Consider the following 57,671-nt stretch of genomic DNA (forward strand, 5'->3'; position numbering starts at 1 on the left):
GCCCCGCCCTGACCTTGATCGTTACCTCGACACGTGGCTCACGATGGAAGAGCTCAAGGCTGCGGGCAAGGCCCGCTCGATTGGTGTGAGCAACTTTCACCGCCCACACCTCGAGAAGATCATCGCGGGTAGCAGCACCGTTCCGGCAGTCGACCAGATCGAACTGCACCCCGCTTTCGCCCAGCGCGACCTCCGTGCCTACGGCGCTGAACTCGGTATGCAGATTGAGGCGTGGGGTCCGCTCGGCCAGGGCAAGTATGACCTGTTTGGCGAGACCGCACTGCAGACTGCCGCTGAAGCGCACGGTGTTTCGCCCGCCCAGGTTGCGATCCGCTGGCACCTGCAGAGCGGCATCATTGTGTTCCCCAAGTCGAACTCGCGCGAGCGCATGGCTGAGAACTTTGATGTCTTTGGCTTCGAACTTTCGGCAGACGAGATGGCATCCATTGACGCTATAGATCGCGACCAGCGCGTTGGCGCAAACCCCGACGAGGCGACCTTCTAAGTAGACGCTCGCACCAATCGCACGAAGGCCGGCACTCCGTTCACTGAGTTGGAGGGGATGCTGGCTTTTGTCGTTTCTGGACTAGCCTAAATGTCGGGCGAGCTACGAAATCACTCCAGAGCGCTCAACCCCCACCGCAACACCGGGCGGGGTATCCACGAGCAACCCGGTCCCGGCGAACGCAGCCTCGAGGTCGGCACGGGTTTCGGTGAAGTGTTCCCACCCCTCCGTATGGAGGCCGATCACGCGGTGAACGCCCAAGATTTGGGCGGCCTCTGCGGCATCCGCCGAGGTCAATGTGAGCGGGCCGTTGACGGCCGAGATGCGGGCAGCGCCAGCGAAAAGCACGGCGATGTCGATGTCGGGGAAGCGGCCAGCTATCTGCTTCACGAGGAGCAAGGACGCGTTGTCGCCGCTGACGTAGATGGTCGGCTCGCCCTCGGCTTGCAACACGAAACCGGTGACCGGGCCCACGCGCGACTCAGCACCGGGAGGGCCGTGCAGGGCGGGTACCGCGGTGACGGTGACGGTGCCGACCTCGCAGGATTCCCACGAGTCGAGACCAACCACACCACCACCGAACAGGTCAGAGCCTGCCTTCATGGTGCTGATTGTCAGCACACCGGTGGCGAGAAGTTCGAGACCCTCATAGTCGAGGTTGTCTTGGTGTTCGTGATGTGACAGCAACACCAGATCGACAGTGCCAACATCCGCTCGGCTCAGCGCCGGACCCGCCGTCTTCGTGAGTGGCACACCACCTTCGTCAGGGTAGAGCTGTGGGGCATCAAAAGTGGGATCAGTCACGATGCGCAATCCCGCATATTCGAGCAACGCGGTGGGGCCGCCAATGTAGGTCACGGTCAACTTCGACATACGCTGAGACTATGCCCAATCGTTTGGAAACTGCTGCGAGCCCTTACCTGAGATCACACGCCACCAACCCCGTTGATTGGTGGGAGTGGTCTGCCGACGCATTTGCTGAAGCTGAGCGCCGCGATGTGCCCGTACTGGTCTCCATCGGCTACTCCACGTGTCACTGGTGTCATGTTATGGCGCGCGAATCTTTCAGTGACCCCGTGCTGGCCGCCTATCTCAACGAGAACTTTGTGGCGATCAAAGTAGACCGCGAAGAGCACGCCGAAGTGGACTCCACCTATCTGGCGGCGGCATCCGCTTTCACCCCCAACCTGGGTTGGCCGCTCAACGTGTTCGTCACCCCCGCGGGGCGAGCCTTCTTTGCCGGAACATACTGGCCACCGACCGCTGTGGGGCAGCATCCGGCGTTCAGGCAAGTGCTCGAATCGGTGACGGATGCGTGGGGCACCCGTCGCGAGAAGGTCGAAGCAAGCGGTGCCGCAATTGCGCAGGCGCTCGCGCACAGTCGCGGAGTGGAGTGCGAACTCGTCGTGGACTTCGCACCTGTGATCGACACCCTCGCTGCCGCCGAAGATCTTGAGCATGGCGGATTCGGCGATGCCCCGAAATTTCCTGTCAGCCCGGTATTGCGGTTCCTTCTCGATCGCGGCGACCGCACCGCGGAACACTCGCCCGAGGCTGCCGGCCTCGCCGACCGCACGCTTGAGGCAATGGCGAGCTCAGCGCTGCGTGACCCCGTTGACGGCGGTTTCTTCCGCTACTCCACCCAGGCCGACTGGACCGACCCGCACTACGAACGCATGCTCTACGACAACGCCCAACTGCTCGCCGCCTACGCGCTCGCCGACCGCACCGAAACCGCCGCCGGTATCGCCGAGTTCTTGCGCGACAGACTGCTGCTGCCCTCGGGCGCCTTCGCCTCGGGCCTCGACTCCGAAAGCACCGTCGACGGCAAACGAGTTGAAGGCTTCTACTATTCGCTGGATGCCGCCAGCCGCGCCCGCGTCGAAGCCCCACCCCGCGACGACAAGATTCTCACCGGCTGGAACGGTCTCGCCATAGAAGCCCTTGCTCTCGCCGGCGCTCGTCACGGCAACGCCGAGTGGATCGCGCTTGCCCGCGGTGCCGCCGACTTCCTGCTGGCTGAGCATGTGCTTGGTGGACGGATTCCCGGTGAGACCGATCTCGCCGAAACGGAACTCGCCGAGCGTGCAGGGGAGCGGCTCGTGCGCACCTCCATTGGAGGCATCCTCTCCGACGCCGCAGCAACCCTCGAAGACAGCGGGATGCTCGCGCAAGGCCTGCTGGAGCTGTCGATCGCTACCGGCGAATTTCGGTACGCCATCGCCGCCCGCGACCTCGTCGATCGGGCGCTCGCGGCAGGCGCGGCTGGTTCAGGAAGCTCACCCTTCGGCCTCCCCGGCGGCACCGACTCCGTGCTCGCCGCCCAAGGTCTTTCGACCGAAGCCGACATCAGCGATGGTGCCCACCCCAGCGGGCTCAGCGCCATGGCCACGGCCGCTTTCACCCTCTTCGCCCTCACCGGCGATGCCCAATACCGGGATGCCGCCGAAAATTCCATGAAACTGGTCGGCCAACTAGCAGCCCAGCAACCCATCTCGTTCGGAACCGCCCTCACCCTCATGTCGGAGCTTGGTGCACCCTTGCGCCAGCTCGTCGTGGTGACGCCGGATGCGGCGGGTTCCGCTCGCGCAGCGGATGGCGATATCAACGATGTCAGCGGTGACGGCGCCGGAACGTCCGACGCGAGCGCCGCAACCAGCGACGAACTCACGAGTCTTGCCCGAAACCTGCACCGCGCTGGAGGCATTGGTGTGGCCGTCTCGCAGGCTCAAGCGGGCGCTTTTGCGGCATCCGGTTTCGAACTGTTTGCAGCTCGAACGGCGATCGAAGGCAAACCCACCGCCTACCTCTGCGAAGAGTTCGTGTGCCGCCTGCCGCTCACTGATGTTGCCGCGCTGGGCGCTTTGTTGACCTCGAGCTAGCGCTCGTACACGTCGCGCCGATGCCCAAGCGTCACGACAACCACTAGCAGAACGTCATCCTGAATCGTATACACAATTCGGTAGTCGCCGATGTGCACACGGAGGCCGGGCCGCCCCTGAAGTGCTTTCGCCCCGGGGGTCGCGGGTCTTGACTGAGAAGAGCTATCGCACCTCGGAATGAAAGTTTGCGAGCCCGGCTGTGGTTGGAGAACAACAGCCGGGCCCGCATCATCCCGTGGACAAATTAATAGGGGCGAATCAACCCTCGCGAAGCAGTGCGGCGATCTCCACCGCGTCGCCCTCCGGAACTGTTGAGTTACGCCCCGGCCGAGCGATCATCATGTAGATGAGCCCGGTGACAAGCACAAGGGCCAGTCCGACCAATACAATCCAGTCTGTGAGGAAGACGCCGCTTGTGCCCGGCCACGCTAGCAGGACCATCGCGATCACTCCATAGGCGAGTGCCACAATGTTCACCAGCATTCCCCAGGCGCCAAGGCTGAACGGGCCTGCAGGCTTCCAACCTTTGAGCCGCGCTAGCAGTGAGGCGAAGACAACGGACTGGAAAGCGAAGTAGATGCCAAGAACTGCGAACGCCGTGATCTGGTTGAGCAACCCCTCTTGGCCGACGTAGATGAGCACGCAGATCAGGATCGGCACGATGCACGCAACCAGGAGCGCATTGCGCGGAACCTTTTTGGTGGATAGTTCCGAAAGCCACTGGTGACCGGGAATCATCTTGTCGCGACCGAAGGAGTACAGCAGGCGACTGCCGGCCGCCTGAAGGCTGAGCACACAGGAGAGGAACGCCGTGAGCGCAACGACGAGGAAGATCTTCGCCCCGACAGTGCCGAGGGATGCTTCCAAGATGCCGGCGATCGGGTCGGCATCTTCTCCGCTGACGATGCTCGCCAGATCCGGTGCGGCGAGGACGTAGCCAAGGAACGCGATCAGGCCCGAGAGGCCACCGACGAGGATTGTCATGATCATCGCTCGGGGGATAGCTTTGGCCGGGTTGGACACCTCTTCTGCGACCTCGCCACAGGCCTCGAAGCCGTAAAAGAGAAATAGCCCGGTCAGTGCGGCGCCGATGAAGACCGGAAGGTAGCTGCCGTCGCCTTGGGTTCCGAACGTGTCGAACAACACCGAGAAGTCGTTTTTGCGCTCGAACAGGATCAGGAAGAGCCCTACCCCAATAACACCGATGAGCTCGGCAGCGAGACCGATTTTGGCAACCCTAGCCAGAGCTTTCGTACCGCTCAGGTTGACAATGAGCGCGACGACGAGGAACGCGATCGCGAGAAAAAGTGTGAGCTCCTTCGTGGGCTGCAGACCGAGCAGACTTGCAAGGAAGCTAGTGCCGTACTCGGCAACAGCAGTCACCGTGACGATTATGGCCCAGATGTACACCCAGGCGGCCATCCAAGCAAAGCGTGCGCTTGACAGGCGCCGTACCCACGGATAAATGCCGCCAGAGATTGGGTACTGTGACACCACCTCGCCAAAGACTAGCGCTACTAGGAGCTGGCCGGTGCCGACGATCACGAGCCAGAAGATCGACGGCGGGCCGCCAAGCGAAATCCCGTAGGCGAATAGAGAGTAAACGCCAACGAGGGGTGACAGGTAGGTGAAACCGAGAGCGAAGGTGCCCCAAAGAGACAGGGACCGGTTAAAGTTTCCGTCGTAGCCGAGCTTTTTCAGATGAGCATCGTCGTCGGATGAGGTGTTGCGCGGAGCGGAATCTGTAGTCATGATGCAACCTTTCAGGGTAGATTCTCCGTGCTCTCGGGAGGCCCTGAGCATCCTTAATTAGGATGCATACCCCTCCGTTGGGGCGCGATAGGCCAATCTTATGGAGCTAGATGTATCCGTGTCACGCGTTTTCTCAAAATTTATCGAGGCGTGTCGTTGTTACGCATGACAACACTGAACGGCCCCTCTGCGCACGGGACCGTGTGCCACTCGCGTTCCTTGGCCGTTTCGCTCAGGACCGCGCCCACCGGAAGGCTGGGGTCTGTCGAGACCACGACGCGACCAGACTCGTTCAGCACTGCGGCATCCGCGGGGATGGCCAGCAGGGAAGGCATGACGGCTCGTTCGAAACTGCGAACGAACACGTCAGCTCCCACCACCCCGAACATTTCGTCCACCCCGGCCATGTCGGCGTCGACGAATACAGGCGTGGTGATCGTCAGGATGTAATCGCAGGTGCAGAGGTAGTCGACGTACGGTCCTGTCACGTGCGTCTGCCTTATTGATTGTGGCATCCGGTACCACTCAAGAGCGGAGAAGTCGCTGACATAGTCGGTGTACCTTCGCTCCGTGATGTCCAGTCTCGTGGATTTTGTCGTTTCTGCCAGCAACGGGTTGGCATCGATCGGACCGATCCACCACGCGAAGTGGAGGCTCAGGCCAGAATTATCCCCAGCATCGCCGATGAACCCGGCGCCTATCAGGGCGGAATTGGGGCGCTCGAGTGCGGGGATGGCGAACGCAGCGACCGCCTCATCCAGTTCGGCGCCGTGGAGTCGTCCGTCAATAGACTGGACACGCGCCTGCCATTGGTCCAATTGAGTGAAAACGTCTGCGAAGAACTCAGAAACGACCCCCGCGCACGCGGTTAGTTGCGCAGCTGCGGTTGTCTCAGTTCTCAAGGGAATCACCTCGATCGACTGCAGCCTTCGCGTCAAGAAGTTGGGCGAGATGGTCAGAGAAGTGGTATTCAACTGCGGCCCTAGACCCGCGTGGGTCTCGTGCAGCGAGCGCATCAACCACGCTCAACTGATAGCTCAAGCAGGTTGCAGTGGCTGTGTTCGGTTCGGCACCGGGAGCTTCGGCACCACCTCCTGGCCCTGCTGCACTCGTAATTTCTGACGCGTACCAGAGCAACGGCCCGAATTCGGCCTGGAGCCGAATTTGATCTCGCACTAACCGCGTGGATTGGCTGAGCACCGCCAGTTGAATATGAAACGCGCCCTCTGCTCGCCCCGATGCCTGATCCGATTCCGGAAATTCCGGGTCGACCAATCCGCGAAGGTTGTCGATGTCCGAATCCAGCACTCTGTCTGCGGCGTGCGCCGCGGCGGCAGCGGTGATCACCGACAGGTACAGACCCATGTCTTGAAGATCGACGCGGGAGAGTCCGGCAAGGCGGGCACGCAGGACTGCGCCGTGCCGGGAATGCGGTGGCGTGACGAAGCTGCCGCCTTCGCGGCCTCTACGGGTCTCAATGAGACCGTTCTCGCGCAGGAGGCTGAGCCCTTCGCGGGCCGTCACCAGCGCGACCCCGAATCGTTTGGCGAGCTGGGATTCGCTCGGAAGGCGCTCGCCCGGCACGAGCACCCCGAGCACGATGGCGTCTGTCAGCCGCTGCACAACCTGTTCGACTCGGCCGCTGGCCGAGATTTGGGAGAACACCGCGGTACGAGCGGAGGGCGGGGCGCTTGATGATTTCGACACCACGGCCCTCTCTCGTCGCCTGCACGATTATTCGCACAGCTAATATGACCCTTTAACTTTACCGTGTGGAGTCGGCTGAGTCCTTTGGGGCTGACCGATTTTGCGGCGCATCCGCGAGGTCACTTCGCTGTTGCTTTTGCTGGCGTTGCAAAAACCACACGCGGGCACAACGTTGCCGACGGTGTACCGACCGCCCTGGGAGATCGGCTGAACACAATCCTTCTGCAACCCCGTTTCGTTGGAACTGCAATAAGCGCAACCACTCCATTCGCGTTTCAGCGATTCCCGCTCTTCGGCCGCCATCGAGAGAAGCGACGCGCTCCTCGAAGCTCGCAACCGTCGGGTTGGCGAGCCGGGAGTAGATGTTGCCCGCGTGCGGAAACCATAGTCTCTATCGGAACCGCCACGATCAGTCATGGCCTCAGGCTACCGAAGTGGATGCCCGCCGCAGACGTTCGGCGAAACACAACGCCACGCAAACATTCGGTCTAAACCCAGGTCGGCAACCACCAACGCAATCGCAGCAAATCGTAGTCAATGGTTTGGCCGGTCCAGAGCGGCCAAAAAAATACACTGACTGCGATGGCGACAACGACAAAAACGGCAACAACGCCGATGCCGCTGAGACGCCTATCGCGGTCGTCATCGGAACTACCCAAGATCACTCCAAGCGCGGCCACGAGCGCCAAGATCAGGTACGGCTCGAAGACGATTGTGTAGAACTGAAACACGGTGCGGTTCAGGTACAGCAACCATGGCAGGTAGCCGGCGGCGACACCCATCAGAATGAAGCCGGTCTGCCACTGGCGGTAACGCACCAGGCGGTACACGAGATAGACGAGAGCCGCGGTTGCCGCCCACCAAATGATGGGATTGGCGATACCTGAAATGGAGGCGCCGCACGCATCCGCCGCACAGCCACCATCGCCTCGGGCAATGTTCTCGTAAAACATGCTGGTGGGGCGGATGAGCAGTAGCCACGTCAACGGATTCGCCTGATATGGATGCGCCCGGCTCTCACCCACGTGGTAGCTGTACACGCTCGACTGAAAATGCCACAGGCTCTGGATGTCGAGGGGCACCCAGCTGAGCACACCAGACCACGCATTGCCGTCGGCTTCGGCCCAGTTGCGATCGTAACCGTTGTCGCTAAGGAACCAGCCAGTCCACGAACTCAAGTACACGAGCAGCGCAATCGGCACCGTCAGCAAGAAACTTACCGGGGCCTGCCGGAACAGGGTTCCAGAGCCCCAGAAGCTGATGCCCGCTCGACGGCGAGCGAGGGCATCCACGACGAGACTATAGACGGCGAAGGCGGCCAAAAAGTAGAGGCCGTTCCATTTGACGGCGGCAGCGGCACCGAACGCCACAGCGGCCAGCATGAGCCACGGTCGCCACCACAACGCCGGGCCCCACTCGGTTGCTGCACCCCGCAGCCCGCGTCGGCTGATCCACAGCGCCAACCGGGTCGCGGAATGTTCTCGATCGAGCAACATCGCCCCCACCCCAAGCAGGGCAAAGATCATCACAAAATTGTCGAGCAGTGCCACCCGGCTCATCACGATCGCATTGCCGTCGATCGCCATCAGCAATCCGGCGAGAGTCGCGAGCAGTGTCGAACCAAACAGTTTCTTCGCAATGAGCATCAGCACGATCACCGCAAGGATGCCGACAAGCGCCGTCGCAATCCGCCACCCAAACGGATCCTCGCCACCAGAGGGCAGCATGCCCAAACCGATCAACCACTTGCCGAGCGGCGGATGCACCACAAAAGACGGATCAGTCAAGAAAATGTTGACGTGCCCGCCAGTGAACAGCGCATCGGCTTCGGCCGGCCACTGCGCCTCGTAGCCGAGGTTCACGAGAGTCCACGAGTCCTTCACATAGAAGGTCTCATCGAAAACCAGCGACGCCGGATGCCCGAGGCCAACCAAGCGCGTAAACGCCGCCACCAGCAGCACAATCGCCGGCCCGGCCCATCCGAGTAGCCGCTGGGTGACCGGACTGCGCGTCGCCCACCAGTGGTCAAGTCGCGAACCCTGATCGTTGGGGTCGGTGGCGACGCCGTAGCTCAGGCCCGAGCTCCGGTCAGGCCTAGAGTCAGCTAAGTCACCCGAGTTCTGGGGATCGCTCGACAGCGGATCGCTCGACAGTAGGGTGTCGAAGTCTCGCGGGTTCGTCTGGCTCACCCCGCAATGCTACTGAGGGAACAAGTGCGGTGTGGGCAGGAGCGCAGCAAAACGCGAGGTGCCGCCGGCTAGATCACAGCGTCAGTCTCGCCCCAACGCCCACTCGGAGTGCCGAATGACTGCCAGATCCACGCCACTGCGGTCTCGGCTGGCGGCCGCGGATCCATGGCAAGCCAGGCCTCGATGATGCCGAAGGTTGCCCCGGTGATGCTGGCACTTGCGACATCCAATGAGAGCCCATCGAATGGTTGGGGGCCGTGAACCAGAATCCCATTGCGCACAATCAAATTGAGTCGCGCCCGAAGTCGGTAGGCAACGAGTGCGGAGCCTCGGGGACCCAACGCACTGGCGTACACGGCCGCGTTGGAGTCGATGTGGGTGAGATAGTTCGTGATCGCGGGCGGGGGATCGGTGCTTAGCGGATCGAGTTCCGCTAGTTGAACACCAGCCTCGTCAGCCGCGGCTTCGATCGCAAACGCGAGCAGGGTCTCCTTGTCAGCGAAATGCTGGTAGAAACTGCTGCGGTTAACGCCGGCGCGCTCAACAATGTCGCCCACGGTCACTTCGTCAAACGGGTGCTCCTGAGTGAGCGCGAAGAGTGCATGCTGCAGACTTCGGCGGGTTCGTTCAACGCGAGCATCCATGCGTTGATTCTGGCAGACGATTGCGCCGAACCCGTGAGTTTTCCGACAACTGTTGGATAAGTCGTTTTCTGCGAATACCATTGAGCGCGGCCCGATGGAGTGCTCGTTTTGTGTTCCCGACGAGAGGTTTTCATCAGCATGGCCGAACTTCTGTACCGACTGGGTCGTTTATCGGCCCGCCGCGCGTGGCTCTTCATCGTGAGCTGGCTCGCCGTTCTCGGTCTCGCCATTGGTGGATTCGCACTCTTCGGTGGCACCCTCTCGTCGACAATGTCGATCCCGGGCACCGAGACTGAACGAGTATCCGCAGAACTCAGCAGTCGCCTCGGTGATGTCAGCGGATCATCGGCGACAGTGGTATTCGCCGCTGACAACGGTGAATCATTTTCTGCGCAACAACAAGACCAGATCTCTGAAGCCCTCACCGATCTCACTTCGATCGAGAATGTCAGCGACGTTATCGATCCCTTTGAGACGGATGCCCAACGCGCTGAGCAGGCGCAACAGATCGCCGACGGGCGCGACCAAATTGACGCCGGGACGCAGCAGATCGCCGCCGGCCAAGCACAGCTCGATGCCGCCAAGCAAGAAATCGCCGCCGGCCAAGCACAGCTCGATGCGGCAATCGAGCAGGCTAAGGCCGCAGGCTTCTCTGAAGCATCGGCCGCCGAGTTCGACGCTCAGCAGGCACAACTCGATGCCGGCACGGCTCAACTCGAAGCTCAACAGACCGCCCTCGATGAGAACTCCGCGACCCTCGACGAGCAACAACAGCAGCTTGCGTATGGCGAGCGCCTCATGGATGCCGCAGCCAAGATCAGTACCGTCTCCGATGATGGGGCAACAGCACTGGGGATTGTCACCTTCGACGTTGACCTCTTTGACCTTTCCGCTGAGATCAAGAACAGCATCGCCGCACAACTTGATAGCGTCGACATTTCCGGGGTGAGCGTCGACTACTCCTCCGCGATCGCGAACTCCACCGAGGGTCTTCTGGGTGTCGGTGAGATCATTGGTGTTCTGCTAGCCGGGGTGGTTTTGCTCGTTCTCTTCAGAACGCTGCTGCCCGCGGTGCTCCCGATCGTGTCGTCGGTAATCGGCGTGGGAGTTGGTGTCGCGGGTTCGCTTGCCTTCTCCAGCGTTGTTCAGATGACCTCAGTGACCCCGATCTTGGGCGTGATGCTGGGGCTCGCGGTGGGCATCGACTACACGCTCTTTATCGTGCAACGCCATCGTCGCCAGCTCGCGGCAGGCATGGACCTTCACGAGTCAATTGGGCTCGCCAATGGAACCTCCGGCAACGCGGTGCTCTTCGCTGGTTCCACCGTTCTGGTCGCACTTCTTGCGCTGAACGTCAGCGGTGTCCCGTTCCTTGGTGTGATGGGAACGGTGGGCGCCGTGTGCGTCTTCATCTCCGTCCTCATCGCCGTGAGCCTCACCCCTGCGCTCCTATCGCTGCTCGGCACCCGAGTTCTTTCGCGTCGTTCGCGCGCGAAAATCGGCCACGAATCGCAGAAGCAGACTCCGGCGCGTCCCATGCGTACCAGTCGGGCGGTCGCGACGCTCATTCTGGCGACCATCGGTTTGCTGATTATCGCAATTCCAGCGCTGTCGATGCGTTTGGGGCTTCCGGATGGTTCGTCTGAACCCGCTGATTCAACCCAGTACCGTTCCTACAAGACGATTGCTGAAGAGTTTGGCGCAGGTCAGAATGGCCCGCTTCTGGTTACGGCGAGCCTGAGTGACGGAGTTGCCGATGACGCCGTCGTCGAGACTCAGGCCGACCTCGCCGACACGCTCATGGGCTTCGATGGCGTAGTCGCGGTCGCTCCCGTGGGTGTTTCTGATAACTCCGACTTCTTCGCTTTCCAAGTGGTTCCCGATGACGGGCCGTCGAGCGTGTCGACCGAAGAGCTTGTGCAGGAACTCCGCGCCAGTTCGCCACTGGATGGGGGCGTCAAGCTGGGGGTGGCTGGTTCCGCAAGTGGCAACATCGACATCTCCGAGAAGCTTGCCTCTGTGCTGCCGCTGTACCTCGCGGTGGTGGTCGGGCTGTCGCTGCTCATCCTGATTCTGGTGTTCCGCTCAATCCTTGTGCCGATCATTGCGACAGCGGGCTATGTGCTGTCGCTCCTGGCGGCGTTCGGCGCGATTGTTGCGGTCTATCAGTGGGGATGGCTGGGAGCGATCTTTGGGGTCACTGATCCTGGGCCCGTGCTGAACTTTGCCCCGATCATCATCATGGGTGTGCTCTTCGGGCTCGCAATGGACTATCAGCTCTTCCTTGTGTCAGGAATGCGGGAAGCCTACGTTCATGGGGTTCCCGCGAAGGCTGCGGTCATGAGTGGCCTACGGAGTGGAAGGGCCGTGGTCACGGCGGCCGCCATCATCATGATTGCCGTATTCGGTGGATTCGTGTTCTCGCATCTCGCGATGGTGCGACCCATCGGCTTTGGTCTCGCGATCGGTGTGCTCTTCGACGCTTTCGTCGTGCGCATGCTGCTGATCCCCTCGCTCATGCACCTCCTTGGTGCATCCGCCTGGTGGCTGCCGAAGTGGCTTGACCGCATCCTGCCGAGCGTCGATGTTGAGGGTGCCGCGCTTGAGCGCAGCCACCCTATGCATGTGACGGAGTTGGATGACGCAACCAGCAACCGCGAGCCCGCACCGGCCCCACGCTAACGGCGACGCTCGCATTCCCCAGCAGAGCTGCCCGCAGAGTTCGTCGCCTACAGCGGCGTCTCTTCGGGTAGTAGTGCGTTTGGCCCTGCACCCGGGGCTCCCGGAATTCGGGATGCTGCCCGCACCGCTCCGATGGATGCCGCAATCACGAGTGCGATTCCGACACCCTGCACAAGGGTGATGCTTTGACCGAGCACGAAGAACCCGGCGCCGGTGGCGATGGCGGGGGCGAGTGCCATGAGCACGGAGAAGGCTGCGGCCGAGATGCGGCGCAGCGCAATGAGTTCAAGCGCGTAGGGGATCGCTGAGGAGCAGATGGCGACGGCAAGCCCGCGCACCAGAATCGATGGCTCCAGCAGAGTACTGCCTGCCTGCGAGATTCCGAAGGGGAGGCTGATGATCGCACCGATGGCCATAGCAATGGCGAGACCATCCAAACCGGCAAAGACTTGCCCCGTCTTGCGTGAGGCCAGGATGTAGCCAGCCCACGACACGGCGGCGGCGAGAGCAAAAGCGACGCCGACCGGGTCAAGGGCACCGACGCTGCCCAGACTGAGCAGGGCGACACCGGCGAAGGCAAGCACAGCCCAGAGCCACGCGCTCGCGCGGCGGGCGACGATCACCGAGAGCACGAGCGGACCCAACACCTCAATCGTCACTGTTGCGCCGAGGTCTACCCGCGAGAGTGCCTCATAAAACAGCAGGTTCATGCCGCCAAGCGAGATGCCAAAGGTGAGTGCCATCAGCCAGGCACTCCGAGTAATCGCCCGCAGATTGGGCCGCGCGATGGCGAGAAGGATGGCGGCCGAGAAAACGAGCCGCAGCGAGACCATTCCCGCCGGGCCCACCTCGGGGAACAACAGGACGGCGACTGAAGCCCCAACATCCTGAAAAATGAGGCCAAACACCACGAGCATGACAGCACTCAGCGGTGTTCCCCGGAACGGGGGCGGAGTCGACATAGTGCAACACTACGACCTCAGTGGGGTGCCAAGCGCGCGAATGGCCCGCGCACAACACGGGCGGGGCTCGGGTGGGAGAATGGCCAAGTGATCATTCTCGCGGCGACTCCCATCGGCAACCTTGGCGATGCCTCCCAGCGCCTCATCGAGGCACTCACCAACGCTGAGGTGATCGCCAGCGAAGACACCAGAACGACCATTCACCTGATGCGTGCCCTCGGCATCGAGAACCGTCCGCGGCTCATTCCTTTGCACGAACACAACGAGTCAGAGAAGGCCGCCGAGATTGTCGAACTCGCCCGCGACGCCGACGTCCTTGTTCTCAGCGATGCGGGGATGCCCGCCATCAGCGACCCCGGATTTCCCCTCGTCTCCGCGGCCGCCGCCGCCGGGGTCACCGTCACAGCTTTGCCCGGACCAAGTGCCGTTCTCACTGCGCTTGCCGTCTCCGGCCTCCCTACTGACCGCTTCAGTTTCGAGGGATTCCTGCCACGCAAAGGACGCGTCGCCTATTTCCGCGGTCTTGCTCGCGAAGAGCGCACAATGGTGTTCTTCGAAAGCCCAAATCGGTTACCGGCAGCGCTCGCCGACCTCGCCACCGCACTCGGCGATGACCGCCGCGCGGTCGTGTGCCGCGAACTCACCAAAATGTATGAAGAAGTTGCGCGCGGTACTGCAGCCGAGCTCGCCGCCAAGTTTAAGGATGGGGCTCGGGGCGAGATCTGTCTCGTCGTTGAGGGTGCCGCACCCGCGACATCCGATCTCCCCACCGCTGTGGCCTACGTTCTCTCTCTCGTTGCCGACGGTGCGCGGCTCAAAGAGGCCGCGACCGAGGTCGCCGAGCAGACCGGGTTGAGTAAGCGCGAACTGTATGAGGCGGCGCTGCGCTCGAAGGCGTAACAGGCAGACTCAGGCGAATACACTGAAGGTATGTCTGCCGGCGATTCCTTCTATATTGCGACGCCCATCTTCTATGTGAACGACGTCCCCCACATTGGGCACGCGTACACCGAGGTGGCCGCCGACGTTCTTGCACGCTGGCACCGTCAGCGCGGGGAAGACGCCTGGCTGCTCACCGGAACCGACGAGCACGGCCAAAAGATTTTGCGCACCGCCGTTGCCAACAACACGACGCCCCAAGAGTGGGCGGATCGTCTCGTTGCCGACTCGTGGCAGCCGCTGCTCGAGACCATCGATATCGCTAATGACGACTTCATTCGCACCACCGATGAACGTCACGAGAAGGCCGTCGGCACTTTCCTGCAGCGACTCTACGACGACGGCCACATCTACCCCGGTGAGTACGAGGGCTACTACTGCGTTGGCTGCGAAGAGTACAAACAGCTCGACGACCTCGTGACCGCAGCCGATGGCGAATACAAGGGCCAGCTGGTCTGCGCCATCCACTCACGCCCGGTTGAAGTTCTCAAAGAGAAGAACTACTTCTTCCGCATGAGCGCCTTCCAGCAGAAGCTGCTCGACCTTTACGAAAGCCAGCCCGACTTCGTGCAGCCCGCCAGCGTGCGCAATGAAATCATTCAGTTCGTCAAGCAGGGACTCGACGATCTCTCCATCTCGCGCTCCAGCTTTGACTGGGGCGTTAAAGTGCCGTGGGATGAGAGCCACGTCGTCTACGTCTGGTTCGACGCCCTGCTCAACTACATCAGCGCTATCGGTTACGGGGTCGACGATGACCAGTTCGCCAAGCGTTGGCCCGCTGTGCAACTCGTTGGCAAAGACATTGCTCGCTTCCACGCCGTCATCTGGCCCGCCATGCTCATGGCGGCAGACCTGCCCGTTCCGCGTGCCGTCTTTGGTCACGGCTGGTTGCTGGTCGGTGGCGAAAAAATGTCAAAATCAAAGCTCACGGGTATCGCACCAAGCCAGATCACCGACACGTTTGGTTCGGATGCGTTCCGTTACTACTTCATGAGCGCCATCACCTTTGGCCAAGATGGGTCATTCAGCTGGGAAGATTTGAGCGCGCGCTACCAGTCAGAATTGGCCAACGGATTCGGCAACCTAGCCTCGCGGGTAATAGCGATGGTCAATAAGTACTTCGATGGCGCCATTCCTGCGCTCGGTGCGCTCACGTCTTCCGATGAGGCGATTGTTGCAACGCAGAAGCGCGCTACCGTGACGTCGAACGCGGCCATCGATTCGTTCGCAATAAACGAGGCGCTCGACGCCGTGTGGCAACTCGTCGATGAACTCAACGGCTACATCACTGAACAGGAGCCGTGGGCGTTGTCGAAGGATCCTGCGAACCGTGAGCGACTGGGGACTGTTCTCGCCACGGCTGTCAATGGCCTTGGAACGCTGTCAATTTTGTTGTGTCCCGTGCTGCCCAAAGCCACCGAACGACTTTGGAGCGCCATCGGTGGAGTCGGCGAACTGCACAAGCAGCGGATCGATGACGCACAGCACTGGCAGAGCAGCGGTCGCGTCACCGCGCTCGAAACCTCGCTGTTCCCCCGCATCGAAGTGGATGCCGAGAGCGGCACGGCGTGACCGAACCGTTCATTAGGCAGCGCCACCGCAGCGCAGATGAGGCAGCCTCTAAGAAGCTGCAGTACCCGCCGCTGCCCGACCCACTTGACGGCGTTGTTTACGACAACCACACGCACCTCGAAATTGCTGACGGTGGCCCCGACAACCAGTTGGACTTTCGCGAACAGTTGGCGCGAGCATCCGCAGTCGGCGTTCGTGGCGTTGTGCAGGTCGGCACCGATGTCGTTACGAGTCGATGGTCGGCTGAACTTGCTGCACGCGAGCCTCGCGTTCTCGCTGCCGTGGCAATTCATCCCAACGATGCGCCCGAGCTTGAGGCTGCCGGTGAGCTCGACGCTGCCCTCACCGTGATTGATGAACTCGCTGCTCGTGCCCGCGTTCGTGCGGTGGGGGAGACGGGGCTCGATTTTTTCCGCACTGATGACGAGGGTCGCCCCGCGCAATTCCGCTCCTTCGAGGCCCATATCGAGATCGCCAAGCGGCACGGCCTTGCGCTGCAAATCCACGATCGCGATGCCCACGATGAGGTCATAGAGACTCTGCTGCGCGTTGGTGCTCCCGAACGCACGGTCTTCCACTGTTTCTCGGGCGATGCTGCGATGGCGCGTATCGCGGCCGACAACGGCTGGTATGTGTCATTCGCCGGCACTGTCACGTTCACGAACGCGGCAAGCCTGCGCGAGGCGCTGACTGTCATTGATCGTGATCGCATCCTGGTCGAGACGGATGCCCCGTACCTCACACCTCACCCACTGAGGGGTCGCCCCAACGCGCCCTACGTGATGCCGTACACCGTGCGCGCGATGGCGGCACACTTGGAGATCGACGAACTCGAACTCTCGGCTCAGCTCGCGACCACCACCGAAACTGTCTATGGCTCCTGGGATACCGAGTTGCCTGAGGGCATCGCGCCCGCCCCAGCACGAGCCGCGGCATCGACATCATCCGCGAATGCAGGCCCCCAATGAACACCCTGCTCGGCCCCGCGGAGATTCGCGATCTTGCTGATCTGCTCGGCATCCAGCCCACCAAGAAGCTGGGTCAAAACTTTGTTATCGACCCCAATACGGTGCGTCGCATTGTGAAGGCCGCGCATGTCGTTTCTGGCGAAACGGTGGTCGAGGTCGGCCCCGGGCTGGGATCATTAACGCTCGGGTTGCTCGAGACCGGGGCATCCGTTGTCGCCGTCGAAATCGATAAGCGCCTCGCCGCCCAATTGCCGATCACGGTCAACCAGCTGCAACCGGATGCTCAGCTCACAGTCATCACTGCTGACGCGCTGCGCGTCACCGAGCTGCCCAACGAACCTCGCGTGTTTGTCGCTAACCTTCCCTACAACGTGTCGGTTCCGGTGCTCCTGCATTTCTTGGAGCACTTCGACTCGCTCGACCGTGGTCTCGTTATGGTGCAAGCCGAAGTGGGCAATCGTGTCGCCGCCGGCCCAGGCAGCAAGGTCTATGGTTCACCGAGCATCAAAGCGGCCTGGTACGGCGAGTTCTCAACGGCGGGCCTGGTAAGCCGCCAAGTGTTCTGGCCAGTGCCCAATGTCGATTCGGTGCTCGTGCGCTTCGAGCGTCGTGAACAACCCGGAACCGTCGAGGAACGCACCGCCACTTTTGCTCTTGTGGATGCCGCGTTCCAGCAGCGTCGCAAAATGTTGCGCCAGTCACTCTCGAGTCTCTTAGGCAGCTCAACGGCCGCATCCGATCGGCTTATTGCGGCCGGTGTCGCACCCACAGCTCGTGGCGAGGAGCTCACGGTGCACGATTTCCTTGCGATTGTGCGCGCCGCCTGACTAGAATCCTGTCACCGCAGTGCGTTCAAAGCACTGTGTAGTGCTCGCGAGCGGGGCTTTGGGCCCGAGAGGAGGGAAGTGTGATGACTGTCTTTGTCGTGTCGTCTGTCGATCCCTCACTCATCGAGGTCACCGCCTAAGTTCTGTTGTGGTGACCTCCGTTTTGGAGACTCATCTATGTCACTTAGTGACCAAGCATCATCATTTTCAGCCGCACCACCACTGTCCACTGCGCTGTCGGCAGGGCTGTGGGCGTCGGCCGAATTCACTGCGCTCAGTGAGCTCTATGAGCTGGGGGCACCGGTGCCCTATCCGGTGCAAGTGGATGGCACCGAGGTTCTGATGGAGTTCATCGGAGCTGGTCGGGTAGCTGCGCCTCGATTGGCAGCATTGCGGTCGAGCCCGACCGAACTCAGAGAACTTTGGGATCAGGTAGTCGAACTCATGCGCATCTTTGCGCGTGCAGGCTTCACCCACGGTGACCTGTCGCCATACAACCTGCTGGTGCACGATGGTCGGGTTGTGGTGATTGATGTGCCACAGATTGTCGACATTGTGAGCAACCCGAGTGGTGTTGAGCTTGTCGAACGTGACTGTCGAAACGTGTGCTCTTGGTTTCTGAGGCACGGTGTCGAGTGCGATCCTCACGAACTTGCTGGAGAGTTGATCGCCGAAGCGTTCGGAAGCTAACAATCGCCCCCGGAGTGCTTTGTGCGCGACGCCTCCGGGGGTAGGTTGGCTTCATGTCGGCCAATAGCAACACCAGCATCCCCAGTGACCATGACGTGCTTGAGGGCACAGGACGGCATCCGGATGAATGGTTTGCCTTCTTGGATATTGCTGGCGCGTCGAAGTGGCAGCACCCGCAAATTGTGGGCTGGTTTGCCACTAACGCCGATCATTTGAGCGCGGAGTGGGCGGAGTCTATTTCTGCCCGCTACGCTGCCGCGCGGGGGTTGCCTGCTCCCGAATAGCAACCCAGTGCTGAGTCAGGCCTGTACGAGAGGTATCAACAGGGAGGCGAACAGACAGATCCGCTTCACACGGTAAGTTTGGTGCATGACTACCGTCTCGGCAGCCTCCACAATGGTTCACGCTCGTGCCCCTGGCAAGATAAATGTTTTCCTCAAGGTGGGTTCGCTGCTCGATGACGGCTACCACGATGTAGCAATTGCCTATCAGGCAGTGTCATTGTATGAAGACGTGCGTGCGCATCGCGCCGACGACTTCTCGGTCTCAGTTTCAGGAACGGTCAACCTCTCTCGCGTTCCCACAGATGGCTCAAATATCGCCATCAAAGCGGCTCGACTGCTCGCGCGACGCACCGGCTACCGCGGCGGCGTTCGCCTCGAAATCGAAAAGCGCGTTCCCGTAACCGGTGGCATGGGTGGGGGGTCTGCGGATGCCGCAGCAACCCTTCTTGCCTGCGATGCGCTGTGGGGCACCAACATCTCTCGCGAAGAAATGCATGGCCTTGCTGCGGAGCTTGGCGCTGACGTGCCGTTCGCACTCACCGGCGGAACCGCGATTGGAACGGGTCGTGGCGACCAGCTCAGCCCCGCTCTCGCCAAGGGACTGTACCAGTGGGTTTTGGCGCTCTCCGACTCCGGGCTCTCAACCCCGGAGGTCTACAACGAGCTCGACCTCCACCGCCAACGGCACTCTCAAGACATTTTTCCTGCCGAGGCTGCACCCACCGTCGAAACGGATGTTTTGCAGGCGTTGCGGGCGGGAGATCCGCATATGCTCGCCGAGAGCCTCCACAATGACCTTCAGGCTCCTGCCCTTCATATGGCTCCATCACTTGCCGCTGTTATTGAACTTGGCGAGAAAAATGGGGCGCTCGCAGGCATTGTGTCGGGCTCTGGACCGACCGTTGCATTCCTCACGGCCGATCTCGATTCGGCCCTCGAGCTGCAAATCGCGTTGAGCGCAGCGCAGATGACGGTGGTGCGGGCTACCGGCCCCGTGCATGGAGCGCGAATCATCACCGACTAACCCGGCTAGGCTTGCCCGAATGGCACACCTTCTTGGCGCTGAAGCACTTCACCTTGAATTTCCGACCCGCGTAATCTTCGACAAGGTCACTATTGGTCTCGACGAGGGCGATCGTATTGGCATTGTCGGGCGCAACGGTGACGGCAAAACCACTCTCATGCGCATGCTCTCGGGCAGGCTCGACCCCGACGATGGGCGAGTCACTCGACGCAGTGGCGTAACCCTGGGAATGCTCGACCAGGCCGATGAGCTCGATGGCACCAGAACGGTACACGAGACCGTCATTGGCGACATCGATGAGCATGTGTGGGCAGGCGACCCCAAGGTTCGCGACGTTATTGCGGGTCTCGCCGCTGACATCCCGTGGGAGGCCAAAGTTGGCGACCTTTCCGGTGGTCAGCGTCGCCGGGTTGCTCTCGCTGCTCTCTTGATTGGTGACTGGGATGTCATCTTCTTGGATGAGCCCACTAACCACCTCGACGTTGAGGGCATCTCGTGGCTTGCCGGTCATCTCAAGCGTCGCTGGGCCACCAACTCGGGCGGGTTGCTGGTTGTCACTCACGACCGGTGGTTCTTAGACGAGATTTGCACCGCAACGTGGGAGGTGCACGACCGCCTCATCGAGCCTTTCGAGGGTGGTTACGCTGCCTACATTTTGCAGCGGGTTGAGCGCGACCGTATGGCGGCCGCCTCGGAGTCGAAGCGTCAAAACTTGATGCGCAAAGAGTTGGCGTGGTTGCGTCGCGGTGCTCCCGCTCGCTCCACGAAACCAAAGTTCCGCATTGATGCGGCGAACGAACTAATTGAGAACGAGCCCCCCGCCCGCGACAGTGTTTCGCTGTCGTCGATGGCGATGCAGCGGCTCGGCAAAGATGTTGTTGACCTCGAGGGCGTCACCGTCACGTATCCGGTGATTGACCCGGCATCCGGTATCGCGGGCGAGAAGACGGTGCTTAACGATGTAACGTGGCGCATTGCTCCGGGTGAGCGCACGGGCATCCTCGGTGTTAATGGTGCCGGAAAGTCGACGCTGTTGTCGCTTGTTGCCGGAAGCCTCAAGCCGACGAGCGGTCGCGTGAAACGCGGAAAGACCATCAAGGTTGCGACCCTCACGCAGCAGCTTGCTGAACTTGAAGACATTTGGAACGAACGCGTCAGCACGGTGATCGGCCGCCACAAGAGCAGCTATGTCACCGGTGGCAAGGAGATGACGCCGACCCAGATGTTGGAGCGCGTTGGCTTCACAAGTGCACAGCTATCGACTCCGGTGAAAGACCTCTCCGGTGGGCAGAAGCGTCGGCTGCAGTTGTTGCTCATTCTGCTGTCTGAGCCCAACGTTCTGATTTTGGATGAGCCCACTAACGACCTCGACACCGACATGCTTGCGGCAATCGAGGATCTGCTCGACACGTTCCCTGGCACACTGCTTGTGGTGAGCCACGATAGGTACCTCATCGAGCGTGTCACTGATCAGCAGTACGCGGTGATGGATGGCGGCTTCCGTCACCTTCCGCGCGGTGTTGACCAGTACCTCGAGTTGCGTGTGCAGCAGCAGAAAGCGTCTTCGGGCGCGAGCGGTGCTGCCGCCGGTGCTCCGGATGCCACGGCCGCGAAAAAGCCGTCGTCGTCGCTGAGCGGGGCCGAGCTTCGCACTTCGCAAAAGGAGCACGCTGCTGCCGGTCGCAAGATCGCGAAGCTACAAGGCCAAATCGCAGAGTTGCATCAGCGGATGGCCGCCCACGACCAGGCAGACTTCGCGGGCCTTGGCGCTCTCGTTGGCGAACAGCAGGCTCTCCAGGAGGCACTCGACACCGTCGAGACCCGCTGGCTCGAGCTCGACGAACTGCTCGCGTAGCCACGCTAGCGGTCTCGCGGCTTCGTGGCCTGCAGCTCTGAGAGCTCAAATATTGAGCCGGATAGTTCGCTTTACGAGCCCTAGCTGAGCGCGGCGACTCCCGCAGCGCGCGCAATCTCGACCGCGCCGAACGACAGGAGCGCGATGACAGCCCACGAGATGAGAGCAACAGTCAGTGCGCGACCACCGGTGCGGATGAGGGTGCCAATGCTGATGGCAGCGCCGAGCCCGAAGAGGGCCATACCGAGCACGAGTTCCTGGCCGTAGGCGGCGACCTCGAGAAAACCGTCGGGCAGGGGCACGAAAGTGCGCACGAGCACCGCGGCGAGGAAGCCGACAACGAAGAGTGGGAGGATCGCGGGGCGCTTCACGGGCGTGAGGTCCCGAGTGGTGTCGCGCGTCGCATGTGAGTCATCCGAAGAATCCGAGGCAGCGACCGCGGCCGCAGCTTCACGGTCGCGACGAGCAACAACAATCCCGGCGAGAGCAACCATCGGGGCGAGCATCGCCACCCGGGTCAGCTTCACTACAACAGCAACGGCGAGGGCGGTTGCCCCCGCGATTTGGGCCGTGGCTACGACCTGGCCGACATCGTGAACACTCGCACCCACCCACATCCCGAACTCGGCAGTATCAAGACCGAGCAGTGGGCGCAGTGCGGGCAGTAAGGCGATGGCCAAGGTTCCGCACAGGGTGACGAGGGCGATCGGCGTCGCAGTGTCAGAGTCTTTTGCGCGCGTCATGCCCGCCATTGCGCCAATTGCTGAGGCACCACAGATCGAGAACCCGGCAGCAAGCAGCATCGGTTGTTGACCGGGGAGGCGCATCATCCGGCCGAGCCCCCAGGTGAAGAAAAACGTGATCACTACGATCGCCACAATCATGCCGAGCACCAGCCAGCCCAGCTCCGCGATAGTCACCAAGCTGAGCTTGAAGCCCAACAGCACAACACCGATACGCAGAAAACGGCGGGCAGCAATTGCCAACCCCGGTTTCACAGTTGTGCGCACCGAATCACGCCACGGAAGTGCTGTGAAGAGGATGCCCAACACCACACACGCCGTCAGCGTGGGAATAGCGGGAACCACAAAGCTAATCAGCAGAGCAAGGCCAAAGGCACCAAGCGCGAGGGTCAGGCCTGCAGAGTTGCGTCGCAGGGCAGCGCTGGTGGCTGCCCTATTCACCGTCGAGACTCAGTTTTCTGAGCAGTGAGCTCAGTCGTTCCTGTTCGCCGGCAGACATGCGCGAAAGCAGCGCTGTCTCGTCGTGCACGAGCGACGTAATCGCCCCATCGACGCGCTCGCGACCCGTCGCCGTCATCGCCACAATGACACCGCGGCCGTCATTCGGGTCGGTGCGACGCTCCACCAGATGGCGAGACACCATCCGGTCAATCCGGTTCGTCATGGTGCCGCTCGACACCATCGTCTGCTGAACAAGAGCGGTGGGGCTCAGTTGGTAGGGGGAACCTGTTTTGCGCAGGGCAGACAGAACATCGAATTCCCACGGTTCAAGTCCAGAAACGGCGAAAGCCACCTTGCGGGCGCGCTCCAAGTGCTTTGCCAGTCGGCCAACCCGGCTCAGAACATGCAACGGGGCAAAGTCGAGATCGGGACGCTCTCGCGACCACGCTTCGACAATTCGGTCGACTTCGTCGCGTTGGGGCATCCGGTTATTATCTCAGTTTCGACACCCCGATGTGTGCGGCCAACCCGACTGACAGGGCCGGTAACAGTGTGTGAAGGCTCCGAATCGGGCAAGTTGGACGACACAGCCTTAATGATCTGGCAGAATTGATGAGTGCCTTCGGGCGCGGTCCGCTTTGGTGTAATGGCAGCACGGCAGCCTTTGGAGCTGTCCAGTCTAGGTTCGAATCCTAGAGGCGGAGCTTTTGCTCACCTTCAGCCCACTTCTGCGTCGACGTTTTGGGCCGCGCTCATTCAGGGCACAATGGCTTTATGACCGAACACAAACTCGCCGTCATTGTTCTCGCCGCTGGCCAAGGCACCCGCATGAAGTCTGCCAAGCCCAAAGTTTTGCACCGCCTCGCCGGTCGCGAACTTATCGGGCACGTGGTGGCCGCTGCGCGCGAACTGAACCCTGACCACGTGATCGCTGTTGTGCGACACCAGCGCGACGAAGTTGTTGAGACGTTGTCTGAGCTCATGCCCGACATCCTCATCGTTGATCAAGATGACGTTCCCGGCACCGGTCGTGCCGTAGAAGTTGCCGTTGATGCGCTGCCCGCCGACTTTGAGGGGGATGTCGTGGTCGTCAGCGGTGACGTGCCGCTACTTGACTCTGCAACTCTTGCGTTGCTCCTCGCTCAGCACCGCGCGCAGTCCGCCGCCGCCACCGTGCTCTCAGCGATCCTCGATGACGCCACCGGCTATGGCCGCGTCGTGCGCGGTGCCGATGGTGGCCTCGACCGCATTGTCGAACAGAAAGATGCCACTGCCGACGAGATCGCGATCACCGAGATCAACTCGGGCACTTACGTTTTTCAGGTTGGCCCGCTACGCGAACAACTTGTGCGCATCACGACCGACAACGCCCAGGCCGAGAAATATATCACCGACGTTGTTGGTCTGCTTCGTGGGGTTGGAGCTATTGTTTCCGCCATGCCCGTCACCGACGGATGGATGGTCGCCGGCGTCAACGACCGCGTACAACTGGCAGAAGCTGCCCGCCGCATGAACGAACTTATCGTGCAGAAATGGCAACGTGCTGGCGTCACCATCGAAGACCCGGTAACAACCTGGATCGACGCCGACGTGACCCTCAACCCCGACGTAGAAATTCTGCCCGGCACCCAACTCAAGGGAGCAACGCTCGTGCAGTCCGGCGCCATCATCGGGCCAGACACCACCCTCGTTGACTGTGAAGTTGGCGAGAATGCTGTTGTCAAACGCACCGACGCCACGCTCAGTGTGATCGGTGCTGGGGCATCCGTCGGGCCGTTCGCTTACCTTCGCCCGAACACCAAACTCGGCGTTGGTGGCAAGATCGGCACTTTCGTGGAGACCAAAAACTCCACCATTGGTGAGGGCAGCAAGGTGCCACACCTGAGTTACATCGGTGACACCGAGGTGGGGGAGCAATCCAACATCGGTGCCGGAACTATCACCGCAAACTACGACGGGGTGAACAAAAGCCGAACGGTAGTTGGCTCCCACGTGAGAAGTGGGTCGCACAACGTCTTCGTCGCTCCGGTTAGGATTGCTGACGGAGCGTACACCGGCGCCGGTTCGGTCATCCGAAAGGATGTTCCGGCAGGGTCATTGGGCATCACTGTCGCTCCACAGCGCAACATCAGTGGCTGGGTTGAAACCAATCGAGCGGGAACTGCAGCGGCTCAGGCAGCCAAAGCAGCCAGCGACGATTCTGACGCCTAACCGACGAACGCCGTAACCGCGGCAGAGAGCGAGTCCCCACGTGGCCAGCATCAAGATTTCCGGTCAGAAGCGACTCGTGCTTGTCTCCGGACGAGCTCACCCTCAGCTTGCCCTTGACATTGCTGAGGAGCTCGGCAGCGACCTCGTCCCCACCGACGCACGCACCTTCGCGAACGGTGAAATCTACGCCCGCTACGACGAAAGTGTTCGCGGCTGTGACGCCTTCGTCATCCAGTCTCACACTGAGCCCATCAATGAGTGGCTCATGGAACAACTGATCATGGTGGATGCCCTCAAGCGGGCCTCTGCGAAGCGCATCACCGTTGTCTCGCCCTTCTATCCATACGCTCGTCAAGACAAGAAGGGCCGCGGTCGCGAGCCGATCAGCGCCCGCCTCGTCGCCGACCTCTACAAGGCTGCAGGCGCCGACCGAATCATGAGCGTCGATCTGCACGCCGCCCAGATTCAGGGGTTCTTTGACGGCCCCGTCGACCACCTTTTCGCTATGCCGGTGCTTCTTGAGCACTTCCGCAAGCAGCTTGACCCCTCAACGCTTACCGTTGTTAGCCCCGATATGGGCCGCGTGCGCGTCGCCGACATTTGGAGCCAAAAGCTTGGTGCGCCACTGGCCATCATCCACAAGCGTCGAGATCCCCTCATACCCAACCAGGTCACCGTGCACGATATTGTCGGTGACGTTGATGGTCGGGTCTGCCTCATCGTTGACGACATGATCGACACCGGTGGCACCATCGTGAAGGCTGCCGAAGCGCTCAAGCGTTCAGGTGCACTCAAGGTCGTCGTTGCCGCAACGCACGCGATCTTCTCCGATCCGGCGCCCACAATCTTGCAGAGCGACTTCATTGACTCCGTCGTTGTCACCGACACTTTGCCGATTCCTGAGCACAAGCGGTTTCCCACGCTCACGATCATTCCGATTGCACCATTGTTGGCTCGAGCCATCCACGAAGTCTTCGACGACGGCTCGGTTACGTCAATGTTCGACGGAGCAGCCTAAGCGCACAAGTTGGGAGCCGCGCTGCGTAATTGAGTGCGCCAGACAGGCATACAGTTGAGCTATGACTGTGTTGTCCGACCGCCCCTGGCTCGCGAACTACGCCGACGGCGTCCCCGACGAAATTCCGCTGCCCGAAGGATCCCTATACGATCTGGTCGCAGCATCCATCGCTGAATACCCGAGCGGTGTCGCGCTCGAATTCTTCGGTAGAGAAACCACCTACGCCGAGCTCGGTGCACAGATTGATCGTGCGGCAGAAGGCCTCCGCCTGCTTGGCGTGCAAAAGGGAGACACGGTGGCGCTTGTTCTGCCCAACTGCCCGCAGCACATCGTCGCGTTCTATGCAGTGTTGCGGCTCGGCGCGGTAGTCGTCGAGCACAACCCGCTCTATACGCCACGCGAGCTTCGACACCAGTTCGAAGACCACGGGGCAAGGGTGGTGATTGCCTGGAATAACGTCGTTGCCACGCTGCAAGATTTCCCGGCAGATGTCGCGGTCGAAACCATCATTTCGGTCGACGTCACCCATTCCATGCCATTTCTCACGAGAGCGCTCTTGCGGCTGCCGATCGCGAAGGCGCGTGAGTCGCGCAGCGCGCTCACGACGAACGTGCGCGGCACGATCACCTGGGAAGAGCTGCAGAAGTCTGACCCGATCGATGCGCACATCGCGAGGCCAGAAGCCGACGACCTCGCGCTCATTCAGTACACGAGTGGCACTACGGGGTACCCGAAGGGTGTGATGCTCACCCACCTGAACCTTTCGACCAATGCCGCGCAAGCCCGCGCGTGGGTGCCCGCGGTGCCTCGAGGCACCGCCGTCGTCTTTGCGGTCCTCCCCATGTTTCACGCCTACGGACTCACCCTGTGCTTGACGTTCGCAATGAGCATGGGGGCGCGTCTCGTGCTCTTTCCCAAGTTCGACCCCGAACTCGTGCTCGCCGTGATTAAGAAACGCCCCGCGACATTTTTGCCTGCAGTGCCGCCGATCTACCAGCGGCTCACCGCGGCAGCAGATGCAGCGGGTGTGTCGCTGAAAGGTATTGAGATCGCTATCTCCGGCGCGATGCCACTCTCGGCTTCTGTCGTTGAGCCATGGGAGGAACGCACCGGGGGAACTCTCGTTGAGGGCTATGGACTGTCGGAGACGAGCCCCATTCTGATCGCCAATCCCGTGGGCCCCACCCGCCGTGCGGGTACTGTCGGGTTACCGCTTCCCAACACAGAGATTCGTGTCGTCGACCCTGAGAACCCATCCGTCGACCGAGATCCGGGCCAGGAGGGCGAGCTCATCGCTCGCGGCCCGCAAGTTTTCTCCGGATACTGGGGCAAACCCGAAGAGACAACCGAAGTGTTTGTGCCGGCTACCGATGACGGCAACGACTGGTTCCGCACGGGCGACATCGTCACGGTCGACTCTGACGGTTTCGTGAGTGTCGTCGACCGCATCAAAGAACTCATCATCACGGGCGGCTTCAATGTTGCTCCGAGCGAGGTCGAAGAGGCTCTACGCCAGCATGCGTCTATTGCGGATGCCGCCGTCGTTGGACTACCGAGCGAGCACAACGGTGAAAACGTCGTTGCCGCGGTTGTGCTGGCTGAGGGAGCGACTCTCGACGAGAAAGCTGTGCGTGACTTCGTCCGTTCCACTCTCGCGGCCTACAAAGTACCGAAGAGCATAGTCAGCGTCGAGGAATTGCCCAAGTCACTGATCGGCAAGGTACTGCGTCGGCAGGTTCAAGAACAGTTGCTCGCCGCACGTTAGGTCGTGCTGGCCCGCCTAGGTGTAGTTCCCAGGGACGTTGTGATCGTTTGAGTTAGCGAGGACCTCCGGCAGGATGTGGGTTACCACACTCATATCTCTAACCGGAGGTCCTCGTGACTCACAGTAATGCTCCCTTTGCCCCGCAAGGACGCCTTCGTCTTGCGCGGCTGATCGTCGAGGGCGGTTGGTCGTCCCGACGCGCCGCGGAACGATTCCAGTGCTCGCCAGCGACGGCAGCAAAGTGGGCTGCCCGTTTCCGGGCTGGCCAGCCGATGACGGACCGATCCTCACGGCCGAGATACTCACCCGCTCGCACCCCGATTCGCATCGAGCGACGCATCATTGCCCTCCGGTTCACTCGTCGCTGGGGACCACACCGGATCGGCTATCACCTGCATCTGAATTGATCGACGGTGGAACGGGTGTTGGCCCGATATCGGATGCCGAGGTTGGCGTGGCTGGACCAAGCGACCGGGCTTCCTGTTCGGCGGCCGAGGCCGGTCCGCTACGAGAAGGCCATCGCGGGAGAGCTGGTACATGTCGATATTAAGAAACAGGGCCGCATCCCAGACGGTGGCGGTCACCGGATGCTCGGCCGCGCGGTCGGCCGTCCCAACAAGGGACACCACGGCGGCCGCGGTTATTCGTTCCTGCACCATGCCGTCGACGACCACTCCAGGCTTGCCTACTCTGAGATCCTTACCGACGAGAAGAAGGAGACCGCAGCAGGTTTCTGGATCCGCGCCAACAAGTTTTTCGCCGCGGCGGGCATCACTGTCACCGCCGTGATGACCGACAATGGCGCCTGTTACCGGTCACAACACTTCGCGGCTGCTCTCGGCGAGATCACACACGTTCGCACGCGTCCCTACCGGCCGCAAACCAACGGAAAAGTTGAACGATTCAACCGAACACTCGCCACGGAATGGGCCTACGCCGCTACCTACCTCAGCGACGAAGCTAGAGCCGCTGAATATCCGATCTGGCTCCACCACTACAATTTTCACAGACCCCACACCGGCATCGGCGGCCAAACACCATCAGACCGCGTCCACAACCTCAGTGGGAACTACAACTAGTCGCCCATAATGCGAGCTTCGATGTGAAATTTCTTGTCGCGGAGCTTGAGCGAACTTCCCCGTGGTTCGCGTCAGATTTTGTCAGTGTGTGCACGATGCAGCTAGCGCGCGACTACTTGCCCGGTGCGGGTCGTGCTTTGGCCGACTGCTGCGCGGCGCTCGATATTCAGCTCGACGGTGCCCACCGCGCGTCCGCTGATGCGTTCGCGACAGCCCAGCTGCTGGCCGCCTACCTTCACTCCGGCGATGAGCATGAGCCGTGGCAGGTGCACCTTGACTTGGCGCTCCAGTACTCATGGCCTGCCGCTGGTGCTGAGCGCAGAGAATGGATGCCGCGGCCACCGCACTCAGAATTTACGGCCGCGTCGTTTCTTCAGCGCATCACTGAAAAGATGCCCGAGTACGTAGGGTCAACTGAGTGCCTCGACTATCTTGCGCTGCTCGATCGCTGTTTGTTAGATCGCCACTTTTCGGTACACGAATCGCGCGAACTGGTCGCTCTGGCAGAAGACCTCGGCATCAGCAGGACCACCTGTGAATCGCTTCATGTCGAGTACTTCGCTCAGCTCGTGAACACCGCGTGGGATGACGGGATTCTGACGGATGACGAAACTGTCGACCTTGTTCGTGTTGGTGACCTGCTTGACCTTCCGACTAGCACTATTTCGGCTGCGCTTGAGAGCGCGGCTGTGGGAATATCGACGTCAAAATCTGGTTCGGTGATTGAAAAGAACGACCCCGCTCTGAGTCGGGGGTTCGCGCTGAGTCCGGGTGATCTTATTGTGCTCACTGGAGAGATGAGCCGCCCACGCAGCGAGATTGCTGAAGCCCTTGTTGGCTTCGGCTACATTCCGTGGGATTCGGTCACTAAGAGAGTTCGATTGCTGGTCGCTGCCGACCCAGATTCGCTTTCAGGCAAGGCCCGAAAGGCCCGCGACTATGGAATTCCGGTAGTGGATGAGGCTGGTCTGGCGCGCCTGCTGAGCTTGTAGTCAGTGCCTGCGATGTTCTTGGTGTGCACGTCGTGTGCACAGTCTGCAGCGTCGGTCCCTCGATGTGTGCGCCATTCCACTTGACGTGTCGCCCTCAGCCGCGTAAATTCATCGGCAGGTGTTTACCTTAAAGCATAGAAGGTTGTCAAATATGCAACCTTTTCTCTGGACGATGCCTCCGTAGCTGAGCCGCGCTGTACGTCTACACAATTCACTCGAAACATTGAAGGAGCCCCAAAGATGTCGCTCTACTCTCGCCTAGTGCGCCGACTGGAATCGCAATCGGAGGACGCAGGTCCCGTACGAGGCTCGTATTCGCTTGGTCGTATTCTCATGATCTGGCTCGCAGCAAACCTCGTCGTAACCACGCTCCTCACCGGAACACTCTTCGTTCCCGAAGTGCAATACGGACTTGTGCTTGTGCTCATCGTGGGCGCGACGGTGCTTGGCGGAGCCGTACTCGTGCTCATCGGTGCAATCGGCACGCGAACCGGACTACCGACAATGGCGCTCGCACGTGGCCCGTTCGGTACGCGCGGGAGCCTGCTTACGGTCGCAGTGAACATCATGATCTTGATGGGTTGGAGCTGGGTCCAGGCGATGCTCGCCGGCATTTCCCTTGACTACATTGTCTCGTCGTTCACTGGCGTCTCGAACCCGGTCGTATTCGCGGTCGTCTGCCAGACAATCGTGGTCATCCTAGCGATCTTCGGCCACAGCAACGTTGCTCGGGTTGAGCCGTGGTTCGCGGCCGTCATCCTCGGAATCGCGGCCTACATCTTCGTCGTCGCGTTCACCACGTTTACGCCCGCAGAATTCGCGGCCATCCCGACGCCCGCCGAACCCTACTACTCGCCCAGCTTGGTCTTTGATGTCGTACTGGCAACCGCGATCTCGTGGACGGTGCTTTCGGCCGACTTCAACCGTTTCGCCAAGACAACCCGCGCCGGCGTGATCGGCTCGGGAATCGGTTACACCCTCTCCACCATCATCGCGATGACGCTTGGTGCCACTGCGATCGGTTACGTCGTGCTGCGAGGTGGCGAGGCGGTCGCCTTCGATCCGGTGACCATCATCGAGCCCTTCGGACCCCTGTTCGCAGTCGCGATCTTCCTGTCGGTCATGGCGACGAACACAATGGTCGTCTATGGCATGGTGACCACGGTTGTGAATTCGCTGCCAGGCCGACGGATCCGGTTCCTTCCGACGGCAATCATACTCGGCGTCATCTCGATCATTGGGGCGACGTTCTTCGGTCTCCTCGACCAGTTCACGGTGTTCCTTGTGACGATCGGGGCGCTCTTTGCTCCGGTCTTTGCAATCATGATCGTCGACTACTACCTGATCAGACGCGGATCGTACGACCGAGACATTCTCTCATCTAAGCCGGGTCGCTACTGGTACACCGGTGGTGTCAACTTGATCGCGGTCGGCTCGTGGGCTGTCGGCGCGACGGTCGCATACCTCTACACGTACGTGTGGCCGCTGCCTTTCAGCGCAACTCTGCTGGCGTTCGTCGTGACTGCTGTGCTCTACTTTGTGCTCTCACTTAGTCGGCGGTCAAAGGACGGATTCGCACCCGCCATCAACCTCGCGGATGCCTCCGATGCGCGCTAATCCTGTCGAGGGAGCCGAACGGCACAACCTTCGCGACCTGAGTCATCCGATCAACGATGGGATGTCTGCATATCCGGGTGATCCCGAAGTGCACATCGCGCCCGCTCTCACGCTCGATGCTGATGGCGTTGCCGTTACCAGGATTGATATGGGCTCTCACACCGGAACGCATATCGACGCGCCCTCTCACACGATCGCGGGTGGGCGGACGATGACTGATGTTGGGCTAGAAGAGCTAGTCGGAGACGCAATCGTGCTGCGCGTCACTGGCCTCTCCGAGGGAGAAACTTACAACTGGGACGCACTCGAGGCGCACGGCGAACTACCTGCCAAACTCCCGCCGATCGTGATTATTGACACAGGCTGGTCACGCTGGTTCCTCGACGATCGACGCACGCGACACCCGGCATTGTCTCCCGATGCCGCGCGCGAGCTAATGGCGCGAGGCATGCGCGTGCTGGCCGTCGATACCTTAAGCCCCGACCCAACGGGCTCAGACTCCGAAGCCTTTCCCGTGCACGACGTCGTTCTAGGAAGTGACGGCCTCATTGTCGAGAACATCCGCGGGCTAGAGGATCTGCCGTCACGGTTCCAGGTCGGATTCTTCCCACTGCGACTCGGCGGAGACGGAGCCCCCGTGCGGGCAGTAGCGTTTCTCGACGCTGACTGACAATGCCGCTGGCTGTGGTGCTGTACGCGCCGACGAGCTAGATCAGTTCTGCGGCATCCAGAATCGTGTAGCTGTAGCCCTGCTCGGCCAAGAACCGCTGACGGTTTTGGGCGAAATCTTGGTCGACAGTGTCGCGCGCCACAAGCGTGTAGAAGTTGGCGGGAAGACCACTCTCCTTAGGGCGCAGCAACCGGCCCAAACGCTGGGCTTCCTCTTGGCGTGAACCAAACGACCCACTGACTTGGATGGCGACGGTTGCTTCGGGCAAATCAACCGAGAAGTTCGCGACCTTCGACACCACCAGCAAATTCGTGATGCCTTCGCGGAACTCTTGATAGAGCCGCTCTCGTTCGACGACAGGTGTTGCCCCGGTCAGTTTGGGGGCATTCAGCTGCTCGGCAAGTTCATCGATCTGATCGAGGTACTGCCCGATTACGAGTATGCGCTCGCCAGCATGCTTCTTTACCAGTGCACGCACAACCTCGGTTTTGGCTGGTGCAGTTGCGGCAAGCCGAAAACGTTCGTCGTCAGCGGATGCTGCATATTCGAGCCTCTGGTTCTCCGGCAAATCAACGCGCACCTCGAAGCAGCTTGCGGGAGAGATAAAGCCTTGCGCCTCAATCTCTTTCCACGGTGCGTCGAAACGCTTGGGGCCAATGAGGGAGAACACATCGCCCTCGCGTCCATCTTCGCGCACGAGTGTTGCGGTGAGGCCGAGGCGGCGTCGGGCCTGCAAGTCGGCGGTCAGCTTGAAGACAGGGGCGGGCAGCAAGTGAACCTCGTCATAAATGACGAGGCCCCAGTCGAGAGCATCCAAAAGTGACAAGTGGGCGTATTCGCCTTTTCGTTTGGCCGTCAGGATTTGATAGGTCGCGATAGTGACCGCGCGAATCTCTTTCGTCTGCCCCGAATATTCGCCCACCTCGTCTTCAGTGAGAGTGGTGCGTTTCAGAATCTCGGAACGCCACTGACGCGCCGACACTGTATTTGTTACCAAAATCAAGGTTGTGGTCTTGCTTTGGGCCATCGCGCCTAAACCGACGAGAGTTTTGCCAGCACCACAGGGCAACACGACAACGCCGGAGCCGTGATGGAAAAAGTTGTCGATCGCGTGCTGCTGGTACTCACGCAAACCCCAACCCTGAGCATCCAAATCCATCTCATGGGGCGTGCCTGGTGTGTAGCCGGCGTTATCTTCGGCAGGCCAACCCAACTTCAGCAATTCTTGCTTGAGTTGACCACGAGCCCACGGCTGTACAACAAAAGTGTGCTCGCCGCGACGCTCGAACAGCAGACTCGCTACCTTCTTGCCGCGCGTAATTTCGCGCAAAACAGCGGGATCGGTCGCTGTGAGCGTGAGTGCGCCATCGTCATCACGGTTGATGACGAGTCGCCCATAGCGACCAACGGTTTCTGCAATGTCAACGCTGACGCTCTGCGGGATAGGAAACTTCGAATACTTTTCGAGCGTCTGCAACATTGCGTCGGCATCGTGGCCAGCAGCGCGAGCATTCCAGAGCCCCAACCTGGTGATGCGGTAGGTGTGAATATGTTCGGGGGCGCGCTCCAACTCGGCAAACACGGCCAAATCATGGCGTGCGTCTTCTGCGAGGGGGTGCGCGACCTCAAGCAGAACCGTGCGGTCAGACTGCACGATCAGAGGTCCGTCGGGTGCTGCGTTCATCCGACCTAGCCTACGCCCGGATGCTTAGCGTTCAGTCGTCGCCTCAACCCCGGTGATGCTCGACAGCGGCAGAGTGCGCTCGATGTCCGCACCACGGTCGAGTGCGCGCATCCGCCCCGCTGCCACACTCGACGGTTCAAGGGTGTACAACACCTCTCGACCGTTCGGCATTCTTACGGTCACTTTCAGCAGCAGTTTGTTGCGAATAGCGACCTCGATTTGCCGGGACAGCCACGCCTGATCCTCATCGCCAGTAACCCCACCCTGGCCGTCGCGCAGTTTCGCCAGCAACTGCTCTGGTTGGGCATCCTGAGGTTCATGCAGGGTTGCGTCGCTCACCTGATCGCGCCGCAGCGATAAAATGGTGCCATCGCCGTCTTCTGCGGCAACCGGGTAGCGGGCATCGCTGAGAGCCCAAAAAAGTTGCTCCACCCCAAACCGTGAGACCAGCCGACCAGGTTCGTGACGCAGCCCAAACGGTGAAAAGTTGGGGTCGACGGCGATCGATTGAAGCAGCACCGAATCAGGGGACGTGACATAACTGCCGACCGACCCATGCAAACCAACCCGCACGAGCCCATGTCGCGAGGCCGCTTCAGTCAGCAGATACTCGACCGGTTGCGGAACGCCCGTCAACGAAATCTCTGCCAAGAACGCTCGCATACCCTCAAGCGTTTCTCCGAGCGTCATCGCGTGATGCAAGCTCGACGGCGATATTCGATACGTGGATGCCAGAGCGCGAGTCTCAACATCGGCGATGATGCGCAGGCGAGCATCCAGTTGCGGTGCCAAGGGTCCAGGCGAAATCACCGTCAGGTCGGGCTGCACGTAGACGTGGTGCACTTCCTTGGGGAACAGCTCAGCCATCGCCGCAGCGGCTTCCGCCGGTGTGCGTGTAAGGAGTGCAACCCCTGCGGTACTCGGTAGTCTCTCTGCGGTCACTCCGAGCAACTGCGCGTCACGGCTGTAGCGCCGCAATTTTTCGAGCATCCAGTCAACACCGGCGGGGAACAGCCACCCAACATACGCTTCGACTCCGTCGCCCCAGAAGCTGTGGGTGCGGTCAGCCAAGATTGTGCGGATGTCATCGGGTACGCCCTGATACCAGGCCTCAGCGAGGTGCAGCCAGCGTTCGTCTGCGGAGCGCGACATCCACGCGGTGGCATCGGCGGTGGGCATCCATTGGGCATTCGTGGTTGCAACAAGCCCGGCGCGTTCCGCAATGTCTACGAGTCCGGCGACCTTATCGAGGCGCACAGACATCGAGACCGCGAGCCGCTTGGAGTCGGGCAGTGAGACTCCGCCCCGGGCGAGATCGCGCACGGGAGTGGTGCGAAGTTGGTTGAGAAGCTCGGTGACTTCGTTGGTGGTAGCGAAAGCGTTTTCGGCCGCAATACGGTCGAGAGATGCGCGCTCAGACGGCTCAACCGAAGTGAGCGTTGATGGGGGAGCCGTCTCGAGAAGCTCTCCCGTGGTGGGCAAGTCATCGAAAGGCCAGCCCGCCAAATGGTCGGTCACGCCATCAGGAGCGCTATAGCGACCACCGCGGAAAATCAGCAGCGCATGCTCCACAAGTCGGTCAAGTCGCTGCTGCACGGCCACAGGATCGCTGCCAAATCTGCCCAGTGCGGAAGCAACATCACCAGCGGTCAGCGAATTGGTATCGGCAACAACGGCCAAAGTCGCGAGGGTGGGACGGTCAAGAGTGCGCAGAACGCGCTCAAGTGATGTGGTCTGCTGCAGAGCATCCGCAAGATCAAAAAAATCGCTGACGGAGTTGCTGCGCACAACTCGCGAGCGCAACAACTGAAGGAGTTGACTATCGTCTAATGCGCGCAGTTGAGCCGCGAGCAGAAGAGCAGCGTCGCTAATTGTGGCCATTCCTGTATTCGCGTTGGCGGCGGCGCCCGTTCAGCACCAGAAGGGTGATGATGAAAGCCACACCCAACGGAAGAGCAAAGTAGGGCATAGTGATGACTGCGGGCCACGCACCTGTGTCGAAATCGCTGAGACCGGCTGCGGTGGCAACAACTACGGCGACAAAGCTAATCACGGCGAGTGCGATCGAGATGGCGACGAGGTAGGCGAGCACACGCTCGATACGAAGGTCGCGTTCAGTTGAATGATTTGTCACGTTGACAAGGATACGCGCCCGTTTACGTTCTAAGCTTGAGTCACGATACAAAGGAGCATGCCCATGCCCACCGGCAAGGTTAAGTTTTACGATGACGAGAAGGGTTTTGGCTTCATCATGAGTGATGAAGGCCAAGAGGTCTTCTTGCACGCCTCTGCGCTGCCTGCGGGCACAACAGGGGTAAAGGCGGGCACTCGCCTCGAATTCGGCATCGCCGATGGCAAGAAGGGCGCACAAGCGCTCTCAGTGCGTGTGATGGATGCCCCTGCGAGTATGAGCAAGCTGAACCGCAAGCCAGCCGATGACATGGCCGTGATTATTGAAGATCTGGTCAAGCTCATGGATGGCATTGGTTCGGGTCTCAAGCGGGGGCGTTACCCCGACAAGGCGCACGGCGCCAAAATTGCTTCAATGCTGCGAAAGGTAGCGGACGAACTAGATGCCTAATAGCCAGTACGAAAAGCTCGCTCGGGGTGCACTCCTCGAGATCACTGATACGGCGTCGATTGGCGCCCTCGTCGGTGAGCAGGTCGAAAGCGACGGCACTGTCTCGGTGATCTTCGCTTCGGCCATGCGGGGCTATCCGGGCTGGAACTGGACCATCAGCATCGCCCACGTCGAGGGTGCAGAGCCGACCGTTCTTGAAGCGGAACTCATGCCGGCTGAAGGCGCACTACTTTCCCCCGACTGGGTTCCGTGGTCTGAACGACTCGCCGACTACAAGGCTGCCCAAGCGGCGGCGGAAACAGCGGATGCCGAAAAAGCGGCCTCAGACAAAGCGTCAAGCGGCGATGGCTCAGACGGCGATGGCTCAGACCACGATGAGTCAGACGACGATGATTCAGGCGACGACCTCGATGACGACGACGACGAGTTCGATTCTGCCGTGTTGCATGGCGGAGATCTTGACGGTGTAGACATCGACGCCGTAGCTGACGAAGACGACGATGATGATGACGAAGTCGGCGACGATTATGATTCAGGCGTTTTTCGCGGGGGAGACCACGACGGCGTGAGCGTCGACGACCTCGATGAGTCTGCCGACGACGACGACGATGACGACGATGATTCGGATGACGACGATGATTCGGATGACGACGAAGAGTCGGATGACGACGACGATGACGATGACGACGAATCAGACGACGACGATTGAGATGACTAGTCTGTGCGCTTCCCGTGTCTGACGTGCGTGTAGATCAGCCCGATAAGTCCGAGCACGAGCCCCGCCACTGCGGTCCATAACCACCACAGGTTGCCTGCAGCGTTCAGCGGCTCGAGAAAGAGCAGCAGAGTGGCCAGGCCGAGCACCCACAGCCCGATACCGAAAAGCATCGCCTTGCGGTCGTCAGTCTCGACCGGCTTGGGGTCGGGCCGCCGTTCCGAGTCTTTCAGCCAGATACGCACAGTTTCAGGTTAGTGGCTGTTGGCGATCACATAGTCGATGGATGACACCAATTTGCGTACGTCATCCGGCTCAATCGCAACGAAGGTTGCAACCCGCAGTTGGTTGCGGCCCAGTTTGCGGTACGGATTGGTGTCGACGATTCCATTTGCGCGCAGGGTTTTATCGACTGAGGCAGCGTCGATCGAGTCGTCGAAGTCGATTGTGACGACAACCTGCGAACGCTGCTTCGCCTCGGTGACATACGGGGTCGCGATGGTGCTGGCGGCAGCCCAGTCGTAGAGCACCGACGATGATTCGCGGGTACGGGCATCCGCCCACACAAGTCCGCCGTTGCCATTGATCCAGTCGATCTGGTTTTCCAGCAACAGCAATGTGCTGAGCGCCGGAGTGTTGAGGGTCTGGTTGAGGCGAGAGTTGTCGATTGCATTCTTGAGTGACAAGAACTCCGGAATGTAGCGGCCAGAGGCGGCGATACGCTCGACGCGCTCGATTGCGGCGGGGGAGAAGAGCGCGACCCACAGCCCACCATCCGAAGCAAAATTCTTTTGCGGGGCGAAGTAGTAAACATCAGCTTGGCGTGCATCGAACTGGATGCCACCCGCCGCGCTTGTAGCGTCAACCACGGTGAGCACGTTGTCGCCGTCGGCCCGTCGCACCGGGGCCATCACTCCGGTTGAGGTCTCATTTTGTGGGTACGCAAAAACGTCGGCACCGTTGAGGTCGTCGAGTTCAGCCAGCGACCCGCCCGGGGCGGTGACGACATGAGGCGATTCGAGGTGGGGTGCTGCGGCGGCTTTGGCGAACTTGGAACCGAACTCACCAAAAGAGAGGTGGGCGCTGCGACGTTCGATGAGGGCGAATGCTGCAGCATCCCAGAATGCGGTGGATCCGCCGTTACCCATAACCACTTCGTAGCCTTCAGGAATCTGAAAAAGCTCGCCGATTCCGGAACGTACGCGGCCGACGAGGTCGCGAACGGGCGCCTGGCGGTGAGATGTGCCAAGGATGGTGCGGGCGGCTGACGCTAGATGTTCGATCTGTTCGGGGCGCACCTTGGAGGGGCCGCATCCGAATCGTCCGTCAGCGGGAAGAAGGTCGGTGGGAATCGTCAGGCTCGGCATACGTCTGATTCTATGGGCCGGTTCGGGCTAGTCTTGTTTCATGACCGATCTCGTTGACACCACCGAGATGTACCTGCGCACGATTCTTGACCTTGAAGAAGAGAATATTGTTCCGCTGCGGGCACGCATCTCTGAACGCCTCGGCCACTCTGGTCCGACCGTTTCGCAAACTATCGGCCGCATGGAACGTGACGGCCTGGTCGTCGTGGAAGGAGACCGCCACCTTGAGTTCACCGAGGAGGGTCGCCGCCGTGCCACACAGGTGATGCGAAAGCACCGCCTTGCTGAGCGCTTGCTTGCCGATGTTATTGGGCTCGATTGGGCTCTCGTGCATGATGAGGCCTGCCGGTGGGAGCACGTGATGAGCGAGCAGGTTGAGCGCAAGCTCATCGAAATGCTTGATCACCCCACGGAGTCGCCCTACGGCAACCCAATTCCGGGTTTGGAAGAGCTGGGCGGCACTGCTGCCCCCTCATTCAGCGCGGGAATGGTGAACATTGTCGATCTGGTCGCCGAGACTGCGTCACCCGTTTCAGGTCGCATCCGTCGTTTGGGTGAGCCCGTGCAGTTTGAGCCAGAATTGCTGCAGCAATTGTTCAACGCGGGGGTTATGCCCGGCAAGACGGCAACATTTTCGGCCGCTGACTCGTATGTTGCGGTCACCGTTGAGGGTTTTGGCGAAGGCCTTGAGTTGCCCAATGAGGTCGCTGTGCACATCTTCGTAGAGAAGCCTGTCGCTTAAGGCATTCATTCTGGTGTTCACCGAGGCGTTACCGTCTCGTCATTCGATGCGGCGCGCCCGCGTGCGGAATGCGCCAAAAATTGGGTTAGCCTGTAGCTCTTGAAGTTCACGAATGAACCGGAGAATCGCATGTTAGGTAGGTGCAGCATCCAAACCGTGGATGCGCGCGCTTACTTCTACATACGACACAGCAGTACTGTGCGCGGTAGTTTTCGCGCGCTGAATCACTAGGCATCGTCTTTCGACGGTGCCTTTTTGTTTTCTGCCTCCCATTCGCTGAGCCTCAAGGAAGTCGATTGCCTGCAAGCCGTGCAGGCTCTTTCGAGAGGATGACAATGCGCACACTGGTATTGAACGCGGGCTATGAGCCGCTCGCGGTCGTGTCTTTCAAGCGAGCAATTGTGCTCGTGTTGAATCAGAAGGCCACGATCATTGCTGCCGATTCGGAGCATCCTGTCTGGGGCTCGAGCGGGTCATGGGATCGCCCGTCGGTGATCATCCTGCGAAATTATGTGCGCATCCCTTCTACGCGCAGACTGCCGGTGTCGCGCAGGGGAGTGCTGCGGCGCGATGGCCACCGTTGTGGTTACTGCGGCGGCCCGGCGAACACTATTGACCATGTGTTGCCGCGTTCACGGGGTGGTCAAGACACGTGGGAGAACCTGGTGGCGTGCTGCCTGCGGTGTAACAACGTGAAGAGCAATCGCACCCCCGCGGAGATGAATTGGCGTTTGCTGACGAAGCCGCGCCCCCCACACACGAGCGCATGGCTTGTCAGGGGAATTGAAAGGGCACTCCCAGATTGGGAAGAATATTTGGCTCCGGCCGCATAACTGTTATGCTGTTGTGATTATTCCCGTAGTTCGAGATTTGCCCTAGATCTATCTCGAATCCGCTCCACTGATTGGTAGTCGTTTGTCCCGCATGTCTTCTGATCGCACGGATGCTTGTGGTGTCCCCGTGGGCGAAGCCACCAGTGATGCGCCAGTTTTCCTGTCGCGGCGCGAGGCCCGCGCCGCGCGTGAGGCGGCCGGGCCACAGTCGTCAGCAGTTGCTGATGCGGCCGCCGCGGAGAAGCCGCAGGGTATGTCAGTTGTTCAGGCCGCCGCCGTTGTGCCTCAGATTCCTATTGCACCTGCCGCGGTCATGCGCTCCGACGTCGCACTTGCAGGCCCAATAGCTAAGTCTGCGGATGTTGCCGTCGCCAAGCCGAGCGCAGTTGCGTCGCCGAAACGCGCACGTCGCAACCCGATGCGGGCTATGGCTTCGCTGGCAGTTATTGGTGGCCTGGTTGCTGTTGTTGGTTTACCTGCATACGGACAGGGCAGCGTTCTCTCTGATGAGGGTTCCGTGGTGGCTTCGGCAGCTGTGGCAGATGCATCGACGGTGAGCGCACAGTCGGTCACAGTGAGTGCCGATTTGGCGCTTCCTGAGCTTGAGCGTGACCAATTCGAGGCAACGTCGCCCGAAGATTTGGCACTGATCCGCCAGCAGTCAGCGATTGCTTCGGCAAACGCGCTGTATGCGGCATCCGGGGCCCGTGAGCTTGGCGACGACTACCCGTGGGCGACTGCAGGCTACGACCTGTCGCCACTCAACTACTACTACCGCCAGTGCACTGACTTTGTTGCTTGGCGGTTGAACCGCGATGTTGGGTCATTCTCCGCACCTTTCCGCTGGGCGTGGGCTGACCTCACCCCGAATGGGGGAAATGCTTCGCAGTGGAAGGCCGCTTGGGATGCTCACGGCTGGACCGTTAGCGCCACACCGGTTGTCGGATCGGTGGCCTGGTTCGGTTGGGATAACCACGTTGCCTATGTGAAGGCAATCAACGCTGATGGCAGTGTTTTGCTTGAGGAATACAACTACGTGAACCGCGTCTACGGCCAGCGTATTCTCGCGGCAGCCGACGTAGAGGCTTTCCTCTACCCACCCGGCCAGTAGCCCGCTACTCGGCTACACTCGAAACGCCAGCCTCTGTAGCTCAACGGAAGAGCAACTCCGTCCTAAGGAGCAGGTTGGGGGTTCGAATCCCTCCAGGGGCACTTCGGAAAAGTGCTGGTCAGGGCCCCTATTTATCCGCAGACTTGCGGATTTTGAGTCGTGTTCGCCAACAACTGAGTAGCATTGACCCTAGTCTTTGCGGTTTTGCTCACGGATTGCCTAGAGTTCGCGGAAAGTGCGGGCCGATCATCGGGCAATTATCGGTGTCCCTTTGGCGCTGTGGGCCGAGTTGCGGCGACCTACGCATTTCGTCTTCTCGCTTTAGCTGGCATTGACTGAGCTTGAGCTGCTGATTCGCAGAGCGGCATCCCCCGTGCCAGATTCAATAACTATCGGACCGCGCAGCATTTCGACACTTGAGATGACCTTTCTGATGGTGGCGATAGCTTCCGCGTCAGAGCTTTTCAGCATTCGGTTGCGCGCATTCCGGAGGCTGCAACGGATGTTCCAATTCGGAGCGTCGCGACTTAGAACTCCTAGGGCGGCGGGGATACGAGGCGCGGCTTCGCGCGTCATGCTGGGCCCGGCCGCGATACCGTAGCTGTTGTCAAGACCGGGCGCTGTGTTCTTTCTGTGCGCAACTGCTCCGTAAACCCGGGGGAGTTGACAATCAGTATGGTCGATCCTTATTCTTTGTTTAGTACTAAATAAACGAGGAAACAATGGCGATCCGATCCCGAGTCCGCACCGACCTCAACCGGTCTGCGATTCTTGCCCACCTGGGCGCGCAAGGCCCCGCATCACGGGCCGACCTCTCGCGCGCGCTTGGCGTTTCTCCGGCGCTCATGACGCAACTAACGCGTGACCTCCTGGCGGATGGATTGCTCGTCGAGCTGGAGAACACGCCATCGCACGGTGGCAGGCCGGCCCGGCAGCTTGGGCTTGCGGTTAACGCAGGCCGGGCCGTTGGCGTCAAGGTCGTCGCCGACCGTGTTGCCTTTGTCGAAGTCGGAATCGGTGGCTCAGTACTTCGTTCGGCGAGCGAACCTTATGACGCCTCCGCACCCACGGCAATCACTCAGCTGACTGTTCTTCTGGCCCGGTTCATCGCCGGCGGTGGCCCTCTCCCGCTGCTCGGCGTCGGTGTCGGTGTGCCCGGAACTGTCGAAGAGCGGGGTGAGGGCGTCGTGGACTCCACGCAGCTCGGCTGGAACCAGGTGCCTCTTGGCGCGGCGCTTCAGCGCGCCCTCGGACTTCCCGTGCTCATCGAGAATAACGTCAATGCACTCAGTATGGCGGAGCGACTCTTCGGCCGTGGTCGCGATCACAGTGATTTTCTCGTAGTGACCATCGGAACTGGAGTTGGAGCTGGAATCGTCGCAGACGGTGTCGTTTTTCGCGGTCACGCCGGGGGAGCCGGCGAAATCGGCCATGTGCCGGTAGCCGACGGGCCGACGTGCCAGTGTGGCAACGAGGGATGTCTCGAGGCAGTAATCGGTGAGGGTGCACTTGTGCGCACGGCCCGCGATCGTGGCATCATCCCGCCAAACGGCAACATTGTTGCGTTGCTCGCAGCTGCGGATCAGGGCGACAAAGATGCGCAGGTGCTCTATAGCGAAGCCGGGCACTTGCTGGGGAAGGTGCTCGGTGGGGTAGTCAACGTGCTTGACCCTGAGATCGTTATAGTTCTCGGCGAGGGTGTGGCAGCGTGGGAGCATTGGTCTTTTGGTTTCGAGCCATCGTTTCGCGCTTCGCTCGTTCCATCTAAGCGCGGCGTCGGAGTCGCGGTCGAAAGTTGGCAAGACGAAAGCTGGGCACAAGGAGCAGCGGCAATCGTATTGTCAACGCCGTTCGACTTAGAAGGACTTTCTGGCGATCAGGGTCGACTCGTGCGCGAGCGACTCGTCCAGCAGGCTGCGCCACCGCTCGAGCTTCGGGAGCCGCAATTATGAGCGTCTCCTACGTCACGATTCCAGTGCCCGAGGGGGAGACATCCCCCATCAAGCCGCCCCGCCGCCGCCGCAACGCGACACCACGCGTGCGTGCTACTTATGCGCTCACGGTGCTTGCCTTCTTGCTGCCGAGCGCAATCCCCATCGTGCTTTTCGTGCTTGGCCCCATGGTTGCCGCGGCGTGGGTGAGTCTCCATCAGTGGAACCTGCTCTCACCGATGACTTTTGTCGGCTTCGATAACTATGCGAAACTTCTCGCGGATCCGCGCACTGCTGATGTATTTCTGCACACGGGCTACTATATTCTCGGGTATCTGCCTCTCGTTTATATAGGTGGACTCGCCTTGGCGATGGCACTCAACACCGCGCTCAAAGGACGCTCGCTCTTGCGCGGCGTTTACTTTCTTCCGGTTGTCACCAGCTGGATCGTTGTCGCTCTAGTGTGGCGCTGGCTGCTCAACCCAAGCAATGGGATCGTCAACACCGTTCTTGGCTTTTTCGGAATCGACGGCCCCGGGTGGTGGACCGATCCAGCATGGGCGATGCCCTCGATCATCCTTGCTTCGTCGTGGAAAGATCTTGGCTTCGTGATGGTGATTCTGCTGGCCGGGCTGCAAGCGATCAACACCGACTACTACGACGCAGCAAAAGTCGACGGTGCGGGATGGTGGCGACGGCTGTTCAGCGTCACTTTGCCGCTACTCAGTCCGAGCACCTTCTTTGTCATCGTCATTTCACTCATCAACGGTTTCCAGGTCTTCGATCAGGTTTACGCAATGACCGGTGGTGGACCGAACGGCGCAAGCCAAGTTGTGGTGCAACAGATATATGACCTGACCTTCCGTTACCAGAGGGCAGGTGAGGCGTCGGCTCTCTCTTGGATGCTCTTCATGGTGATACTCGCTATCACACTCATTCAGGTGCGTGGCCAGAAGAAATGGGTCACCTATGGATAACCGCAGGTTGAGTCGGCGTGGCCTGATCGCTGCCATTGTGTTGCACGTTGTAATCATCCTCGGCGCGATCATTATGTTCTTTCCGTTTTTTTGGACGATCATCACTTCGATAAGCCCAGGAGCCGGCCTCGGTGTTACACCGAAACTCGTGCCAGAAAACCCGTCACTCGGAGCCTATGAGCGATTGTTTAGTGAGCAGCCGTTCGGCCGGATCATTCTCAACAGTCTTGGTCTTGCGCTCGTCACAACAGTCGTCCAGCTATTCACGAGTGCTACTGCGGCTTATGCTTTCAGCCGTTTGCCCTTCCGCGGGCAGTCAGCGATATTCGCGATCTATCTCACGACCATGATGGTCCCCCTGCAAGTGTTGATCGTGCCGCTATTCGTAGAACTGAAAACTTTCGGGCTGCTCAATACTTATCTGGGCGCGTTATTGCCGACATTCGCCAGCATCTTTGGGATTTTCTTGTTAAGGCAAGCCATCAACCAGGTGCCTCGTGAGCTTGACGAAGCCGCGACACTGGACGGCGCAGGCCATTTCCAAACCTTCGGCCGCATTATCCTGCCGAATATTCGACCCGCCCTCGCAACCCTTACGGTATTCGCTTTCATGAGCAGCTGGAACAGCTTTCTCTGGCCCCTCGTCGTGCTGCGTAAGCCCGAACTGCAAACGTTGCCCATCGCTTTGGCTGGCCTACAGGGTCAGTACACCACTGAGTGGGACATCATCATGGCCGGCTCTGTCGTTAGCGTGCTCCCCATGCTGGCCCTTTATATCTTCGCCCAGAAGTACGTCATTCAGGGCGTAGCAAGTTCGGGGATCAAATAATCCACGAGCCCACAGCACGATCATTTTCGAATATCAAAGGAGATAGCATTCACATGAACCGTTCACCGCTAGCAATAGCCGCGATTGCGGGCGCTACGGCGCTTGTACTCTCTGGCTGCGCCCAGACGCCGGCTGAAGACTCGGGCCCTGTCACGATTACCTACACAAACTTCATCTCTAATGACGGAAATGAAGAGAACCTGCAGGCGATCGTCGACGCCTTCGAGGCAGAGAATCCGGAAATCACCGTCGACGTAACCACACTCCCCTATGGCGATTATGGGACTGCATTGCAGACCGATCTTGCTGCGGGGACAGTATCTGACGTCTTCGACATAGAGTTTTCCAACTACGCCTCCTACCAGGCCAACGGCGTTCTCGCACAGATCGAGGTGACGGACCCCGAGTCCTACCGTCAGAGCTTGCTTGAGGCATACTCGACTGACGGAATGAGCTACGCGCTTCCCAGCTCGTTCTCTGACGTCGTGCTTTACTACAACGCTGATCTATTCGACGCTGCCGGTCTCGACTACCCGACAAACGACTGGACCTGGGCCGACGAACAGGCCGCCGCTGAGGCACTCACCGATCAGGCAGCTGGCCAGTGGGGAGACCACCAGCCGGTGAGCTTCTACGAATATTACAAAGTACTCGCCCAGAACGGCGGGGAATTCCTCAACGCTGATAAGACCGCGGTCGCTTTCAACAGCCCCGAGGGCATCGAGGCTGCAGAATGGCTCGTCAACAAGAGCGGCACGGTTATGCCGACGATCGAGGACGGCCAAGGAACTGCCGACTTCGACACTAATTTGTTCAAAGAAGGCAAACTGGGGATGCTCCACTCGGGAATCTGGATCTTTGGCGCACTCACCGACGTTCCCTTTACTTGGGACATCGCCGTTGAGCCGGGTAACACTCAGCAGGCCAGCGCTGTGTTCTCGAACGCCATTGGTGTTTCGGCCACGTCAGAGCACATCGCTGCGGCTTCGAAGTGGGCTGAGTACATGACTTCCTCAGACGTTATGGTGCAGACGCGGCTCGATGCTGGCTGGGAACTGCCACCGATCTCTGATGAAGCACAACTCGCTACCTACCTCGACAAGGGTGCACCCGCCAACCGCCAGGCAGTCTTTGACTCACTCGACGGAATCGCATTACCCCCCGTTGTGACAGTGGGCCAGTCCGAGATGCAAGACATCATGGGTGAAGAACTCGTTGAAGCGCAGGCCGGACGCAAAACCGTTGAGGAAGCTCTGGCTTCAGCCGAAGAGCGCATCAACGCGGTTCTTGCTGGCTAGGCAGCAACTACCATCCGGCCATAGGCCGGGCGTGCACCGCGGCGAGTCAAGCGCCGCGGTGCACACTACCTAGTTTTCCACTAATCGGCATTCTTTCCATAATGAGGAGCCCAGTATGTCCATGCCTGTTGCGCCGAGCCCTGCAGATCTGGCGACCCGCGGTGTCGCACTTATTTCTCAGCTGCAGGATGAGAGCGGCGCCTATCCTGCGAGCCCTACCTTCTCGGCATATCAGGGGTATTGCTGGTTCCGTGATGGTGCATTCATCGCAGACGGGATGTCTGCCGCAGGAGAGGTCGACTCCGCGAGTGCTTTCTTTGACTGGTGCGCGCGCATTCTGGAGAAGCGCGAAGAGCAGATAGCGCGGATTGTTGAAGCGGCGGGGGAGGGCACACCCGTATCCGATGCAGAAATGCTTCCCACTCGTTTTACCTTCGCAGGAGAAGAGGGTAACGACGCTTGGTGGGATTTTCAGCTTGATGGTTACGGCACTTGGTTATGGGCGGTCGTCGCCCACGCTGAGCGTCACAATCTCTCGCTCGAACCATGGAAGCGTGCCATGGAATTGACGAGCGCCTACCTTATAGCCTCTTGGCGCCGGCCATGCTTCGACTGGTGGGAAGAGAGCATAAGTGAAGTTCACGGCTCAACGCTGGGCTGTATCGCAGGCGGACTCATCGCCGTTGTCGAGGCCGGTGTGTTAATTGATGACGAGCCGGCGATCCAAGCTGTTTCGGATATTAGGGAACTCCTTCTCGACCGCGGGCTGACTGACGGCCATCTCGCCAAGTGGCTCGGCTCTAAAGAAGTCGACGGTAGTCTCTCTTCTGTCATCTACCCACTCGGAGTGTTCCCTGCTTCCAGCGAGGTGGGCAAGGCAACGATCTCGGCGATCGAATCACAACTCACCTTTGGCAACGGTGTGCACCGCTATCTTGACGACACCTTCTTCGGGGGCGGCCAATGGCCCTTACTGAGCTGCATGCTCGGCCTCGCGCATTCGAGCGCCGGCAATAAAGAGCGAGCTCGGGAATTGCTCGAATGGGCAGCATCAACCGTGACTGCGAACGGCGACATGCCAGAGCAAGTCACCGAGCACCTGCTCGACCCTTCGATGACCCAAGAGTGGATAGACCGGTGGGGAACTGCAGCGACACCGCTGCTCTGGTCCCACGCGATGTTTATCCGCCTCGCCGTCGAACTCGGTATCCTCAACCCTGCAAAGGAAAGCAAGTGATTCGTCACCGCCCCTTCGGCTCCGGCCATCCCTATTCCGTCGACACCGAACAGCGCTGGCCGGTCGACCCGATAGCGGGAGAGTCTCTCACGCTCGGTGTACGTACCTCTGGTGCCATCGACGCCGTGACGCTCGAACTCGTCCGAGCGCAAGGTGGCTTTGTTGAAATACCACTTGATCGTGTCGTTCGTTCTTCGCGGGGGCAGAGTCAAGACGGCGGACACCTCGCTTCCGCTCAGGCCCGTCTCGCTCGAAGCGAGGGTGGCTGGCAAACCAAGCTTGAGGGGCTGAACCCCCACGAGCAGTGCCGATACCGTTTCACGACCGGTGCAGAGAGAACGCGGTGGTTTGATTTTCGGGTGAGCGCGTGGCGCGACGCTGCGGACGTCGACGGCGCTCGGATCGTGCCAGGCACGACGACCGTTCTCGACAATGGCGAAAGCATTCAACGGGTTCGATTTGCCATTCGCCTCGCCCCCGGCGAGCACGTCGCCGGGTTTGGCGAGCGATTCGATGCAATCGACCACCGAGGCTCCAGCCTTGACTCTGTTGTGTTCGAACAGTACAAAAGCCAAGGAGCAGAGCGTAAAACATATCTGCCGATGCCTTTTGCCCACGTGGTGGGCGGTGATGGTTGGGGATTCCACGTGCGCACGAGCCGTCGCGTGTGGTTCGATATCGGCGAAAGCGAGCCGTCGCTACTTTGGGTCGAAGCCGAAGGCTCTACCATCGACGTGGCCTTCTACGATGGCAGCCCGACCGAAGTACTCAACGCCTTCCTCGCTGAGGTAGGACGCCCTGAAGAGCTGCCTTCGTGGGTGTTCCGGCTATGGGCGAGCGGCAACGAATGGAACACGCAAGCTGAGGTTATGCGACAAATGGATGCGCATCGTGAGCACCAGATTCCTGTCGGCAACTTGGTCATCGAAGCATGGAGCGACGAATCGACTTTCACTGCTTGGCGCGGTGCCCAATACGAGATTGCGGATCGACCGCACACGTTGAACGACTTTACATTTCCTGCCGACGGGCCGTGGCCCAGTCCAAAAAATATGATCAATGAGTTGCACTCGCGAAAAACTAAGGTTCATCTGTGGCAGATTCCGCTGCTCAAGATGCGCCCGCATCCGCAGGGGCAACTTGCGGTCGATGCCGAAGCAGCGAAGCGCGAAGGTGTGCTCGTGCAAGAGGTAGCCTCCGATGGATCGCTCCGGCCCTACCGCAATCGCGGCTGGTGGTTTCCACTCGGTCTGATGCCAGACTTGACTGACGAGCGAGCCGCGCACTGGTGGACCGAGCGTCGCCGCTATTTGGTTGATGAGCTGGGTGTTGACGGCTTCAAAACAGACGGTGGCGAACACGCGTGGGGGCGCGACGTGCGCTACCTCGACGGTCGCCACGGCGATGAGGTTAATGGTCTATTCCCAGTGAGCTATGCAAAGGCATACGGTGATCTGCTCCGCCGTTGTGGCAAGGCTCCCGTGACATTCAGCCGCGCAGGCTTCACCGGTAGCCAATCACATGGTGCGTTTTGGGCCGGCGACGAAAACTCCACTTGGGATTCGTTTCGGTGGTCAATGTTCGCCGGGCTCTCTGCTTGCTCGAGCGGCATCCTTTATTGGGGCTGGGACCTGGCAGGTTTCTCGGGCGACGTACCGACCGCCGAGCTCTATTTGCGTTCAATCGCGGCGGCTGCGTTCGTGCCGATTATGCAGTACCACTCCGAATTCAACCACCACAAAAAGCCCTCCAACGACCGCACGCCGTGGAATATCGCTGAACGCACTGGGGAGCAGGCTGTGGTGCCGATCAGCCGCAAATTTGTCGAACTGCGAGAACGCCTCGTTCCTTACCTCGCCGAGCAGTCGGCTGCGGCGATTGCGCGGGGTGGCTCGCTCATGCGGCCTTTGTTCTTTGACTTTGCCGATGATGAGCGTGTGTGGGAGTTTCCCCTGCAGTGGATGCTGGGTGACGAGATCCTAGTAGCACCCGTACTGGAGCCGGGTGCCGATGAGTGGGCTACCTACCTCCCTGCGGGGGACTGGGTCGATGCGTTCACGGGGGAGCACCAAAATGGCGGCCGAGTGATTCAACGCCTGACACCACTCGATGAGCTGCCGGTGTACGTGCGTTCCCGCGCTTGGGACTCGCTGCGAGATATCTTCGCCTGATACATCACCGCATGATCATTGTTGCTTCATTAGACTTTCCGTGACTTTACGAGGGCTCGCGTCGCGGCAGCTGGTAGGTGCCGTGACATGCGCAGCAGGATCGGCTTGTGTGTAGCAGAACTGTGTCCTGTCTCAGGACACGGGAAACCGTTGAGCCCCGAGTGGGCGGGAGAGAGATGAGGGCGAGATCAACTCGACCATGTCAGCCTTCTTCTCGGCATTTGCTTCTCCTCATGAGAAAGCGGTCGACCTCACAGAACTGCGCAGCCTATTCGTTCCGGACGCCATCATCCTCGCGATGGCAGATGGCGTCACCAAACAGTACGACCTCGAGAGCTTCATAGAACCACGTCAGGCGCACTAGACGGCCGGTCTGCAGCTGGTTGGGGACGAAAGGGATGTCAACTCGTGCGCACGCCCGCTGGATGGCGCATCAGCGCAATTTTCTGGCAAGACGGTGCGGTGGATGAGGCTCGAAGGGTGATGTCGGCGGGGAGGGGCGGGCAACCACCCTCAGGGTCCCGCCGTCGTGCATAGTATTGTGACGCTATGAGCGCTCTTCCCTTCACGACTTCCGTTTACGCCGCTCGTCTCGAGCGCGCAGCAGCCCTAGCCGCCGAGGCGGGTTTCGACGGCATCATTGTGGGCCCAGGACCCGATTTGCAGTATTTGGTCGGCGTCGAGGGAGACACGATTGAGCGGCTGACAGCCTTAGTGATCAAGCCCGGCATCACGCCGACCATCGTTGTGCCGCGTATGGAGCTCGCGAAAGTGCGCAGCACAGGTACTGACGAACTCGGACTCATCGTCGCCGACTGGGTCGACGGCCAAGACCCGTATGCCCTGATCGCCGGGACGCTGCCTGAGGCGACTCGTGTAGGAGTGTCTGATTCGCTCCCGGCCCTGCATGTCATCCCGATCGGACAGCGGCTCGCGGTGAATCTCGAGCTCGCGACCCCGGTCCTGCGCGAGGGGCGAATGATCAAGGAAACCGCAGAAATTTCAGAACTACGTCGCGCTGGAACAGCGATCGACGCTGTTCATCGGCGAGTGCCGGAGATGCTGCGTGCCGGTCGGACTGAACGTGAAGTGGCGGCCGATATCGCTAAGGCAATCGTCGCCGAGGGGCACCGCACGGTCGAGTTTGTCATTGTCGGGTCGGGCCCGAATGGCGCCGACCCGCACCATGAGGTTTCGGACCGCATGATCGAGGATGGCGACGTCGTAGTAGTCGACATCGGCGGCGCGGTCCCGAGCGGCTACAACTCCGACAGCACACGAACCTACATTGTAGGAACTCCGGAGCCGTCGGTCGCTGAACGCATCGCCATACTCGTACAGGCACAACAGGCCGCCGTCGAGGCAGTGCGACCCGGCGTTACGGCTTCGGACGTTGACGCCGCCGCGCGACGAGTGCTCTCGCGGGCTGGCCTCGCCGAAGCCTTTCTGCACCGTACGGGTCACGGAATCGGGGTTTCAGTGCACGAGGAGCCGTACATTACCCCTGGCAACGAACTTCTACTGCGCGAAGGGATGGCGTTCAGTATTGAACCGGGTATCTACTTCCCCGGCGAGTGGGGCGCGCGCATTGAAGATATCGTCGTCGTGACAGCAGACGGATGCGAGCAACTGAACGTCACAGAACATGCGCTGACCGCGGTGGGTGCAGCTAGCGCACCCGACGAATCGCGAATGGACGCAAAAGTCTAGGCGAGAGATCGCTAACCCAAGCAACCGTCTCCGCCGCTCGCACTCTCGTGCACCCACGGTCGTCGCGCCGCTGCATTGGGTAGTCAGCACAGCAGTCTGATCAACCCAGTGACACAGTGAGATCAATCGTCATGGACCTGCGTGTAGCGGCTCCGGCCTCGCTCTCTTCCTAGATTCCTTCTGTGCCCAAAATTGATACCAAACCACTTCGCCCAGGGTGCCGAATCATCTACATGTCACTCACCAGAACACTTTGGGCACCGAAAGCCACCCTCGCAGGTGCGCTCATCTTGCCGGCACTTCTTATCGCGCTCTCGGGATGCGCAGGTACTCAACCATCCCCTCCGATGCCGTCCGAGAGCAGCGGGATGGATCAGTCTGCGGAAGCCGCCGAAAACGTCGTTACGACCATCGGCCTGAAGTTCATGCCGAAAGACCTCACCGTCAAGGTGGGCACCACGGTTACTTGGCAAAACGGCGAGACAATCGGTCACACCGTGACGTCCGGAGCCTGGGGCGACGTGAATGAGTCAACCGGTCTTCGCGGCACACAGACGCCCGACGGTCTCTTCGACCACGACCTAGCACCGAAGGGCCAAGAGGGCGACACCTTCACTTATACCTTCGACGAACCCGGCGAGTACCTCTACTACTGCCAACCGCACTTGACCATGAACGCAACCGTCACGGTCGAACCGTAAGAACCCGCACGACACAACACAACACACCATCAACAAGGAGAAGAAACAATGCGTAAAATCACAGCAATCACCGGTCTGGGCCTTGCCGCAGTACTCGCGCTTTCGGGCTGCTCAGCTGCAGCGGATGCGCCGGCACCCGCCGACGACACGACCTCTTCGGCGGTAGTGGACACAGTAAACAGTGACGGATCCGCGTTGCGTGCAACGCTAACCGCCCTGCTCGCCGACCACGTCTACCTCGCCGGTGCAGCCATCGACCAGGCGCTCGCCGATGGTGGCGACCTCACGACGGAAGACGTCGCCGGGGCAGTCGAAACCCTCGACACCAACTCGGTTGAGATCGCAGCCCTAATCGGCTCGGCTTACCCGGACGCTGAGCAGCCATTCCTCGATTCATGGCGCTCGCACATCCCGTTCTTCGTGAACTACGCGGTCGCGAAGGCAACCGACGACCAGGCCGGCATCGACCAGGCAATGTCAGATCTGGGTGGCTACGCGGTGTCGTTCGGCCAGCTGATCAATTCGGTTGTTCCTGAGCTGCCAGCTGAGGCAGTGCAGGCGGAGCTCGAGATGCACGCCACGTCGCTGGTAGCAGCGATTGATGCGAACATCGCCGGTGACCCTGCCTACTTCGCACTGTTGAAGGAAGCCGCTGGCCACATGCCGATGACCGCACAGGCACTCGCTGGCGGCATCGCAGCCAACAAGGGCATCCAGTAAAACCGATTCGCGAATGAGCCGGTGGGGAGTGAACGAATCGCTCCCCACCGGCTTCAGCGTTTCCGGGAAGTTGTTGAGAGAAAGAGCAAGGACATGAAGATCTTCATTATTGCGACACGGATTTGGATCGCACTCGCGCTGCTGGTTAATGCATACGTGCACTTTCTCCTCGCGACTCCATTCGATGCCATCGTCGGTTCACTCGTCAGTCAGGGCGACCTGTTCCGCATCCAAGGCGTCGTGAACATCCTCGCAGCCGTCCTGATCTTGGCGGTATATCGCTGGTGGACCGAGCTGGTTGCGGCAGTGATCGCGGCGGGCGGGCTCGCACTGCTGGTGGCTTCGGTTTATGTGCCATTGGATCTGAGCGCAATCGGGTTCCCGGTGATCTACGAACCCGTGTGGTATCCCGACAAGGTAATAGCAGTTGTGGCACAGGGCCTCGCGCTAATTGGCGGGCTGGCGCTGGCGGTTGTGACTCGTCCTCGTGCAGCTCAGAAACAAACCTGAACTGGTCAATCTCGCAACGACTGTGTCCGGGCGCCAACGACATCACGGTCTGCTCGGCGGACTTCAAACAGTGGCGTCAGGGGGCCAACGCATCGCGACCATCCCCATCCTGTTTGCGAAGGGATTCGATCGATCGGATGCCCTCTGGGCGGCCCGCGCGCACCCATAGCGCCCACAGTGTGGCTGCGATGAGTGCTGCCGCCGCGAGGCTCACGAGGGGCCAACCGCGGGCAAGATTGACGATAAGCGTGAACGCCACGATTGCCGCACCGACCACGTTGAGTACGAAACGTTTACGTTGACGGGCCAGCTGTGTGAACCGAGCCATCGCAAGCAAGCCGGAAAGGAAGCTCAAAAATACAGCGACTGCGTAGAACAACACGAGCCGCTGGTCGTCAGCGCCGGTGGCAGCGAGGACGACCATCGAGAGGGCGGTGAACAGTACGAGACCCCAGTATGGGGTGTGGCGCCTATTCACACTGCCAAATGCCGCAGGCAGAATGCCCACGGCGTTCGTGCCCGAAGGATGCACCGCGAGCGCTTTCAGTAGCCCCGGGCCCGCCTGAAAAGAAGAACTTGCCGCGGCGAGCAGTAGCAGCGCGGTCATGAGCTGGAAGAGTCCAAACAGCGGGGCCGGGGCGACGTGCCGGGCGAAGTCGGCAATGAGAGTCGACCCCTCGTCGGGGATGCTGATGCCAAGCCGTGTCGCTTGCACCGCGAAGGTGAGCGTGAGTACGCTAACGATGCCGAGAGTGAGCCACAGTGTGAGTTGCCCGAACCAGCGGCGACCATCAGAATCGAGTCCGCCGAGCTGCGCAATCGCCGTCGAGGGAGCCTCGACACCAGTCGCGAGCGCCATCGCGACGGGGAACGCCAGTATGACGGCGACAGCGCCCGCAAGCGCGTTCGGGTCGGCAGCTGCTGAATCGTCGAGGACTGCCGAATCGAGTGGCGCGGCAACAACACTGAATAGGAGCACCGACGCTGCCACCGCGACGAAGCTCACCGTCATCAGCGCGAACAGGATTCGCCCAAGATTTCCGAACAGGGACAACCCGCCAACAACGGCCACAAGCGCGAGGGCAATCAGCAAGCGCCACGGCGCAAGCACGGGAAAGTAGGCAATGACGGCCGATGCGGCTGCCGAGACGCTAATCGCGATGGTCAGTACGAAGTCGACCACGAGCGAGCCAACTGGCAGAAACGACCAGCCGTCGCCGAAGGCTTCACCGACGGCAGCCGATGCTCCACCGCCCTCCGGATAGCGGGCGATCAGGGCCCGGTAGTTCAGGACAACGAGCGCGATGATCGACACCACGAGCCCCATCGTCGCGACGAGCAGGTCGAGCCGACCATCCAGCGCCCGGAGCGCCGCTTCGACCGCGTAGGCGACCGAGGATACAGGGTCAGCCATGAGCGTGAACGCGAACGCAAGAAGCAGAACGACGCGAGAGCGTAGGAAGGGCACGCGGCGACCCTACTCCGGTAGCAACCTAGTCCGTCGCGCGCCGCGGCGTGACCGGGAGAAATTCGGGCGCTAGCGTCACGCGCGGGCTGAGGTACTGAGCACGCTCACCGGGGTCGAGACCACAGCCTACAACGGAGCTGGTTGGGACTAGGTCAGCGTTCGGGATGCCGGATCGACAGCTTTCGCTTAGGTATAGTCGAGAGGGTGAATGAAAAAGATCTGCTCGGCCTCTGGTCGGGAGCACGGTTGCACATCGTGATGGCGCAATTTGCGCCAACCTTCCTGCTTACTGTTGTCATTACCGCGCTTGCTCTAGGCGGATTCGAGGGCAGCCCGGTTGCGGTGCGAATCGCGGCGGCGGGAATCCTGCTCGCCTCGGGAATTCTTGGCTCCATCGCTCAGTACACGGCCGCCAGCGAAGCGAAAGCCGTGGCGGTCGATCTGGCGCAGATCGAGAGTCCGTCCCGGCTCGTGCAGCAGATCATCCAGACCGCATGGTGGACGACGATCGTGAAGTTCGTCACCCCGGCGATCTTCACCGTGATCTTCCTAGCGATCCTCTGGGAACTGTTCATCGCAGGTTAGGTGACCGCCAGGCAGCGATCTATGAGGAGCGCACCCGCATCTACTGGTGAGCTGCGCAGCAGATCAGGCTGCCGGCTGCGGGGTGAAAGCCCCACTCGGTAGGTCCTTTTCACCGGCAACGATTGCGTCAACGATGCGGCGAGCCACGTCGGCGGGGTCGAAGCCGGTGGGCATAGTGGGCGCGGTGCCAGCGACCGGCCTAGTGGCGAGCCCCGTCTCGGTGTGGCCGGGTCGGGCATCAACGAGCCGAATGCCGTCGCGGCGCAATTCGCGGCCAGCCGCCTGCCCGAACGCGGCGAGGGCTGCTTTGGACGCGGAGTAGGCCGCCATGTTCGCTGTGGGGGATTCACTGACGATGCCGCTCAGGGTAAGAAAGAATGGGTCGCGCTTCGCTGCCGCAGACTCGAGCAGGGCCGGGCGTGCTGCGCGTAGCAGGCGCATCGGGCCAAGCGCGTTTACGGCGAAAAGCTCATCCAGGGTCTCGTCGTCTGCGTCAGACGCTGGCCCAAAGGCTACTACTCCGGCCGCATTGACGACACCATCGAGCTGACCATGGGCACGGAGGGCGGTATTGACTAGTTCGACGTCGGAGCCGGAATCACGGAGGTCAGATTTAACGAACGTTCCCGGCACTGCGAGGGCGCGCACTTTTTCTTCTGAGCGCCCATGGAGCGTCAGAATGGCGCCTTCAGCAGCCAAAATTCGAGCAATAGCGGAGCCAAGGCCGCCTGATGCACCAACGACAAGAATGGAGGATCCTGCAAGCGAAGTCATACGCAAACGATACTGTTTTCGGCTGTGGAAAACCCCAGCCGCGGTAGCGTGGTGGCATGACAACAGGCGAGCCGGAGACACCGTGGTATGCGCTCGCCCCCGAGGAGGCCTTCACACAGCTTGATTCGAGCTCGCAGGGGCTGACGACGGCCGAGGCCGACGCGCGCCGCGCTAGGGTTGGGCCGAACCAGCTGGAAGTGCGCAAGCCGACGCCCCCGTGGGTGGTGGCAGCGCGACAATTTCGGTCGCCACTTATCGCAATTCTGTTGGTTGCGGCGACAGTTGCACTGTTGCTGCAGGACTGGGTTGACGCCACGGCGATTCTCATCGTGCTCGTGCTGAACGCGTCGATTGGGTTCTGGGAAGAGACGCACGCCGAGCGCGAGATGCGTGCGCTTGCCTCGCTCACGGTGCCCGCTGCACGCGCTGTGCGTGACGGCCACATCATCCGGCTTCCCGCGGTCGACCTCGTGCCGGGCGATGTTGTCGCGCTCGAGAGTGGCGAGCAGGTGGCCGCCGACGTGCGCGTCATCGAGGCTCATGCCCTGCAGGTCGACGAGTCGATGCTGACCGGCGAGTCAGAGCAGGTGCACAAGACTTCCGCGCCCGTTTCCGAGCATGCCGCAATGGGCGACCGTCACGGGATGCTTTACAGTGGCACCTTTGTCACGTTCGGTCGCGGCCGCGGTGTTGTCGTGGCAACGGGCCGCTATACCGAGTTGGGGCGCATTAACGAGCTCGTACAGACCAGCTCGGAGCGCACGCCGCTGCAGCAGAGTATCCGCAGCCTCGAGCGCCGTATCGGAATTTTCGTGGCCGCTGTCGCTGTCGCTGTGGTCATCACCGGTCTGTTGCTGGGGGAAAACCTCGAAACAGTATTCCTGTCAGCGATCGCCATGGCCGTCGCGACGATTCCTGAAGCTTTGCCGGTAGTGATGACCGTCGCGCTGGCGATCGGTGTGCGTCGAATGGCAGCCCAGGGTGCGATTGTGCGCACGCTGCCCGCCGCCGAAACGTTGGGCTCGACAACCGTGATCGCGAGTGACAAAACGGGAACGCTCACCGAAAACCGGCTCACCGCCGAGCGCGTGTGGATACCCGGCGGCGATGCAATCGACGTGTCGACCCTGCCTCACCAGCCGAGCGGCGTGCTGCGCGAGATCGTCATGGCCGGCGCCCTCGTCAACGAGGCGCACCCGCACGGTGATAATGAGAGTGGCTTCATCGGTGACGCTGTCGACGTGGCGCTCGCCGTGCTTGCGCGCTCGCTCGGGGTGACGAGCGATGATGACGACCTACCCGACCAAGTGGCCCGACTCCCGTACGAGCCGCAAAACCGCTACTCGCAGTCACTGCGCCGTGGCGGGCACGGCGACGATGCCGCGCTCATGCTCTATGTGAAGGGTGCGCCCGAACTGGTGCTATCGATGTGCAGCTCAGAAGCTGGGGGGAGTACCCTCGACGCTGCCGCGCGCCAGCGAGTGCAGGATGCACACGATCAACTGGCCGGCGACGGTTACCGGGTACTGGCAATCGCCTGCCGTACGGTGGCCGACAACGAGCTGTCAGGGCCGGAGCTGCCGCACCCCGCCGGCTTGCAGTTGCTCGGGCTCGTTGCGCTCACCGACCCGCCGCGTGCGGAGGCCCTCGAGTCGATTGCACTCTGTGTCGGAGCAGGGATGCGCGTCATTATGGTGACCGGCGACCAC

Annotated in this window: 53 protein-coding genes, 2 tRNA genes and 1 pseudogene (2 of these 56 cut by a window edge); 38 read left to right on the top strand and 18 right to left on the bottom strand. The window is 60.7% G+C overall.

Features of this window, described 5'->3' with window-relative positions:
• Positions 1-505, top strand: the 3' portion of a protein-coding gene (locus AADH44_RS03075) for an aldo/keto reductase (protein WP_341954040.1). The gene continues 326 nt to the left of window position 1, outside the view; 505 of the gene's 831 nt are visible here — the last part of the coding sequence; its start codon lies off the left edge, out of view; the stop codon is at positions 503-505.
• Between the two features lie 102 nt (positions 506-607).
• Here the strand turns inward: AADH44_RS03075 and AADH44_RS03080 are convergent, their stop codons facing one another.
• Complete coding sequence (locus AADH44_RS03080; RefSeq protein ID WP_341954041.1) at positions 608-1,378, bottom strand: MBL fold metallo-hydrolase; 771 nt, start codon at positions 1,376-1,378, stop codon at positions 608-610.
• Positions 1,379-1,389: 11 nt separating this feature from the next.
• Between AADH44_RS03080 and AADH44_RS03085 the strand changes: the two genes are divergently transcribed.
• On the top strand, positions 1,390-3,387 hold the full coding sequence (locus AADH44_RS03085) for a DUF255 domain-containing protein (protein WP_341954042.1): 1,998 nt from the start codon (positions 1,390-1,392) through the stop codon (positions 3,385-3,387).
• Here AADH44_RS03085 and AADH44_RS03090 read toward each other — a convergent pair.
• The 7 genes from AADH44_RS03090 to AADH44_RS03120 form a co-directional block, all read right to left on the bottom strand.
• On the bottom strand, positions 3,384-3,485 hold the full coding sequence (locus AADH44_RS03090) for a type II toxin-antitoxin system RelE/ParE family toxin (protein ID WP_341954043.1): 102 nt from the start codon (positions 3,483-3,485) through the stop codon (positions 3,384-3,386). The two genes, AADH44_RS03085 and AADH44_RS03090, sit on opposite strands and share 4 nt — an antisense overlap.
• Positions 3,486-3,645: 160 nt before the next feature.
• Complete coding sequence (locus tag AADH44_RS03095; protein WP_341954044.1) at positions 3,646-5,139, bottom strand: amino acid permease; 1,494 nt, start codon at positions 5,137-5,139, stop codon at positions 3,646-3,648.
• Positions 5,140-5,279: 140 nt separating this feature from the next.
• A complete protein-coding gene (locus AADH44_RS03100) occupies positions 5,280-6,041 on the bottom strand; it encodes a hypothetical protein (RefSeq protein ID WP_341954045.1) in 762 nt (253 codons plus the stop codon).
• Complete coding sequence (locus AADH44_RS03105; RefSeq protein ID WP_341954046.1) at positions 6,031-6,849, bottom strand: GntR family transcriptional regulator; 819 nt, start codon at positions 6,847-6,849, stop codon at positions 6,031-6,033. Before AADH44_RS03105 ends, AADH44_RS03100 begins: the two co-directional genes overlap by 11 nt.
• Positions 6,850-6,885: 36 nt before the next feature.
• Complete coding sequence (locus tag AADH44_RS03110; RefSeq protein WP_341954047.1) at positions 6,886-7,149, bottom strand: HNH endonuclease signature motif containing protein; 264 nt, start codon at positions 7,147-7,149, stop codon at positions 6,886-6,888.
• A gap of 185 nt (positions 7,150-7,334) precedes the next feature.
• Positions 7,335-9,035 carry a phospholipid carrier-dependent glycosyltransferase gene (locus AADH44_RS03115; protein WP_341954048.1) on the bottom strand — a complete coding sequence of 567 codons (1,701 nt, stop codon included), beginning with the start codon at positions 9,033-9,035 and terminating at the stop codon, positions 7,335-7,337.
• Between the two features lie 68 nt (positions 9,036-9,103).
• Positions 9,104-9,679, bottom strand: a complete 576-nt coding sequence (locus AADH44_RS03120; protein WP_341954049.1) for a TetR/AcrR family transcriptional regulator — start codon at positions 9,677-9,679, stop codon at positions 9,104-9,106.
• Between the two features lie 138 nt (positions 9,680-9,817).
• On the opposite strand from AADH44_RS03120, the gene AADH44_RS03125 reads away from it, so the two are divergent.
• Positions 9,818-12,361 (top strand): MMPL family transporter, encoded by a 2,544-nt coding sequence (locus AADH44_RS03125; protein WP_341954050.1) that lies wholly within the window; start codon positions 9,818-9,820, stop codon positions 12,359-12,361.
• Between the two features lie 47 nt (positions 12,362-12,408).
• On the opposite strand, the gene AADH44_RS03130 is transcribed toward AADH44_RS03125, so the two are convergent.
• Positions 12,409-13,278, bottom strand: coding sequence for an EamA family transporter (locus AADH44_RS03130; RefSeq protein WP_341954898.1), 870 nt, complete (start codon positions 13,276-13,278; stop codon positions 12,409-12,411).
• Positions 13,279-13,410: 132 nt separating this feature from the next.
• Here AADH44_RS03130 and rsmI point away from each other — a divergent pair, with 132 nt between their 5' ends.
• From rsmI to AADH44_RS03170, 8 genes are all read left to right on the top strand, one after another.
• A complete protein-coding gene (rsmI, locus tag AADH44_RS03135) occupies positions 13,411-14,223 on the top strand; it encodes a 16S rRNA (cytidine(1402)-2'-O)-methyltransferase (protein WP_341954051.1) in 813 nt (270 codons plus the stop codon).
• A gap of 30 nt (positions 14,224-14,253) precedes the next feature.
• Positions 14,254-15,834: a methionine--tRNA ligase gene (metG, locus tag AADH44_RS03140; RefSeq protein ID WP_341954052.1), complete on the top strand. Its 1,581-nt coding sequence runs from the start codon at positions 14,254-14,256 to the stop codon at positions 15,832-15,834.
• On the top strand, positions 15,831-16,802 hold the full coding sequence (locus AADH44_RS03145; protein ID WP_341954053.1) for a TatD family hydrolase: 972 nt from the start codon (positions 15,831-15,833) through the stop codon (positions 16,800-16,802). The genes metG and AADH44_RS03145 overlap by 4 nt, the downstream gene beginning before the upstream one ends.
• Entirely contained in the window at positions 16,799-17,629 is an 831-nt protein-coding gene (gene rsmA, locus AADH44_RS03150) for a 16S rRNA (adenine(1518)-N(6)/adenine(1519)-N(6))-dimethyltransferase RsmA (protein WP_341954054.1), read from the top strand. The genes AADH44_RS03145 and rsmA overlap by 4 nt, the downstream gene beginning before the upstream one ends.
• Before the next feature lie 177 nt (positions 17,630-17,806).
• The gene (locus tag AADH44_RS03155) at positions 17,807-18,319 is read left to right on the top strand and encodes an RIO1 family regulatory kinase/ATPase (protein ID WP_341954055.1); all 513 of its coding nucleotides are present in this window, start codon (positions 17,807-17,809) and stop codon (positions 18,317-18,319) included.
• A 53-nt stretch (positions 18,320-18,372) separates the two neighbouring features.
• Complete coding sequence (locus AADH44_RS03160; RefSeq protein ID WP_341954056.1) at positions 18,373-18,603, top strand: 4-diphosphocytidyl-2C-methyl-D-erythritol kinase; 231 nt, start codon at positions 18,373-18,375, stop codon at positions 18,601-18,603.
• A gap of 85 nt (positions 18,604-18,688) precedes the next feature.
• On the top strand, positions 18,689-19,627 hold the full coding sequence (locus AADH44_RS03165) for a 4-(cytidine 5'-diphospho)-2-C-methyl-D-erythritol kinase (protein ID WP_341954057.1): 939 nt from the start codon (positions 18,689-18,691) through the stop codon (positions 19,625-19,627).
• Between the two features lie 19 nt (positions 19,628-19,646).
• Positions 19,647-21,482, top strand: a complete 1,836-nt coding sequence (locus AADH44_RS03170; RefSeq protein WP_341954058.1) for an ABC-F family ATP-binding cassette domain-containing protein — start codon at positions 19,647-19,649, stop codon at positions 21,480-21,482.
• Between the two features lie 80 nt (positions 21,483-21,562).
• On the opposite strand, the gene AADH44_RS03175 is transcribed toward AADH44_RS03170, so the two are convergent.
• Positions 21,563-22,666 carry a putative sulfate exporter family transporter gene (locus tag AADH44_RS03175; protein WP_341954059.1) on the bottom strand — a complete coding sequence of 368 codons (1,104 nt, stop codon included), beginning with the start codon at positions 22,664-22,666 and terminating at the stop codon, positions 21,563-21,565.
• On the bottom strand, positions 22,659-23,150 hold the full coding sequence (locus AADH44_RS03180; RefSeq protein WP_341954060.1) for a MarR family transcriptional regulator: 492 nt from the start codon (positions 23,148-23,150) through the stop codon (positions 22,659-22,661). Before AADH44_RS03180 ends, AADH44_RS03175 begins: the two co-directional genes overlap by 8 nt.
• Before the next feature lie 148 nt (positions 23,151-23,298).
• On the opposite strand from AADH44_RS03180, the gene AADH44_RS03185 reads away from it, so the two are divergent.
• The 8 genes and pseudogenes from AADH44_RS03185 (at position 23,299) to AADH44_RS03220 (ending at position 32,018) form a co-directional block, all read left to right on the top strand.
• Positions 23,299-23,370 (top strand) — tRNA-Gln (locus AADH44_RS03185).
• 70 nt (positions 23,371-23,440) lie between these two features.
• Positions 23,441-24,877: a bifunctional UDP-N-acetylglucosamine diphosphorylase/glucosamine-1-phosphate N-acetyltransferase GlmU gene (glmU, locus tag AADH44_RS03190; RefSeq protein WP_341954061.1), complete on the top strand. Its 1,437-nt coding sequence runs from the start codon at positions 23,441-23,443 to the stop codon at positions 24,875-24,877.
• 40 nt (positions 24,878-24,917) lie between these two features.
• Positions 24,918-25,895 (top strand): ribose-phosphate diphosphokinase, encoded by a 978-nt coding sequence (locus tag AADH44_RS03195; protein ID WP_341954062.1) that lies wholly within the window; start codon positions 24,918-24,920, stop codon positions 25,893-25,895.
• Positions 25,896-25,956: 61 nt separating this feature from the next.
• Complete coding sequence (locus AADH44_RS03200; RefSeq protein WP_341954063.1) at positions 25,957-27,660, top strand: long-chain-fatty-acid--CoA ligase; 1,704 nt, start codon at positions 25,957-25,959, stop codon at positions 27,658-27,660.
• A gap of 113 nt (positions 27,661-27,773) precedes the next feature.
• Positions 27,774-28,739: pseudogene (locus AADH44_RS03205) on the top strand (IS481 family transposase).
• A 23-nt stretch (positions 28,740-28,762) separates the two neighbouring features.
• The gene (locus AADH44_RS03210; protein ID WP_341954064.1) at positions 28,763-29,731 is read left to right on the top strand and encodes a DNA polymerase III subunit epsilon; all 969 of its coding nucleotides are present in this window, start codon (positions 28,763-28,765) and stop codon (positions 29,729-29,731) included.
• A gap of 333 nt (positions 29,732-30,064) precedes the next feature.
• Entirely contained in the window at positions 30,065-31,348 is a 1,284-nt protein-coding gene (locus AADH44_RS03215; RefSeq protein ID WP_341954065.1) for a cytosine permease, read from the top strand.
• Positions 31,338-32,018: a cyclase family protein gene (locus tag AADH44_RS03220; RefSeq protein WP_341954066.1), complete on the top strand. Its 681-nt coding sequence runs from the start codon at positions 31,338-31,340 to the stop codon at positions 32,016-32,018. Before AADH44_RS03215 ends, AADH44_RS03220 begins: the two co-directional genes overlap by 11 nt.
• 37 nt (positions 32,019-32,055) lie before the next feature.
• On the opposite strand, the gene AADH44_RS03225 is transcribed toward AADH44_RS03220, so the two are convergent.
• The 3 genes from AADH44_RS03225 to AADH44_RS03235 are packed head-to-tail and all read right to left on the bottom strand — an operon-like array spanning position 32,056 to position 35,836.
• Complete coding sequence (locus AADH44_RS03225; protein ID WP_341954067.1) at positions 32,056-33,702, bottom strand: DNA repair helicase XPB; 1,647 nt, start codon at positions 33,700-33,702, stop codon at positions 32,056-32,058.
• Between the two features lie 24 nt (positions 33,703-33,726).
• Entirely contained in the window at positions 33,727-35,583 is a 1,857-nt protein-coding gene (locus AADH44_RS03230) for a helicase-associated domain-containing protein (RefSeq protein ID WP_341954068.1), read from the bottom strand.
• Positions 35,570-35,836, bottom strand: coding sequence for a hypothetical protein (locus tag AADH44_RS03235; protein ID WP_341954069.1), 267 nt, complete (start codon positions 35,834-35,836; stop codon positions 35,570-35,572). The genes AADH44_RS03230 and AADH44_RS03235 overlap by 14 nt, the downstream gene beginning before the upstream one ends.
• 63 nt (positions 35,837-35,899) lie before the next feature.
• Between AADH44_RS03235 and AADH44_RS03240 the strand changes: the two genes are divergently transcribed.
• Both AADH44_RS03240 and AADH44_RS03245 read left to right on the top strand, forming a co-directional pair.
• Entirely contained in the window at positions 35,900-36,283 is a 384-nt protein-coding gene (locus AADH44_RS03240) for a cold shock domain-containing protein (RefSeq protein ID WP_219950420.1), read from the top strand.
• The gene (locus AADH44_RS03245) at positions 36,276-36,992 is read left to right on the top strand and encodes a DUF3027 domain-containing protein (protein WP_341954070.1); all 717 of its coding nucleotides are present in this window, start codon (positions 36,276-36,278) and stop codon (positions 36,990-36,992) included. The genes AADH44_RS03240 and AADH44_RS03245 overlap by 8 nt, the downstream gene beginning before the upstream one ends.
• Before the next feature lie 5 nt (positions 36,993-36,997).
• On the opposite strand, the gene AADH44_RS03250 is transcribed toward AADH44_RS03245, so the two are convergent.
• Together AADH44_RS03250 and serC are read right to left on the bottom strand one after the other, a co-directional pair.
• A complete protein-coding gene (locus AADH44_RS03250; protein ID WP_341954071.1) occupies positions 36,998-37,243 on the bottom strand; it encodes a DUF2530 domain-containing protein in 246 nt (81 codons plus the stop codon).
• A gap of 9 nt (positions 37,244-37,252) precedes the next feature.
• Complete coding sequence (gene serC / locus AADH44_RS03255; RefSeq protein ID WP_341954072.1) at positions 37,253-38,365, bottom strand: phosphoserine transaminase; 1,113 nt, start codon at positions 38,363-38,365, stop codon at positions 37,253-37,255.
• 40 nt (positions 38,366-38,405) lie between these two features.
• On the opposite strand from serC, the gene AADH44_RS03260 reads away from it, so the two are divergent.
• From AADH44_RS03260 to AADH44_RS03330, 15 genes are all read left to right on the top strand, one after another.
• The gene (locus tag AADH44_RS03260; protein ID WP_341954073.1) at positions 38,406-39,107 is read left to right on the top strand and encodes a metal-dependent transcriptional regulator; all 702 of its coding nucleotides are present in this window, start codon (positions 38,406-38,408) and stop codon (positions 39,105-39,107) included.
• Positions 39,108-39,442: 335 nt separating this feature from the next.
• The gene (locus AADH44_RS03265; RefSeq protein WP_341954074.1) at positions 39,443-39,940 is read left to right on the top strand and encodes an HNH endonuclease; all 498 of its coding nucleotides are present in this window, start codon (positions 39,443-39,445) and stop codon (positions 39,938-39,940) included.
• Between the two features lie 91 nt (positions 39,941-40,031).
• Entirely contained in the window at positions 40,032-41,051 is a 1,020-nt protein-coding gene (locus tag AADH44_RS03270; protein WP_341954075.1) for a CHAP domain-containing protein, read from the top strand.
• Positions 41,052-41,080: 29 nt separating this feature from the next.
• A tRNA-Arg gene (locus AADH44_RS03275) sits at positions 41,081-41,152 on the top strand.
• A gap of 621 nt (positions 41,153-41,773) precedes the next feature.
• On the top strand, positions 41,774-43,003 hold the full coding sequence (locus AADH44_RS03280) for an ROK family transcriptional regulator (protein ID WP_341954076.1): 1,230 nt from the start codon (positions 41,774-41,776) through the stop codon (positions 43,001-43,003).
• Positions 43,000-43,959 (top strand): sugar ABC transporter permease, encoded by a 960-nt coding sequence (locus AADH44_RS03285; RefSeq protein ID WP_341954077.1) that lies wholly within the window; start codon positions 43,000-43,002, stop codon positions 43,957-43,959. The genes AADH44_RS03280 and AADH44_RS03285 overlap by 4 nt, the downstream gene beginning before the upstream one ends.
• Entirely contained in the window at positions 43,952-44,788 is an 837-nt protein-coding gene (locus AADH44_RS03290; protein WP_341954078.1) for a carbohydrate ABC transporter permease, read from the top strand. The genes AADH44_RS03285 and AADH44_RS03290 overlap by 8 nt, the downstream gene beginning before the upstream one ends.
• A gap of 53 nt (positions 44,789-44,841) precedes the next feature.
• Positions 44,842-46,086, top strand: coding sequence for a sugar ABC transporter substrate-binding protein (locus tag AADH44_RS03295; RefSeq protein ID WP_341954079.1), 1,245 nt, complete (start codon positions 44,842-44,844; stop codon positions 46,084-46,086).
• 115 nt (positions 46,087-46,201) lie between these two features.
• Positions 46,202-47,323 (top strand): glycoside hydrolase family 15 protein, encoded by a 1,122-nt coding sequence (locus AADH44_RS03300; protein ID WP_341954080.1) that lies wholly within the window; start codon positions 46,202-46,204, stop codon positions 47,321-47,323.
• A complete protein-coding gene (locus tag AADH44_RS03305; RefSeq protein ID WP_341954081.1) occupies positions 47,320-49,494 on the top strand; it encodes a TIM-barrel domain-containing protein in 2,175 nt (724 codons plus the stop codon). The genes AADH44_RS03300 and AADH44_RS03305 overlap by 4 nt, the downstream gene beginning before the upstream one ends.
• Positions 49,495-49,693: 199 nt before the next feature.
• Complete coding sequence (locus AADH44_RS03310) at positions 49,694-49,858, top strand: hypothetical protein (RefSeq protein ID WP_341954082.1); 165 nt, start codon at positions 49,694-49,696, stop codon at positions 49,856-49,858.
• A 185-nt stretch (positions 49,859-50,043) separates the two neighbouring features.
• A complete protein-coding gene (locus AADH44_RS03315; protein WP_341954083.1) occupies positions 50,044-51,204 on the top strand; it encodes a Xaa-Pro peptidase family protein in 1,161 nt (386 codons plus the stop codon).
• A 182-nt stretch (positions 51,205-51,386) separates the two neighbouring features.
• The gene (locus tag AADH44_RS03320) at positions 51,387-51,905 is read left to right on the top strand and encodes a plastocyanin/azurin family copper-binding protein (protein ID WP_341954084.1); all 519 of its coding nucleotides are present in this window, start codon (positions 51,387-51,389) and stop codon (positions 51,903-51,905) included.
• A gap of 48 nt (positions 51,906-51,953) precedes the next feature.
• Positions 51,954-52,625, top strand: coding sequence for a hypothetical protein (locus tag AADH44_RS03325; protein ID WP_341954085.1), 672 nt, complete (start codon positions 51,954-51,956; stop codon positions 52,623-52,625).
• A gap of 93 nt (positions 52,626-52,718) precedes the next feature.
• Positions 52,719-53,135: a hypothetical protein gene (locus tag AADH44_RS03330; protein ID WP_341954086.1), complete on the top strand. Its 417-nt coding sequence runs from the start codon at positions 52,719-52,721 to the stop codon at positions 53,133-53,135.
• Positions 53,136-53,211: 76 nt separating this feature from the next.
• Here the strand turns inward: AADH44_RS03330 and AADH44_RS03335 are convergent, their stop codons facing one another.
• Positions 53,212-54,603, bottom strand: coding sequence for an amino acid permease (locus AADH44_RS03335; protein WP_341954087.1), 1,392 nt, complete (start codon positions 54,601-54,603; stop codon positions 53,212-53,214).
• A 204-nt stretch (positions 54,604-54,807) separates the two neighbouring features.
• Here AADH44_RS03335 and AADH44_RS03340 point away from each other — a divergent pair, with 204 nt between their 5' ends.
• Entirely contained in the window at positions 54,808-55,188 is a 381-nt protein-coding gene (locus AADH44_RS03340) for a hypothetical protein (protein ID WP_341954088.1), read from the top strand.
• A 63-nt stretch (positions 55,189-55,251) separates the two neighbouring features.
• Here the strand turns inward: AADH44_RS03340 and AADH44_RS03345 are convergent, their stop codons facing one another.
• Positions 55,252-55,962, bottom strand: coding sequence for an SDR family oxidoreductase (locus AADH44_RS03345; RefSeq protein WP_341954089.1), 711 nt, complete (start codon positions 55,960-55,962; stop codon positions 55,252-55,254).
• Between the two features lie 56 nt (positions 55,963-56,018).
• Here AADH44_RS03345 and AADH44_RS03350 point away from each other — a divergent pair, with 56 nt between their 5' ends.
• On the top strand, positions 56,019-57,671 hold the 5' portion of the coding sequence (locus tag AADH44_RS03350; protein ID WP_341954090.1) for an HAD-IC family P-type ATPase. The gene runs 1,014 nt beyond the window's last position; the window shows 1,653 of its 2,667 coding nt (coding positions 1-1,653); it begins with the start codon at positions 56,019-56,021; its stop codon lies beyond the right edge, outside the window.

The sequence above is a fragment of the Salinibacterium sp. TMP30 genome, from assembly GCF_038397785.1.
In the GTDB taxonomy this organism is placed as follows: domain Bacteria; phylum Actinomycetota; class Actinomycetes; order Actinomycetales; family Microbacteriaceae; genus Rhodoglobus.

Coding starts and splice junctions, on each gene's coding strand:
- AADH44_RS03080 (WP_341954041.1), bottom strand. CDS start 1,378: ATGTCGAAGTTGACCGTGACCTACATTGGCGGCCCCACCGCGTTGCTC.
- AADH44_RS03085 (WP_341954042.1), top strand. CDS start 1,390: ATGCCCAATCGTTTGGAAACTGCTGCGAGCCCTTACCTGAGATCACAC.
- AADH44_RS03095 (WP_341954044.1), bottom strand. CDS start 5,139: ATGACTACAGATTCCGCTCCGCGCAACACCTCATCCGACGACGATGCT.
- AADH44_RS03110 (WP_341954047.1), bottom strand. CDS start 7,149: ATGGCGGCCGAAGAGCGGGAATCGCTGAAACGCGAATGGAGTGGTTGC.
- AADH44_RS03120 (WP_341954049.1), bottom strand. CDS start 9,679: ATGGATGCTCGCGTTGAACGAACCCGCCGAAGTCTGCAGCATGCACTC.
- AADH44_RS03125 (WP_341954050.1), top strand. CDS start 9,818: ATGGCCGAACTTCTGTACCGACTGGGTCGTTTATCGGCCCGCCGCGCG.
- AADH44_RS03130 (WP_341954898.1), bottom strand. CDS start 13,278: ATGCTCGTGGTGTTTGGCCTCATTTTTCAGGATGTTGGGGCTTCAGTC.
- metG (WP_341954052.1), top strand. CDS start 14,254: ATGTCTGCCGGCGATTCCTTCTATATTGCGACGCCCATCTTCTATGTG.
- rsmA (WP_341954054.1), top strand. CDS start 16,799: ATGAACACCCTGCTCGGCCCCGCGGAGATTCGCGATCTTGCTGATCTG.
- AADH44_RS03155 (WP_341954055.1), top strand. CDS start 17,807: ATGTCACTTAGTGACCAAGCATCATCATTTTCAGCCGCACCACCACTG.
- AADH44_RS03160 (WP_341954056.1), top strand. CDS start 18,373: ATGTCGGCCAATAGCAACACCAGCATCCCCAGTGACCATGACGTGCTT.
- AADH44_RS03165 (WP_341954057.1), top strand. CDS start 18,689: ATGACTACCGTCTCGGCAGCCTCCACAATGGTTCACGCTCGTGCCCCT.
- AADH44_RS03170 (WP_341954058.1), top strand. CDS start 19,647: ATGGCACACCTTCTTGGCGCTGAAGCACTTCACCTTGAATTTCCGACC.
- AADH44_RS03180 (WP_341954060.1), bottom strand. CDS start 23,150: ATGCCCCAACGCGACGAAGTCGACCGAATTGTCGAAGCGTGGTCGCGA.
- glmU (WP_341954061.1), top strand. CDS start 23,441: ATGACCGAACACAAACTCGCCGTCATTGTTCTCGCCGCTGGCCAAGGC.
- AADH44_RS03200 (WP_341954063.1), top strand. CDS start 25,957: ATGACTGTGTTGTCCGACCGCCCCTGGCTCGCGAACTACGCCGACGGC.
- AADH44_RS03215 (WP_341954065.1), top strand. CDS start 30,065: ATGATCTGGCTCGCAGCAAACCTCGTCGTAACCACGCTCCTCACCGGA.
- AADH44_RS03220 (WP_341954066.1), top strand. CDS start 31,338: ATGCGCGCTAATCCTGTCGAGGGAGCCGAACGGCACAACCTTCGCGAC.
- AADH44_RS03225 (WP_341954067.1), bottom strand. CDS start 33,702: ATGAACGCAGCACCCGACGGACCTCTGATCGTGCAGTCTGACCGCACG.
- AADH44_RS03230 (WP_341954068.1), bottom strand. CDS start 35,583: ATGGCCACAATTAGCGACGCTGCTCTTCTGCTCGCGGCTCAACTGCGC.
- AADH44_RS03240 (WP_219950420.1), top strand. CDS start 35,900: ATGCCCACCGGCAAGGTTAAGTTTTACGATGACGAGAAGGGTTTTGGC.
- AADH44_RS03245 (WP_341954070.1), top strand. CDS start 36,276: ATGCCTAATAGCCAGTACGAAAAGCTCGCTCGGGGTGCACTCCTCGAG.
- serC (WP_341954072.1), bottom strand. CDS start 38,365: ATGCCGAGCCTGACGATTCCCACCGACCTTCTTCCCGCTGACGGACGA.
- AADH44_RS03260 (WP_341954073.1), top strand. CDS start 38,406: ATGACCGATCTCGTTGACACCACCGAGATGTACCTGCGCACGATTCTT.
- AADH44_RS03265 (WP_341954074.1), top strand. CDS start 39,443: ATGCGCACACTGGTATTGAACGCGGGCTATGAGCCGCTCGCGGTCGTG.
- AADH44_RS03270 (WP_341954075.1), top strand. CDS start 40,032: ATGTCTTCTGATCGCACGGATGCTTGTGGTGTCCCCGTGGGCGAAGCC.
- AADH44_RS03280 (WP_341954076.1), top strand. CDS start 41,774: ATGGCGATCCGATCCCGAGTCCGCACCGACCTCAACCGGTCTGCGATT.
- AADH44_RS03285 (WP_341954077.1), top strand. CDS start 43,000: ATGAGCGTCTCCTACGTCACGATTCCAGTGCCCGAGGGGGAGACATCC.
- AADH44_RS03290 (WP_341954078.1), top strand. CDS start 43,952: ATGGATAACCGCAGGTTGAGTCGGCGTGGCCTGATCGCTGCCATTGTG.
- AADH44_RS03295 (WP_341954079.1), top strand. CDS start 44,842: ATGAACCGTTCACCGCTAGCAATAGCCGCGATTGCGGGCGCTACGGCG.
- AADH44_RS03300 (WP_341954080.1), top strand. CDS start 46,202: ATGTCCATGCCTGTTGCGCCGAGCCCTGCAGATCTGGCGACCCGCGGT.
- AADH44_RS03310 (WP_341954082.1), top strand. CDS start 49,694: ATGTCAGCCTTCTTCTCGGCATTTGCTTCTCCTCATGAGAAAGCGGTC.
- AADH44_RS03315 (WP_341954083.1), top strand. CDS start 50,044: ATGAGCGCTCTTCCCTTCACGACTTCCGTTTACGCCGCTCGTCTCGAG.
- AADH44_RS03325 (WP_341954085.1), top strand. CDS start 51,954: ATGCGTAAAATCACAGCAATCACCGGTCTGGGCCTTGCCGCAGTACTC.
- AADH44_RS03330 (WP_341954086.1), top strand. CDS start 52,719: ATGAAGATCTTCATTATTGCGACACGGATTTGGATCGCACTCGCGCTG.
- AADH44_RS03345 (WP_341954089.1), bottom strand. CDS start 55,962: ATGACTTCGCTTGCAGGATCCTCCATTCTTGTCGTTGGTGCATCAGGC.